Raw genomic sequence first — 57,671 nt, forward strand, 5'->3', positions numbered from 1 at the left:
GACCGATTCAGGCCTGACGAAGCACCGCTTAAACGAGACACGGTCGTTGCAACTCCCAAAAATTCTGGGTGTTGCAACGACCGCTAGAACCCAAGACGGTGCGGGGCCGACGTCGTTAAGGGGTTCTTGCTGTTAGTCCTCGATGGTGGCGATGACTGCGCCGGCGGCGACGGTCTCGCCGGCGGTGGCTGCGAGGCCCCGCACTGTACCGGCCTTGTGGGCGGTCAGGGGCTGCTCCATCTTCATAGCCTCGAGGACCACGATCAGATCGCCTTCGGCCACTACGTCGCCGTCAGCGGCAGCGATCTTGACGATGGTGCCCTGCATGGGGGACGTCAGTGCGTTGCCGCCGGCAGCAGCCGCAGTGGCGCCCGCCGAGCGGGAGCGCTTCTTGGACTTGCCGCCCTTGGCGCCTGAACCGCCGGAGACCGCCGCGACGCTGGCACCCAGGCCCGACGGCAGGACGACCTCAAGTCGCTTGCCGCCAACCTCGACCACGACGCGCTGGCGATCACCGGCGTCGGGCGCTTCAGCGCTTGCGCCATTGGCCGCCCAGGCCGGGATGTTGTTGACGAACTCGGTCTCGATCCAGCGCGTGTGGACTTTGAACGGTCCTTCTGCCGGTGCGAAATCGGGGTCGGTGACCACTGCGAGGTCGAACGGGATGACGGTGGGGATGCCTTCAACCACCATCTCCTCGAGCGCGCGGCGCGAACGCTGCAGTGCCTGGGCGCGGGTGGAGCCGGTGACAACCAGCTTGGACAACATGGAATCGAAGTTGCCGCTGATGATGTCGCCCTGTTCGACGCCGGAGTCGATGCGGACGCCGGGACCGGTTGGGTTCTTCAGGGTGCTGATGGTGCCGGGCGCGGGCATGAAGTTGCGGCCCGGATCCTCGCCGGTGATGCGGAACTCGAAGGAGTGGCCGCGCACCTCGGGGTCGTCGTAGCCAAGGGCTTCACCGCGGGCGATGCGGAACTGCTCGCGGACTAGGTCGATGCCCGTGACCTCTTCGGAGACGCAGTGCTCCACCTGGAGGCGCGTGTTAACCTCCAGGAAGGAGATGGTGCCGTCCTGGCCCACCAGGAATTCGCAGGTGCCGGCGCCGAGGTAGTTGGCTTCCTTCAGGATGGCTTTGGAAGACTCGTAGAGGCGCTTGACCTGCTCTTCGCTCAGGTAAGGAGCCGGGGCTTCTTCCACGAGCTTCTGGTTGCGGCGCTGCAGTGAGCAATCGCGGGTGGAGACCACAACCACGTTGCCGAAAGCGTCCGCAAGGCACTGGGTTTCGACGTGGCGGGGGGCATCGAGGAAACGCTCGATGAAGCACTCACCGCGGCCGAAAGCAGCGGTGGCTTCGCGGACCGCGGACTCGTAGAGTTCGGGGATTTCGTCCATGGTGCGGGCAACCTTGATGCCGCGACCGCCGCCGCCGAAGGCGGCCTTGATGGCGATGGGAAGGCCGAATTCCTCGGCGAACTTGAGGATTTCGTCCGCGGACTCCACGGGGTCAGCCGTACCGGGGACCAGGGGAGCGCCCACCTTCTCGGCAATGTGGCGGGCCTGGACCTTGTCGCCCAGTGCGGAGATGGCTTCGGGGGAGGGGCCGATCCACGTGATGCCGGCCTCGATGACCTTTGCGGCAAACTCGGCGTTCTCGGCAAGGAAGCCATAGCCGGGGTGGATGGCGTCCGCGCCGGACTGCTTGGCGACGTCGATGATCTTGTCCATCACCAGGTACGACTCAGCGGCGGTGTTGCCGCCCAAAGCATAGGCTTCGTCGGCGAGGCGGACGTGCAGGGCGTCACGGTCAGGGTCTGCGTAGACCGCTACGGAGGCAATGCCTTCGTCCCGGGCGGCTCGGATGATGCGGACCGCGATTTCGCCGCGGTTGGCAATCAAGACCTTGGTAAGAGGGCTGGAAATGGGCTGCGCCGGGTTAGCTGACAAGTTGTTGACTCCTTCTGTCCTTCAGGGAGCCTAGCGTGATTGTGAGGGTTCCGCCCATATTGATGGGGGATTCCGTGTGTGAGGCGATGTTCCTTTGTAGGGTTGCTACAAATCGCTTCTACTGAATGTCTAGGTCCCACAGCTCGGTGATGCCCACGTTCGCGTGGACCAGCAGCTCGCGAAGGGTGGAGATGGAAAGCCCGACGACGGCGTGCGGGTCGCCGTCCACCTTGCGGATAAAGGCCCCGCCCAAGCCGTCGATCGTGAAAGAGCCTGCGCAGTGGAGCGGTTCGCCGGTGGCGATGTAGGCGTCGATGTCGCCGGAAGTCATCTCGGCGAAGTGCACTTCGGCGCTTGAGACAGCACCCACGGTTGCGCCGGTGCCTTCGGGCGTCTCGTCGTCGTCTGCGTCGGCTGCGGTGTCCCGGCAATCAACCAGCCAGTGTCCGGTGTGCAGCACGCCCTGCGAGCCGCTCATGCGCAGCATCCGCTCGCGCGCCACCTCCGCGGTGTAGGGCTTGCCGTGGGACTCGCCGTCGAACTCGAAGACGGAATCGCAGCCGATGACCAGTGCGCCTTCGGCTTCGGGGAGGGAGGCAACAGCTTCGGCCTTGGCCCTTGCCAGCAGCAGTGCGGTGTCGTGGGCATCCGTCACGCCGTACTTGGCCTGGACCGCGTCCTCATCGACATCCGAGACAAGGACTTCGTGCTGGATCCCAGCCTCGGTGAGCAGTTTGGTGCGGGCGGGAGACTGGGAAGCGAGGATCAATCGGGTCACGGTCCCCAGCCTAGTACGACCCTCCCTCACTTCCCGCCCCCCAATGCCGAACGCTCTATCACTTCCCGCCCCCCAATGCCGGACGCTCTATCACTTGCTTAAGGCAAGTGATAGAGCGTCCGGCGAATACGGTTGGTAGGTGAGAGAGCGTTAGTGGACCAATTCCTCGGATCCGGCCTTCGAGCGGTCCGTTCGGTTCAGCTTGGCGCCCTCGACATCCACATCGGGGAGGATGCGTTCCAGCCACTTGGGCAACCACCAGGCCTTTTCGCCCAGGAGGTACATGACGGCCGGGACGATTGTCATGCGGACCACGAAGGCATCAATCAGCACACCGAACGCCATCGCGAAGCCCAGGGGCCGGACCATGGTGAGGTGGCTGAAGATGAAGCCGGAGAACACGCTGACCATGATGATTGCGGCTGCGGTGACCACTGCTGCGGCGTGGCTGAACCCGGAGCGGACGGCGTGCTTGGCAGACTCACCGTGCATGAACGATTCCCGCATTCCGGAAGTGATGAACACCTGGTAGTCCATGGCGAGGCCGAACAGCACGCCAATCAGGATGATGGGCAGGAAGCTCAGCACCGCGCCCGGGTTCGCGACGTCGAAGACGGCTCCGAGCCAGCCCCACTGATAGACAGCAACCACGGCACCGAAAGCGGCAGCTAGTGACAGCAGGAATCCGCCGGTTGCCAGCAACGGCACAACGATCGAGCGGAACACCAGCAGCAGGAGGATCAAAGACAGTCCGACGACGATCGCCAAGTACGGCGGGAGTGCCGCGCCGAGTTTGGCGGACACGTCGATGTTGCCTGCCGTCTGGCCAGTGAGGCCGATGGTCACGCCCAGGTCGTCCTGAATAGCGGAGCCCTTGGCGCGGAGTTCGGAGACCACCTGAACAGTGCCCGCGCTGGCGGGACCCTCTTTCGGGATGACTTGGAAGACGGCGGTGCGGCGGTCCTCGCTCAGGGCAACAGGCACAGCGGCGACCACGTTTTCCACGCTGCGGAGCTGGTCGGCGACGTCGAACTGCTTGTTCTTGGCATCAGTTTCGCTAAGTCCGTCAGGGAACTCGCCAACGACGACGATCGGCCCGGTAACGCCTTCACCGAAGCTGTTGCGCGTGAGGTCGTAAGCCTTGAAGGCTTGCGAATCCACGGGTTCGGACGCGCCGTCGGGCAGTGCCAACCGCAGTTGCGAAGCGGGCAGCGCCAAAGCGCCCAGGAGCACCACGCTGGCCACGAGTGAAACCCACGGGTGACGCGTCACGAGGCCACCCCAGCCACCGCTGCTGCGCTTCTCTTCCAGCGCGCGGTCCGCGGCTTCGTGGCCCGGCTCGGCGTTGTGTTTGGCGGCCTTGGCCCAGGCGCGCTTGGAGATGAGCCTGCGGCCGATCAGCGCCAGGATGGCGGGCGTCAGGGTCAAAGCAACGACGACGGCGACAGCAACCGTCGCTGCGGCGGCAACGCCCATCACAGCCAGGAAGGGGAGCCCCGGGACAACGAGTGCTGCCAACGCGATGATGACCGTGAGACCGGCGAACAACACGGCATTGCCCGACGTGCCCGTGGCCAGTGCCGCAGATTCTTCGCCGTCCATGCCGGCAAGGAGTTGGTTGCGGTGCCGGTTGACGATGAACAGGGAGTAATCAATGCCGACCGCGAGGCCCAGCATGAGGGCGAGCATGGGGGAGATGGAGCTCATATCGATCACGCTGGTCAGGGCAAAGGTTCCCCCGACGCCCACTGCTACGCCGATGAGGGCCATCAGGAGGGGCAGGCCTGCCGCGATGAGCGTGCCCAGCATGAGGATCAGGACGAGGGCCGCCACGGCGATGCCGACGATTTCTGCGACACCGAAGATCTGGGAGACGTCCTCGGTGATTTCCTTGCTGGCGTAGGCGGTGACGCCGGCAGTCGAGACGCCGTGGACGATGTCCTGGACTTCCTTGCGGACCGAAGGATCAACGGCGTTGATGGAGGTCTTGAACTGGACCTGAGCGATAGCGGCTTTGTTGTCGCTGGACACGAAGCGCACGCCTTCGGAGGCCTCCAACTGGCGCTTGCCGGCAGCGAGTTCTGTGCGCTGCTGGGCCAGCTGGGCTTCGATCTGCGCGGGCGGGAGGCCGGCGGCGGCCATCTGCTGTTCAGCGCCAGCGAGCTGAGCCTCACCGGCCGCGATCTGGTCGGCGGATGTATCCAACTGTTCCTGGGTGGTGAACGGGTTCACCGTTCCCTGCACGTCGGGCAGCGCTTGCAGCTTCTCGAGGGCTGCGGCGACGGCGTCCTTCTTGGCTTGGTCGAAGCCGGAATCACCGGCGTCGAAGACCACGCTGGCCGAGCCTCCGGACGACTTGGGCAAGGCTTCCTTGAGCTTGTCCGCCATCCGCTGGGTTTCAGTGCCGGGAATGGTGAAGTTGTTGGACATGGTGCCGTGGAACGCTGCGGCCGAGCCGCCCACTGCCACCAACACTGCTACCCATAGAGAGATGACCAGCCAGCGGCGCCGATACGAAAACTTGCCGAGACGGTAGAGGAACGAGGCCATGTCAGAACCGATCTGTGATGGTTGGAGCGGAGTTAGGGGTTTTCTCGGATGCCTTGGGCGCTGCAGTGACGTCCGACGGCGGCGCGAAGCCGGTGCCCAGGAGGCCCATGGCATCGATGAGGTGCTGGCGGAGGTCCGCCAGTGATTCAGGCGAAAGGTCCGGCCCGCGTTCGGCGAACCAAACGGTCATGGCGGCCTTCCCGCAAGAGATCACGGAGCCGGCCAGTGCGTGGACATAAAGTTCGCTGATGCCAGCACCGAGCCTGCCGCGGGCGGCGTCGATGATTTGCCCGGTGCAGTGTTCCCAGGCTTCGAGCTCGGAACGGGCCAGTGAGCGGTTGTCCTGGGTGAGGCTGAACAGTTCGGCCATGGGCGCCACGGACATCGGATCGGCAAGGGCCATCAATGCGGCCTGCGCGGATTCAAGGATGGTCTCGTCAGCGGGGCGCAGTCTGAACTGTTCCAGCGCGCGGTCCATGAAGCCGTCGGCAACGGATGCGAGGGCGGCTTCGAGGCTGGGGAAGTAATTGAAGAATGTTCGCCGGGATACTCCTGCGGTGGCGGCGATGTCTTCCACCGTGAAGTTGCCCGGCCCGTTACTGCGCAGCAAGTCGAGGGCTGCTGCTGCGATGGAGCTGCGAGTGGCCGCCTTGTTGAGTTCGCGCCGTGTGGGAGCCGTGGGCTCCGGGAGGGGCGACTCCGCAGCGGCATCCTGAGTGGTGCTGGTTTGGGTCACTTACTTACACTAAGTGCAAGTTTGCACTGTGCGCAATTTGAGTCTGGGTCGCAGATGCAAAAACCCGCCCTTGGCCGTTCCTCGCGTCCCTGAACGGGTGGCGGGGCGAACCAAGGGCGGGATCAGCTGGCGTTGGGTGTGCTCAGGTTCAGAACTGCTGCGGGGGAGCCGGGGGCGCCTGCGGGGCGGGCTGCGAAGGGGCTGGTTGAGCCGCTTGCTGCGCGGCCGCCGTCGTCAAGTAGATCGACTGTCCGGTAGCTCCGGGCTCGCCTTCGCCCAGCGGCAGCACGTATACCGCTGTGCCGTAGGCGCAGACTTCGGTCCAGTTGGTGCCCATCTCGGAGGTGTCGAAGCGCATGGCCACGATGGCGTTGGCGCCGCGCTGCTGGGCCTCCGTGACCATGCGGGCCATGACTTCCTGGCGGCTCTCGTAGAGTGCTTTGGTCATTTCAGGCAGCTCGCCGCCACCAAGGGAACGGAATCCGGCCATCATTTGTGAGCCGATATCGCGTGAACGGACAGTCAGGCCCATGACTTCGCCGAAGACGGCGTCAATGCGGTGGCCCGGGATTTCATTGGAAGTGACGATCAACATGGACCGAGCCTATCCAGCTTTGCCCGTTAGACAGCGCAATCCCCGGGGGAGAAGTCCCCAGGGGATTGCGCAGAACACATCGCTGCCTGGCCAGCAGGCAACGGCTTAGGCCTTGGAGTCGGCCAATTCCCGCTCTGCGGTAGCGGCTGCTGCATTCTCAGCGGCGTACTCGTCGGCGAAAGCGGCACCGTTGCGCGGCGCGTTGTAGAGCGACTCGTCAAGGATTCCCTGGCGCTTGGCCACGATTGCCGGGACCAGCGCCTGGCCTGCCACGTTGACGGCGGTGCGTCCCATGTCCAGGATGGGGTCGATCGCCAGCAGGAGTCCGACGCCGGCCAACGGAAGTCCCAGCGTGGACAGGGTCAGCGTGAGCATCACGACGGCGCCGGTGGTGCCTGCCGTTGCTGCCGAACCCAGGACGGAGACCAGGACGATCAGCAAGTACTGGCTGAAGTCGAGGTTGATGCCGAAGAACTGGGCCACGAAGATCGCTGCGATGGCAGGGTAGATCGCTGCGCAGCCATCCATTTTGGTGGTGGCGCCCAGCGGCACGGCGAAGGAGGCGTAGCCGGAGGGGACGCCGAGGTTCCGCTCAGTGACGCGCTGCGTGAGCGGCAGCGTGCCGATCGAGGAGCGGGACACGAACGCCAGCTGCACGGCCGGCCAAACACCGGAGAAGTACTGCTTGATGGAGAGGCCGTGGATGCGGACCAGGATCGGGTACAGGACGAAGAGAACCAGTGCCAGGCCGATGTAGATGGCGGCGGTGAACTTGCCCAGGGAGCCGATGGTGTCCCAACCGTAGATGGCAACGGCGTTGCCGATCAGGCCGATGGTGCCCAGCGGGGCGATGCGGATGATCCACCAGAGGACCTTCTGGATAACGGCCAGGGCCGAAGCGTTGAGCGTCAGGAACGCCTCAGCCTGCTTGCCCACCTTGAGGGCGGCGATGCCGACGGCGATGGCTACCACCAGGATCTGGAGCACGTTGAAGCTGACGGAAGTGCTCACCGTGGTGGCGGCGTTGGCGCTTTCGGTGACCGTTGAGCTTGCACCGAGACCGAGGAAGTTCTTGGGGAACAGGCCGATGAGGAAGGCCCACCAGTCACCGGTCTTGCCGGCGTACTCGGCCTTCTGGGTGATGCCCGTGGCGGCGCCCGGCTGCAGGAGCACACCCAGGCCGATGCCGATCAGCACCGAAATGAGGGACGTGATGGCGAACCAGAGCAGCGTGTTCCAGGCGAGGCGCGCAGCGTTGGACACTTGGCGCAGGTTCGCGATGGAGCTCACCACGGCGGTGAAGATCAAAGGAACGACGGCGGTCTGCAGCAGTGAAACATAGCTGGAGCCGATGGTCTGGAGAGTTGCGCCGAGGCCGTTGGGGGCGGCTTTCGTGCTGCCCGTGTACTTGGCGATGAGGCCCAGGACAAGGCCGATGATGAGGGCTGCGATGATCTGGACGCCGAAGGAACCGGCCCACTTGGGGAGCCGGAAGCCGGTCTTTCCAGCTGAGGGGGAAGTGTTGGTTGAGGTGCTCACCGGAACACGTTAGGTGTACGGGAAATAACATAGCGAACGGACGTTGAGAAATGTTACGCGGGCATGAAGATATTCCCGCCCGGGATGTGGCGTGCGTCTCGACGTCGAAGCGCCAGCGCACCCCTTACCGCCGCGCGCACCCGTAACTACTGGTGCGCGCGGCGGTAACGAGTGCGGCCCGGACGCCGTTGTGGTGCACCCGGCGGCAAGGGTGCGCACCCCAGACCGAAGCGGATGCACCCGGCTGCAAACGCGTTAGCCCAACAGTGCGCGGCGCAGGACGTCCAAACCTACCGAGCCGATGTTCAGCGCTTTGCTGTGGAAGGACTTGAGGTCGAAGCCTTCGCGGGATTCGAGTTCGGTCCGGATTTGCTCCCAGAGTCGCTGGCCCACCTTGTAGGAAGGTGCTTGTCCGGGCCAGCCGAGGTAGCGGGTGAATTCGAACTGCAGCTGGCCTTCGCTGATGTCGAGGTTGGCCTTGAGGAAGTCGAAGCCCTTTTCCGGGGTCCAGGTACCGCTGCCCCAGCGTTCGGGCACCGGCAGTTCCAGGTGGACGCCGATGTCGAAGACCACGCGCGCGGCACGCATGCGCTGGCCATCGAGCATGCCCATGTGGTCGCCCGGATCCTTGAGGTAGCCCAGTTCCAGCATGAGTTGCTCGGCATAGAGTGCCCAGCCTTCGCCGTGGCCGGAGACCCAGCAGACATTGCGGCGCCAGTTGTTGAGCAGTTCGCGGCGGTACGTTGCCGTGGCTACCTGGAGGTGGTGGCCGGGAACGCCCTCGTGGAAGACGGTGGTGGTTTCTGACCAGGTGGTGAAGGTGTCTTCGCCTGCCGGGACGGACCACCACATGCGTCCTGGGCGGGAGAAGTCGTCGGAGGGGCCGGTGTAGTAGATGCCGCCTTCGTCGGTGGGAGCAATCATGCATTCAAGGGTTTTCATGACGTCCGGGATATCGAAGTGGACGTCCGCCAGTTCGGCCACGGCGCGGTCGGACAGCTCCTGCATCCACGCCTTGAGGGCGTCGGTGCCTTTGATCTGGCGTGCGGGATCGTTGTTCAGGATGCTCTTGGCTTCATCGATCGTGGCGCCCGGTTTGATCTGCTCGGCCACCTTTTCCTGCTCGCCGATGAGCCGTTCGAGCTCCTGGACGCCCCAGGCGTAAGTTTCTTCGAGATCGACCTGGGCGCCGAGGAATGCCCGGGAGGAGAGGGCATAGCGTTCACGGCCTACGGCATCCTTCTCCGGGGCCGCAGGAAGCAGTTCGTTCCGGAGGTAATCACCCAGCGAACCGTATGCCGCCCGCGCAGCGGAAGTTCCGGCGTCGAGCTTGTCCTGAAGCTCCGCAGGCAACGGTGCTCCGTCCACTGTGGCTCCGGCAGCCAGTTTGGCGAAGAAACCGTCCTCGGCGGCGTAACGGCCGGTCTGCTCAATGACGATCCGCACCTGGCGGGCTGCGGCTACCTTGCCGTCATCCTTGGCGGCGCGGAGGGAAGAAATGTAGCCCTCAACCGCCCCGGGAACATTGGCGGCGCGGCCGGCAATGTGCTCCCAGTGCTCGGCAGTGTCCGTGGGCATGAGGTCGAAAACGGCACGGATATCCTGGGCGGGGGAGGCGATGTTGTTGAGGTCGGCAGCGTCCCAGCCGGATTCGTGGATTTCCAGCTCCAGGCCGAGCCGCTCGCGCATGGCGTCCAGCGTTACGACGTCGGATTCGTCGGCCGGTTCCAGGGTAGCCAAGGCAGCCAAGGCCTCCCGGGCGGCCTGCGCCATGGCCACGGCGCCCGCCGGTGAGTAGTCCTGGTACTCGGTTTCATGCCCCGGCAACCCGAGCGTGGTGGCGAAGCTGGGATTGAGTTCGATCAGCTTTTCTGTGTACGCGTCAGCCACGGCATCGATGGCGGACTTCGGGCGTACGGGGGTGTTTGCAGTAGTCACCCACAGAGCCTAACCGCGACGCCGCCTACGTGAAAGGGTTGTTGAACTTTCTACGAGCGAGGAAATTAACCCCGGCTCCGCTTCCACGCACCGGGCCCCGGGGTGGGGTCCAGGCGTAGTTGCTGGCGACGTACCCAGTGCCGGACATTCGGCTTGGACACGGCAGCTTCTTGCGGGGCGCCAAGGGAAACCACGACGGCGGCAAGCGCCGCGAGCTCCTCGGCCGTCGGTTCGCCCTTGACCACTGAGAACATAGGTGCCGCCGCTGGTTCTGCCGGAGCCGCGTCAGCGCGGTGCTTCGGGTCGCTCACAGCGGGATGTTTCCGTGCTTCTTGGTGGGCAGGCTGGCGCGCTTGTCGCGGAGGGCGCGCAGGCCACGGATGATCTGCAGACGCGTCTCCGAGGGTGCGATGACGGCGTCAACGTAGCCCAGCTCGGCCGCCTGGTACGGGTTGAGGAGTTCTTCCTCGTATCCCTTGATGATCTCGGCACGCTTGGCTTCCACATCGCCGCCTGCTTCGGCGATTGCGGCAAGGTCGCGGCGGTAGAGGATATTCACTGCGCCCTGGGCGCCCATGACGCCGATCTGGGCGGTAGGCCAGGCGAGGTTGAGGTCGGCTCCGAGCTTCTTGGAGCCCATCACGATGTACGCGCCACCATAGGCCTTGCGGGTGATGACCGTGAGCTTGGGGACCGTAGCCTCTGCGTAGGCATAAAGCAGCTTGGCGCCGCGGCGGATGATGCCCTGGAATTCCTGGTCCTTGCCGGGCAGGAATCCGGGAACGTCAACCAAGGTAATGATGGGGATGTTGAACGCGTCGCAGTGCCGGACGAATCGTGCGGCCTTCTCAGAGGCCGAGATGTCCAGCGTTCCGGCAAACTGCATGGGCTGGTTTGCCACGATGCCAACGGTGTGGCCTTCCACCCGGCCGTAGCCGATGATCACGTTGGGAGCGTAGAGCGACTGCATCTCAAGGAAGTGTGCGTCGTCCACGATCTGTTCGATCACTTTGCGCATGTCGTACGGCTGGTTGGCTGAGTCGGGGATCAACGCGTCCAGGGCGAGGTCGTCGTCGTCAACGTCCAATTCCTGGTCGTGCTCCACCACCGGTGCCTCGGAGAGGTTGTTCGACGGCAGGAAGTCCAGGAGTTCTCGGACGAACTCGATCGCGTCTGCTTCATCGGAGGCCAGGTACGTGGACGTTCCCGTGGTGGCGTTGTGCTGCCGGGCTCCACCGAGCGTCTCCATGTCTACGTCCTCGCCAGTGACGGTCTTGATGACGTCAGGGCCCGTGATGAACATGTGGGAGGTCTTGTCCACCATGACCACGTAGTCAGTGAGTGCGGGGGAATAGGCCGCGCCGCCGGCGCACGGACCCATGATGAGGGAGATCTGGGGGACCACGCCTGAGGCGTGGACGTTGTTGCGGAAGATGTCCGCGAACATTGCCAGCGAGGCGACGCCTTCCTGGATTCGCGCGCCGCCGCCGTCGTTGATGCCTACTACCGGGCAGCCGTTGCGCAGTGCGAATTCCTGGACCTTGACGATCTTCTCGCCGTTGACCTGGCTGAGCGAGCCGCCGTAGACGCTGAAGTCCTGGCTGTAAATGGCGATCAGGCGGCCGTCAACCGTGCCGTAGCCGGAGACGACACCGTCGCCAAGTGGCTTCTTCTTCTCCATGCCGAATGCTGTAGAGCGGTGGACTGCCAAGGCATCGAACTCCACGAACGATCCCGGATCAACAAGGAGGTCGATGCGTTCACGGGCGGTGTTCTTGCCGCGCGCGTGCTGCTTTTCGATCGCTTCCGGGCCGGAAGGCTGCTCGGCACGGGCCTGGCGGTCGCGGAAGTCGGCAATCTTTCCCGCTGTCGTTGTCAGATCGTGGCTCATCAAGTGTCTCCGGCTCTGTAGCTGATTTTCGCTGGCGCGGTCCGTTCACGGATAAGTAGCTGGTTAAGTAGCTTCCGTACAAAGAACAGGCCCCGATGGCCAGTCTAGTGACGCCTTTGCCGCGAACCGCTGTAGAAACCCTACAATTTTCCGCCGTCAAGCCAAAGCCTTCACTATGTTACCCGTGAGTAACATAGTTGCGTTAGAGTGTCCCCATGACTTCAAGCAACGGTGCTTCTACAGCCCTGCCGCAAGGCAACAGCCCCTACGTGGCCACTGGTTCGCTCAAGGGCCGGACCCTTCTCATGTCCGGTGGCAGCCGCGGCATTGGACTGGCGATTGCCACCCGGGCTGCCCGGGACGGAGCCAACATCGTCCTCATGGCCAAGACCGGCGAACCACACCCCAAACTCGAAGGGACCGTGTATACCGCCGCTGAACAACTGGTTTCGGCCGGAGGCCAGGCGCTGCCCTTGGTCGGGGACGTCCGAAATGATGACGACGTCGCCGCAGCGGTGGCCGCCGCCGTCGAGCGTTTCGGGGGAATCGACGTCGTCATTAACAACGCCTCGGCCATCGACTTGTCCCGTACCGACGCCGTGGACATGAAGCGCTACGACCTCATGCAGGACATCAACGTCCGCGGCACGTTCTTGCTGTCCAAGCTTGCGCTGCCTGCCCTGCGGGAATCCGGCCACGGCCACATCCTCACGTTGTCTCCACCGTTGAACCTGGACCCGAAATGGGCAGGGATGCATCTGGCTTACACCATGGCCAAGTACGGGATGAGCCTCACTACGTTGGGGCTCGCCGAGGAGTTGAAGGACGACGACGTTTCGGTCAACTCGCTCTGGCCCTGCACCTTGATCGATACTGCCGCGATCCGGAACATGCCCGGTGGCGAACAAATCGTGCAGGCTGCGCGCGGGCCGGAGATCATGGCCGATGCTGCGCACGCGGTGCTGACTGGTATCAGCCGCGCAACCGGCAACTTCTACACGGACGAACAGGTCCTGCGTGCTGCCGGAGTCACGGACTTCGCCCCCTATAGCCTCGGAGCGCCTGAAGACCGCCTGGTGCCCGACATCTTCCTCTAAGCGGATTCCTATCCACATAGCAGCGCAGGAGGGCATCTCCAGACGCCGCAACTGGATAGGATTCTGCTTATGGATGCCGAACAGCCTGATAGCAGCGAACCCCACGCCCCGACCCCCGGACACCACCGGTCACCCTTGGACCGTGAAGCGCTGCGACAGCCCGACTTCCTGTCCGCAACGGGGATTTCCCAGCTGACCATCGTTGATTCCACCGGATCCACCAACCAGGACCTGGTGCGCGCCGTGACGGTTGAGCCAAAAAAGTGGGCAGATCTGGCCGTACTCACCGCCGAACACCAGACGGCCGCGCGTGGTCGCCTGGACCGGCACTGGCAAGCACCTGAGCGCTCCGCTGTTTCCGTGTCCATAGTCCTGCGTCCCGTCACGGCAGACGGAATGCCGGTGCCCACGCAGAGCTACTCCTGGCTGTCACTTCTGGCCGCCGTCGCCCTTCGCGAGGCCCTTCAGGAAACCGCCGGCGTGACTGCGGAGATCAAATGGCCCAACGATGTCCTGGTCAAGGGCCGGAAAATCGCGGGAATCCTGGCCCAGATGACTCCTGTCGGAGACGGCTCCGTCCCGGCAGTGATCCTGGGTGTCGGGCTGAATGTGTCGTTGGAGGAAGACGAGTTGCCGGTGCCAACGGCCACCTCGCTCGCCGTGGAAGGGGCCACGACGACGGACCGCACCGCGCTGTTGAAGAGCTACCTTTCGCGGTTTGCCAGGTTGTACCGCAGCTTCTGCAACTCCGAGGGAGACCCCGCGGCCGGGTTGGCTGGCGGACCTTCTTTGCACAAGCGGGTCGAGTCCGCGATGGTCACGTTGGGCCGCGAAGTGCGCGCGCACCTGCCCGGCGATCACGAACTGGTGGGTCATGCCTCGCGACTGGATGAACACGGCTCGTTGCTGGTGGTGGACCACGCCGGCAGGGAACATGTGGTGACGGCCGGAGATGTGGTGCACTTGCGCGCCACAGAAAGCGGTTATGCGTAAAGAGCTGCTTCCGGGGGAACAAGTCATCACCATCACGCGGCAACAGGCTCGCTCGCTCTTTTTTCCAGTGCTGGCTTTTATTGTGGTACCCGCGCTGACTGCCTATGTCTGCGCTTGGATTGTCAAAGGAAACCCTCAGCGACTTGCGCCGTTCATTACAGTGGAGTGGACGCCGTGGCTGATGGGTATATGCGCAGTACTGGCAGGATGGTTCTTGCTTGCCTACAGTTTCAAGCGCGTTCTCCGGTGGCGCTCCGCCAGGTACATCCTGACGAGCCGGAGAATACTTGCCAAGTGCGGAATGTTTCGACGCAACGACTGGCAAGTGTCACTGATGGCCATACGCAATGTGGGAGTCCAGCAGAGTTTGATCCAACGGACATTGCACTCGGGGAATATATCCTTGGATACCGGGCACTCCGGAACGGCCGTCCTGACGGATGTCCCGGAGATTGGGAAGTTCAGGGGCTTCATTCTTGACGCGATGGACGAACTCCCGCAAGGTGAGGTTTTTGAGGGTGAAGTACTGAAGGATTTTGAAGAATTGCCGTGGGAGTTGAGAGAAGGTGGAAGAGATGAGCGTTGAGGATCAGCAGTCCGGCGAGGACCTGGACAAGGAATTCGACGCCGTACCCGAACCTTCCGTGGATGAGGACACAGAAGCCGGGCCAGCCCCTGCCACTGTGACCACGGGCCCGCCCACTGGCGTGATGTCCGCGGAGCGCCTGGCTATCAAAGCGCTCGAGTCAAAGCTCCTGGGCGGCGAACGCAAGCTCCGTCGTCGTGAAGTCGCTGCAGGTGCGGGAGTGTCCATCCTTTCTGCGCGGAAGGTGTGGCGGGCGCTCGGTTTCCCGAACTTCGGCGACGAAGACGTTGCATTCACCGAGCGGGACCAAGCCGCATTGTCCAGCATCCTGGACCTCGTCAGGGCAGGCATCCTCACAGAGGAAGCCGCCATTTCCGTGACCCGCTCCATTGGGCAGATGACAGACCGTATGGTGGTTTGGCAGATCGAGGCCCTCGTTGAGGACATGGTTTCCGAACAAGGTATTCCGGATGCCGTGGCCCGTAAGCAGTTGGTGGGGCAGCTGCCCGCCTTGGTGGATTCCTTGGAAGAAATCCTCGTCTATTCTTACCGTCGTCAGCTCAATGCAGGCGTCCAGCGACTCGCAGTCCGGGCTGAGGCCGGTTTGCAGGCCAGCGAGGAAGGCCGCGAAGGGGACGAAGACGATTCCCCGTTGCCCTTGGCTCGCGCCGTGGGCTTCGCCGACCTCGTGTCCTACACCAGCCTTTCCCGACGCATGAACGAGAAAACCCTCGCTCAACTGGTGCAGCGTTTCGAAAACAAATGCGCCGAAATCATCTCCGTTGGTGGTGGGCGCCTGGTGAAAACCGTTGGCGACGAAGTCCTCTACATCGCCGAAACCCCTGCCGCCGGGGCCGAAATTTCCTTGGCGTTGGCCCAGGCCTTCACTGAGGACGAGATCCTGCCCCAATGCCGTGTATCCATGGTGTGGGGCCGTATCCTGTCACGGCTCGGCGACATCTATGGGCCCACCGTCAACCTCGCCGCCCGACTGACCACCTTGGCCCAGCCCGGCACCGTGCTGGTCGATGCCATGACCGCTGCGGCGCTCGGACAGGACGATCGCTTCGTGCTTGTTCCGCAGAAGTCGGAGAACGTCCGCGGATTTGGTGAGATCCATCCCGTGATGCTCGCCCGCGGCCGCGGCAAGGGTTTGGTGCTGGACTAACTCAGGGCGTCGCTCTCTCACATCCCTCCTTTTTTCCCGACGCTCCGTCACGTCCCGCCCCCCTCTTCCCGACGCTCCTCCACGTCCCGCCGCGTTCCCCGGGACGCTCTCTCACATCCTGACCACCTTTTCCTGACGCTCCTCCACGTCCCGCCGCGTTCTCCGAGACGCTCTTGCACGTCCTGACCCCCTTTTCCTGACGCTCTTGCACGTCCTGACCCCCTTTTCCTGACGCTCTTGCACGTCCTGACCCCCTTTTTCCCGACGCTCTTTCACGTCCCGTCGGGTTTCCCGGGGTCGCTCTTCCCCGTCCCGTCGGGTCCGTTCCTTCGACGCTGATGGCCGGGATGTTAGGACCTGTTTACATCGCGGTCTGCTCAGATAGTTGAGACCCATGCCGAGTGGCCGGGCGGAGACATTTCAAACCCGCCGGATGAAAGGGATGTGGGAGAGGGTCGGTAGGGAGGCGGTAGGGATGTGGGAGAGGGGCGGTAGGGGAGCGGTGGGATGTGGGAGAGGGTTGGTGGGTGGCGGTGGGATGTGGGAGAGGGTTGGTGGGTGGCGGTGGGATGTGGGAGAGGGTTGGTGGGTGGCGGTGGGATGTGGGAGAGGGGCGGTAGGGAGGCAGTGGGATGTGGGAGAGGGTCGGTAGGGAGGCGGTGGGATGTGAGGGAGCGCACCGCAGCGGCTTAGCAAATCGATGGATTAACCCGGTAGTCTAGGGGTTGTTTGTGTCGTGATGGCCGCGGGATGCGGCGCCGGCTTCCTAATAGTGGGGGGAATGTGGGATGGCTCTGCCCGAGGGCTCCGGGAAACGCCGTGCCACGAATCGCCGGCGGAGGACTCTGACTGCCGCTGCATTTACTGCCGCGGCAGCCGTCCTGGTAACGGGCGCCATCCTCTACCCGGGCTTCAAGACCACGGACGTGGACCTCAACGATGGCGGCGTCTGGGTAGTCAGCAAGTCGAAGAACGCTGCCGGTCGGCTCAACTATCCCTCCAAGTCGTTGGACGGCGCGGTGACCCCGGCCAGCACCGATTTCGATATCCTTCAGCAGGCCAGTGACGTCTTTATTGATGATGCCGACGGCGGCACCATCAACCCGGTCAGTGCAGCAAACATGCGCCTGGGTGGCGACCAGAAGTTGCCTGGCGCTGCCGAGGTCAGTTTTGGCAACAAGGTCCTGTCAGTCACCGATCCAGCCAAGGGCAAGGTCTGGGCCGTGTCACCAACGTCCATCGGTGGATTCAGTGATGAGTCGGAGCCGTTGTTTGAACAGTCCCCGGGGGTGGCCTCGGTGGTCGGCGTCGACGACACCATCCACACCCTGGACCCGAAAACCGGGCGCCTCACTGCCACGAAGGTAGACGTTGACGGCAAATCCGTGGACTCACAGGTCCGGACTGACGATGCGCTGAAGGCCAGCGGGGAGGTCCAGCTGGCCGCTGTGGGCGGGAAAGCTGTGGTCCTCAATGAGGCAACTGGAGACATCGTGCTGCCCGGCGGCAACAAAGTGCATCTTGATGATGCGAGGGACGCCAAGCTCCAGCAGAGTGGCCCCGCCGCGGATTTCGTCGCAATCGCCACGCCCAAGGCGTTGCTCCTGCAGCCCTTGGACGGCGGCACGGCCAAGACCGTCCAAACCGACGGCCAGGGAACGCCGGCAGCGCCGGTACATGTGGGCTCCTGCACCTACGCCGCCTGGTCCGGGGCCAACAAATACGTCCGCGAATGCAGCAACGAGGCTGACAACCGGCGGTCCGACGTTCCCAAGGCGAGTGCATCGCCGTCGTACGTTTTCAGGGTCAACCGCGATCTGGTGGTGTTGAACGACGTCAACTCCGGCAACGTGTGGATGGTTAACCAGAACATGCAGTTGGTCAACAACTGGGATGACGTCATCCCGCCGCAGCAGACCTCGGACGACGCCGACAAGGACTCTGCGGACGAAGTCCAGCAGACAGTCCTCCCGGACCGAAGCAAACCCAACACGGCACCCGTGGCCAAGCCGGACGCATTCGGGGTGCGGGCCGGCAAGACCACCATCCTTCCGGTCCTTGATAACGACGCCGACGCCGACGGCGATGTTCTCACTGTCAGCACCAGCCAGCCGCTCAAGTCGGGCGTCTTATCAGCCGTCTACGGCGGCACGGGATTCCAAATCGCGGTACCGGCCGGTGCCACGGGTTCGGAAACGTTCAAGTACTCGGTGGATGACGGGCGCGGTGGCACGGGGGCCGCCGACGTGGACTTGAGGATTGTTCCCTCCGAGGAAAACAACGCACCTCAACCCAAGCCGAACCGCAACAACGCGCTGGTGGTCCAGTCGGGGAAGCTCGCCAACCAGTTCGTGCTCAGCGATTGGACGGATCCCGACGGCGACGACATCTTTGCCGTCGCCGTCTCCAGCAGCGATCCGGCAGACCAGGTTCGGATCAGGCCGGATGGCTTGCTCACCTTCCAGGACTCGGGCGCCGGGCCGGGCCGGAAGACTTTGACTGTGAGTGTCTCGGACGGCTCCCTCACTACGCAGGGAAGCATCAGCGTCGACGTCCGGGCTCCTGGTGCGTTGCCGCCGATCGCCAATGCTGACCACGTGGTGGCGGTCGCGGGCCAGGACACCGTGATCGCTCCGCTCAAGAACGACACCGACCCCCAAAGCGGTACGCTGCGGCTGGCGCAGGCCCAACCGGATGGGCAGTCGACGGCGGTGGTGGGACCCGACCAGCAGACGTTCACCTTCAATTCGGCGGCAGTGGGCGTCCACTACGTCACGTATATGGTGACCAACGGCCCGGCGAGTGCCCAGCAGTTGGTTCGGGTGGACGTCGTGTCCGGCAACAGCGACGGCGCACCGGTGGCTGTCCGGGATATCGCCCTGCTGCCGACGGGTGGAAGCACCGTGGTGGATGTGCTGGGCAATGACTCGGACCCTGCCGGTGGTGTCCTCGTGGTCCAGTCGGTCACAGCGGCGGACGGACTCCCGGTCAGCGTTGCTGTCCTGGACCATTCGGTGGTTAAGATCACCGACATCCGTGCCCAAGGGCAGCTCTCGCTCACGTACACGATTTCCAACGGCAAGGGCTCAGCCACCGGAGACATCTCCGTCCAGGTGGTCCCTGCGCCCACCAAGCTTCAGGCCCCGCAGGCCAAACCGGATGAGGTGACGGTTCGCGTCGGAGATGTAGTGACGATTCCGGTCCTGGAGAACGACTCGGATCCCAACGGGGGAGACCTCACCCTCGACCCCGTCCTGGCCCAGCAACCGGACGAAACGGATGGCCGGATGTTCGTGGCAGGGAACACGCTGCGTTTCATCGCAGGCGAAGAACCGAAGACGGTCTACGCGATATATAAGGTCAGCAATGCCTCCGGCCAGACGGATTCACAGCAGGTCACCATCCGGGTCCGGGCTCGCGACGATGCCACGAACACGAGACCGGAACCACGGAACCTCACGGCCCGGGTGGTTGCCGGCATGACGGTGAAGATACCTGTGCCCCTGGACGGGATTGACGCCGATGGTGACTCAGTCCAACTCATTGGCATCGACAAAGCGCCCGCACTGGGAACAGCTGTTCTCCGCGACGGTTATCTTGAGTTCACAGCCGGGGGCAGGGCCGCCGGAACAGACACTTTCAGTTACCGCGTCCGCGATCGCATCGGTGCAGAAAACACCGGCACGGTGATCGTGGGCATCGCGCCAATAGAGGCTGACAACCAGAAGCCGATCGCTGTGGACGACGTCATCGATGTCCGTCCCGGCCGCCGGGTTGCCGTTAATGCTTTGAAGAACGACTCAGATCCCGACGGCGATCCCATCGGCTTGGTGCCGTCGTTCGAGGCAAAGCCTGAGCTGCAGCTCGAAGCCGCTTCAGGCAAGGTAGTCCTCACTGTGCCCGGCGCCGCCGGAATCGAGAGCGTCAGCTACCGGATCCAGGACGATAAGAAGGCCGAAGCCAGCGCGGTCATCCGCGTCCAGACAAGCCCGACCGCGCCCCTTCATGCGCCGCTGGCGGTGGACGATCGGATCACTCTGGCCGAGACACTGGGCAAAAGTGCTGTGGATGTCCCGGTCCTGAAGAACGACTCCGATCCCGACGGCGTTGCCGAGGACCTGAAGATTTCGCTGCCGGACGGAAACCCGAATGCCCGGGTGGGGACCTCAGGCAACGTGGTGGTGACGTTGGTGCCCGAGGATCAGCTGATTCCCTACACGGTCACGGACATTGATGGCCAGTCCGCCACCGCGGTCATGTGGATCCCCGGCCAGGGCCTTCAGTACCCCACGCTGTCCAAGACCGACGTCGTGGAGATCACCGCCGGGGATGAAATCACGCTCGCCCTGCAGGAGTACGTGAAGGTGCGCGAAGGCCGCCAGCCGCGCATCACGGTTGCGGACAAGATCCGTGTTCAAGGCGGAGACTCCACGAACGTTATCACTGGAGACGGTACGGCCCTCCGGTATGCGGCGCAGTCCGATTACGTGGGTCCTGGTTCCATCACCTTCGAAGTGACAGACGGAACCGGACCGGACGACTCCGACGGCCTCAAATCCACGCTCACCATCCTCACCAAGGTGCTCCCGGATCCCAACGCGAACCATCCTCCTACGTTCAGCGGCGCTGCGATCGAGGCACCCAAGGGCGACACCGCCGAATTGGATCTCGCCAACCTCGCCGCGGACGTCGATGAACAGGACCAAGGCAAACTCACGTTTGAACTGGACGGCGCGCAGCCCGGCGGATTCGACGCGCGGATCGAGGGGACCGTCCTGAAGGTCACCCCGGGCGGTTCGCTCAATGCGGGAGCGCGCGGCACGTTCCCCGTCAAGGTCACCGACGGTAGGTCCGAGCCTGTCCGTGCGGCTGTGACCGTTACGGTGGTTTCTTCCAACCGACCGCTTCCGGCAGCCAACGACGACGTGGTGGAAAAGGCCGATGCCGGTAAGCAGCAAACGGTCAATGTGCTGGGGAACGACTTCAATCCCTTCAGCGAACCCCTGACGATCGTGTCCGCCGTGGTGGAGACAGGAAGCGCCTCCGGCACGCCCGGCACTTCAGGGGACTCGATCACAGTGACGCCCGCTGACGGTTTCAAGGGAGTCCTGGTGGTGAGGTACACCATCAAGGACAAGACGGATGATCCCGGCAGGCAAGCCGTGGGCCGGGTCCGCATCACGGTGCGCGACAAACCGGACGCACCCTCGGCCCCTGTTGCCACTGACGTCCGCAGCCGGACAGCCGTGCTTAAGTGGGCGCCGCCGTCGGACAACGGTGCGACCATCACCAAGTACACGGTGAAGGCTGCAGGATTTCTGCAGGAATGCCCCACAACAACGTGTACCCTCACCGGCCTGACCAACAACGTGAAGTACGTCTTCACTGTGGCGGCTACCAACGAGGTAGGCGAGTCCCAGCCGTCAGTGCCGTCGAACGAGATCCGGCCCGATGAGAAGCCTTCGCCGCCGGACGTTCCAACAGTCAAAGCCGGCGACAAGGACCTGGCCATCACCTGGACCCCGGCGAAGACCGAAGGCTCCCCGGTGAAGCACTACAACCTGGAGATTTCACCCCCGCCTGCCAGCGGCATCGCGGTCAAGAACGATGTCACCGGGCTGAGCTACACCTGGCCCGGGCTCACCAATGGCGTGAAGTACAAGGTAAGGGCCCAGGCCGTCAACGATCTCGGACCTTCGGATTGGGGTCTCTACTCCGCGGAGGACCACCCTGCCGGTATCCCGGGCGCCCCGGCGGCGCCCAGCACCGCCGTCGTATCTTCCGTTGGTTCGCAGAACCAATTGAGGGCCGACTGGGCAGAACCTGACATCAACGGTGACCCCATCAAGAATTACTACGTCACCATGAGTGGCGGGACCGGCGCCATCCAGACGCAAACCGTTCCCGGGAATGTCCGAACCGCCACGTTCAAGGCGGACAACTCCGAGGCGGCCTATACCTTCACTGTGCAGGCCGAGAACAAAGCCGGCAAGGGCGCTGTGGGTGCGGCGTCGGCTCCGAGGCGGGCCACTGGCAAGTTGGGGACCGTCAGCAACCTCAGCGCGACGGCGGCCAACACAGGGGCCGCCGGCGGCCAGATCACCATCAACTTCACCGCGTTAAGTGCTGGTCAGCGGAACGGGTCCAAGGCCAACGAAGTCAGCTACACGTACTCCGCTGGCGGCCGTTCCGGCCCCATCCAGCCGGGCCAGACCGTTGGCGGCTTCGCCAACGGCCAGACGACCAACGTCACCGTAACGGCCCAGTCCTCGGTGGCACCCAGTTCGGATGCAAGCGCCCCCGCGACAACAACCCCCTTCGGCTCGCCGGGCACGCCGTCGGCCTCGGGCGCTGACGGGGCTGTCAACAGTAGGTCCGTGGTGTTCAACTGGTCCTCGCCATCAACATCCACCAACGATGTCAAGACGACCAAGATCAAGATCGACGGCGGTGGCTGGGAAACGGTGGGCGCCTCGGGCAGCCGCACTATCAACACTGCCGGCTGGGAAGAGCCGCACAGTATCAGCGTGCAAACTTTCAACTCCCTCGGCACGGGCGGGGGTATTGCGACGGCCAGCGCGAAGTCCGGGCGCGAAGGTCAGTGGACCACCACGATGAACCCGGGGGCGGTAGTCCGGTCGTGCAGCTTTACCCGGGGCGGGGCCAATTACGACCCCAAGAAGTTCACATGTGACGGCCAAAGCAACAACACCCCACCGTGGATGGCTTCCGCCGATCAGGGCGCGATAGTGGTGCGTTGTTACATTGACCAAACAGATAACTGGACCGGTATGCACCGATGGTGGCGCATCGAATCCGGCTCCTACCGCAACGTGGGCCGGTACATCATCGCAGGTCACACCAACCTTCCGGACCCAGTTGGCATCGGAGCACCCGCGTGTTGACTGTTACGGGGCCCAACCGAAGGGTAGTTGTCCCCATCGCGCCCCGCGACGCAAAGACAGTAGGCTGTCAAAGCCATTGGATAGCCGGGTCTCGGCTTTCCTTGGCGGGCCGTCTGGCGCGTGGGATAGTCTTAGGGACTGAAAATTCCGCCGCTGTATGGGGGTACTGCGGAATGCACGGCTGCCGGCACATGCCGGTTGGCCTGGAAGCTGCCAGGGAGCGGCTGTACACAAAGGGAATTTTGGGGCTGTGACAACTTTCTTCGGCAAGCTGGGGCTGAAAAAGCGTCAACACAAGAAACTCATATCGGGTGTTGCTGTGACCGCGGCGGGCGCCGTGCTCGTTGCGGGCGCCGTGCTGTATCCGGGATTCAAGACCACCGAAGTGGACTTGAACGACGGCGGCGTGTGGGTTGTGAGCAAGACCAAGAATGCCGTGGGGCGGCTGAACTACCCTTCACGTGTTCTGGATGGCGCCGTAACCCCGGCCACCACCACGTTCGACGTCTTGCAGCATGACGGCAACGTTTTCGTGGACGACGAATCCGGCTCCACCATCAACCAGGTTTCGGCCGCCAACCTGAAGCTGGGCGGCGACAAGCAGTTGCCGTCGTCCTCGCAAGTCAGCTATGGCTCCACGGTCCTCGCAGTCACTGACCCGGCGCGGGGCAAAGTGTGGGCGTTGTCGCCTTCCACTGTGAACGGATTCGACGAAGAAGGAACTGAGCCGGTTCTGACGGGCGACCAGGGCATGGTTTCGGCGGTGGGCCACGACAACCGCATCTACACGGCGGACCCTGGCAAGGGCGAGATAACTGTCACCACCGTTGATGCCGAAGGCGAGCGGATCAACTCCGAGGTCACCAAGGTGGACGAGCTCAAGGGCTCCGGCGACCTGCAGATCGCCGTGGTAGGTGACAAGCCCGTAGTACTTGATGCCGCCTCGGGAAACCTCTTCCTCCCCGGCGGCCGCAAGCTCCAGTTGCAGGATGCCCGCGAAGCCAAGCTCCAGCAGGGCAGCGAGGACAGCAGTTTTGTTGCCATCGCTACCCGCAAGGCCCTGCTGAAGCAGCCCTTGGACGGCTCTACCGCAGCAACCGTTACGGCGGATGGCGAAGGTGTGCCGGCAGCACCCGTCCAGGTCAACAAATGCGTTCACGCTGCCTGGGCAGGTGCCAACAAGTACGTTCGCGATTGCGAGAACGACGCTGACGACAAGAAGAACGACGTTCCTAAAGCCAGCGCATCTCCCAGCTACGTTTTCCGCGTGAACCGGGACCTGGTGGTCCTCAACGACGTGAACTCCGGGAGCGTGTGGCTGGTCAACCAGAACATGCAGCTCGTGAACAACTGGGACGATGTTGTCCCGCCCAAGAACCAGTCCGATGACCAGGACCAGGAGTCCGCGGACAACAACACCATCAACGTGCTGCCGGATCGAACCAAGCCGAACCGCCCGCCCGAGACCAAGCCTGACGAGTTTGGAGTCCGGCCAGGCAGGACGTCCATCCTCAGCGTCCTGGACAACGACTCAGACCCCGACGGCGATGTCCTCACCGCGGCAGTGGGCGCCAATGGCCCCAAAGCAGGGGCGCTCGAAAACATCTACGGTGGCTCCGCCTTCCAGATCAAGGTTCCGGCGGATGCAAAGCCGGGCACGGAAGTCTTTGACTACAACGCCTCCGATGGTCGAAGCCTGTCCGCCGGCGGCAAAGTCACCCTCCGTGTGGTGCCCCCGGAGGAGAACAAGCCTCCCTTCTTCAAACGGGCCGAGCCCACCACCATGCTGGTGGAACAGGGCAAGTCGGTCAGCCAGAACATCCTGACCGATTGGATGGACCCGGACGGGGACGACCTCGTACTTTTGGATGCCAAGGCCGACAACGATCAGGACCAGGTCAAGGTCCGCCGTGACGGCCTGCTGACCTACCAGGATTCCGGGGCCGCCCCGGGCAAGAAGAACGTCACGATCACCGTGTGGGACGGCCGCGCCACCACAACGGGCCGCGTCGTGGTGAACGTCCAGCCTCCCGGCGCGCTCGCGCCGGTGGTCAACGCCGACCACGTCACCGCCGTGGTGGGCCAGGATCTGGTCATTGCCCCGTTGAAGAACGACGTTGACCCCAACGGCGGCGCCTTGCGCGTGGCCCACGTGGAGGCCGCAGGTCCGGCCGAGTTGGGCCCAGTGACCGACGGCGGTACCTTCACCTTCCGGAGCACCACCCCGGGCCCGGTCTACTTGAGCTACATCGCCAGCAACGGGCCCCAAAGCAGCCAAGGCCTGATCCGCGTTGACGTGGAGTCCGGCAAGGATGCCGGCGCCCCCGTTGCCGTCCACGATGTCGCCCTGCTGCCGGTGGGCGGGAGTGTGCTGGTGGATCCGCTCGCCAACGACTCGGATCCCTCCGGTGGCGTCCTGGTCCTGCAGTCCGTCACGGTCCCCGATGGCTCCACGGCTTCGGTCAGCGTGATCGATCACAGCGTCCTTCGCGTCACTGACGTCCTCGGCGCCAAGGAACCCTTCGTCTTCAGCTACACGATGTCCAACGGCCGCGCCTCAGCCACCGGAACGGTGGGCGTTGTCCCGGTGCCGGCCCCCGCCGTCGTCGAAGCTCCCCAACCGAAACCCGACGAAGTCAACGTGCGCGTCAACGACGTCGTCACTATTCCGGTCCTGGACAATGACACACACCCGCAAGGCGAGGAACTGTCCGTAGACCCGGTGCTGGCGCAAAGCATCCCGGAGGAAGACGGCAAGGCATTCGTCTCCGAGAAGACACTGCGCTTCATCGCCGGACCCACGCCCAAGACCGTACGCGCCATCTACAACGCAGTTGACCCGCAGGGGCAAAAGAGCGCCGCGGCCGTGACCATTCATATCCTGCCGCTGGAAGGCGCCCAAAACTCGCGCCCGCAGCCGCAAAACCTCACTGCACGGGTGGTGGCCGGCGGCAGCGTCCGGATTCCGGTACCCCTGGACGGTATCGATCCCGACGGCGACTCGGTCCAGTTGACCGGGATCGACAGCACGCCCACCATGGGAACCGCGACGGCGGGCAGCAGCTTCATCGACTTCGTCGCCGCAGGTGACGGCGCGGGAACCGATACGTTCCGGTACAAGGTGATCGACCGCCAAGGGGCGGTCAACACCGGCACGGTCACCGTCGGCGTCGCACCGCGCGGGGAAGACAACCAGAAGCCCGCGCCTGTGGACGATGAAGTCAAGGTCCGTCCCGGCCGCCAGATCGCTGTGGACGCGACAGCCAACGACACCGATCCTGACGGCGACATCATCCGGATCCTGACGGACAGCATAGAGGCGGACGCCGGACTGGAAGCGCAGGTCAGCAAGACTAGCGGGCGCATCCTGGTGACAGCGCCTGCCGCTGAGGGGACCGTCAACGTCCGCTACTCCGTGGCCGATGACCGCGATGCAGTGGGCCAGGCCAGCATCCGGGTGATCGTCAAGAACGACATTCCACTTCAGGCGCCGATCGCGCGCGATGATCGCGTGACCTCGGCACAAACGCTCGGCAAGACCGCCGTGGATGTTCCAGTTCTCAAGAACGACGAAGATCCCGACGGCGTGGGGGAGAACCTCAAAGTCAGCACTGAGTTGGAGACCGCTCGGCCAGGTTCCGAGGGCAACGTGATTGTTGAACTCACCGAGCAGCCCCAACTGGTGCCCTACACCGTGGAGGACGTGGACGGGCAGAAGTCCACGGCCATCATCTGGGTACCCGGCGTCGGCCAGCAGGTTCCGACACTCGCCAAGGACGAAGTGGTGGAACTTGTCTCCGGGCAGTCCGTCACAGTGGATCTCGCAGAGTGGGTCAAGGTCCGCGACGGACGTTCACCCCGCCTGACGCAGACCGACCGCATCAAGCTCATCGGAGCCAACGGCAGCGATCCTGTTGCCAACGGCGGCACGGCCATCAAGTACACGGCAGGCGCCGAATACGTGGGTCCGGGCTCCATCAGCTTCGAGGTCACCGACGGGACCGGACCTGATGATCCCAATGGACTGAAGTCAACCCTCAGCATTCGCACGAAGGTGCTTCCGGATCCCAACAAGAACAACCCGCCCGTTCTGCTCGGCAGTGATCTTGAGGTGCCAAAGGGGGACTCGGCCAGCTTGGATCTGGGGAAGCTGACGTCCGATCCCGACTCTGACGATGTCCAGAACATGAACTATGAGCTGGTGGGTGCTGCCCCCGGCGGCTTCAGGGTGAATGTGGACGGCAAAACCCTTAAGGTTTCCGCTGAAGATTCCGTGCAGATCGGCCAAGGCGGCACCGTCCAGGTGAAGGCCAAGGACCGACGCGGACTGGAAGCACTCGCCACGTACAAGCTCTCCCTGACAGCCTCCAACAGGCCCAAGCCTGTGGCCAATGACGATGTGGAGCCGGATGCGCAGTCAGGAAAGCCCGTCACCGTCAACGTGTTGGCCAACGACTCCAACCCGTTCCCGGATACGCCGTTGAAGATCGTCTCCGCCGTGACTGAAACCGGCGACGGCGGGGCCGAGTTCAGCAACGGCGATGTGACAGTCACGCCGTCTGCCGGCTTCACCGGCACGATGGTGGTGGCCTACACGGTAGAGGATAAGACAGGCGAAACGTCACGTTACGCTACGGCCCGCATTCGACTGACCGTCAAGGATAAGCCTGCTGCGCCAACGACTCCGCTTGCACAGAGCGTGGGCGACCAGACGGCCCTGCTGACGTGGAACGCCCCGGCGGACCGTGGCTCGCCCATTACCAAGTACACCGTGTACGGAGAGAACGGCTTCAAACAGGACTGCCCCGCCAACACCTGCACCTTGACCGGACTGACCAACAACGTGAAGTACCACTTTGCGGTCACCGCCACCAACGCCATCAACGAATCCGAGCGTTCTCCTGTTTCCGCGGAAGTGCGTCCGGACGTCAAGCCGGACACTCCGGTGGCGCCAACACTGAAATTCGGGGACAAGCAGCTCTCTGTGGCTTGGGTCCCTCCCGCCAGCAAGGGCTCACCCATCAAGTCCTACGATCTTGAGATCTCGCCGGCGCCCGCTGGCCAAAATCCCCAGATCCAGAACCTGACCGGTGCCAGCCATGTGTGGACGGGCCTGACGAACGGCGTGGCCTACAAGGTCCGCGTCCTGGCCAGGAACGACGCCAAGGAACCGTCCGAATGGAGCCCGTACTCGGCTGCGGAAACTCCGGCAGGCGTACCCGCAACGCCGGCAGCCCCGTCCGTGTCCGGCGCAGGATCCGTGGGTGCCCAAAGCCAGTTGCAGGTCAGCTGGAAGGCGCCCAACAACAACGGTGATGCAGTATCTGCCTACACCTTGACCACGTACCGTGGCGGGGCCTTGGTGGGTTCCCAATCGGTAGCAGCTACTTCCCAGAACGTCACCGTGGCAAACTCCGAGGCTGACTACACGTTCACCGTCTCAGCGACCAACAAAGCCGGCGTCAGTGGCGTTAGCCAGCAGTCCGCTGCGATCCGGGCCGCGGGCAAACCGGGCACCGTGGGCAGCGGCTCGGTAACGGCAACCGGCACCAGTGGACAGCTGAGGGTCGCCTTCACGCCGCTCACAGCTGCTGAACGAAACGGGTCTCAGGACAACGAGATCACGTATCGCTGGCAAACTGCCCAAGGTTCGGGTCCCATCGGGCGAGGAGGCGGTGACATCGGCGGACAGCCGAACGGTACCAACGTGGTGGTGAACATCATCGCTACGTCGGTCAAGAACGGCATGGCGGGCGATGCGAAGGCCATTGGTACAGGCAACCCGTACGGGCCCCCCAATGCACCGAACGTCAATGGCGGAAAGTCTCCGAAGGGCGATGGCCAGGTCCACTGGACATGGAACAACCCTGCCACCAACGGCCGTGCACTGGACCACTACGAGGTCCGGCTCGACAGCGGTGGCTGGACTGGCGTGGGCAAGGCCAACAGTTTTGACGCCTCTGGTGGTGGCTGGGACAAGACACGTCGGCTGGAAGTCCGGGCTGTGACTGTGGTGGCGGGTCCCACGAGCGGTGACGTCAACGCAACCAGCGGCGATGACCCCACTCCACCTCCACCCGCCTCGCAAATCCAAGTGGATGCCAGCAGTGTCCGGACCTGCCCCGGCAAGCCCGGCCAGTCGGATAGTTACACGCCCGGCAGCCCCGCCAAATGTGGCGTGGGTTGGGTGGAGCGCTCTTGGGGCAAGATCACCGTCAACTGCACCAAGGACATCTACGGCAACGGAACTCCGTGGTACCGGCTCCAGGGCTCCGCGAAGGACGGTTGGTTCGTCAAGTCCACCACTGTGGATCTTTCAGGACCTCGGCCTCCTGGCGGATGCTGACGATGCCCTCCGCCCATCAGAATCACACCCGCATTCCCTACCCAACGAACAGGATCACCCCATGACCATGACAAACGAGCAGGCCGCGTGGTTTGCAGAAACGTTCGAGAAGCTCGTTGCCAACGTGGGCAAAGCCGTCCTCGGCAAGGAGCACGTCATCCGGCTGACCTTCACCGCGATGCTGGCCGAAGGGCACGTGCTGTTTGAGGATGCACCGGGCACGGGCAAGACTTCACTTGCCCGTGCGTTGGCGGCGACGGTCCAGGGTTCGCACAACCGCATCCAGTTCACGCCCGACCTCCTGCCGTCCGACGTGACGGGTGTGACTATCTACGACCAAAAGACGCAGAAATTCGAGTTCCACAAGGGGCCGGTGTTCAACAACATCGTGCTCGCCGATGAAATCAACCGTGCGTCGCCGAAGACGCAGTCGGCGTTGTTGGAGGTCATGGAAGAATCGCGCGTCACCGTGGATGGCACCACGTATGACGCTGGCCGGCCGTTCATGGTCCTGGCAACCCAGAACCCGATCGAACAGGCGGGCACATACCGTTTGCCAGAGGCCCAGCTTGACCGCTTCCTGATCAAGACGTCCATCGGCTACCCGGACCACGCGTCCACCGTGCGCCTGCTGGGCGGAGCCAACCTCAAGGACCGTTCCAAGGACCTGACTCCGCTCATCACCACGCAGGCCGTGGCTGAGATGGCGGACCTTGCGGCCACCACCCACGTGGACACCGCCGTTCTTGAGTACATTTCGCGCCTGTGCGAGGAAACCCGCAATGCATCGGAGACACGCCTTGGTGTTTCCGTCCGTGGCGCCCTGGCCATGGTTCGCGCTGCGAAGGTGTGGGCAGCGGGACAGGGACGGAACTTCGTGCTGCCCGATGACATCAAGGAACTCGCCCCTGTGGTGTGGACTCACCGTTTGGTGATGGACCCGGAGGCTGAATTCTCCGGCGCGACACCCGAGGTGGTCCTGGCACGCGTCCTCGCCGAGGTCGCAGCACCGCAGCAACGCACCAGCGCATAAGCAGCACAGCACTGCCAGCGTTCACGGAACGCCCACGTCCAGTCCGCTCCTCATCGGCAACCCTTCACCCCGGCACAAACAAAGGTCCGCACATGTCCTCCAGCACACCCCTGAACAGGGCTGCTGACTCCATCAAGCACGCTGCGTCTGCGCTTGGCGGCAAGATCCGCGCCACGCGCGGCCCCGGCAAGCGCCCCGGCAAGCGCGGCAAGCGCCCCGGTGCCACGGGAAAGCCGGGCACACCCAGCAAACTCCACCCGGCCGCCGTCTGGGCAGAAGCCGCTGGTACAGCCGGCGAGTTCCTTTCACCGGCCTGGGCCAAGGTCCGCGCCGCGTGGCTCCGGTTCGTGTGGCCTGTCCTGTCCGTGGTCAGTTTGCTCGGCTGGGTGGTCCTGGCCGCTGCGATCGGGCTGTGGTGGGCAGGGCAGGCGTGGGGTTGGCAGGAGGCCAAGTCAGCTGCCATGGTCGCGTTCCTGTTGTTCCTCCTGGCCATTGGTTTCATCGTGGGCCGCTCGGCCTATGGCGTGGTCCTGGACCTCGCCCGTACCCGCGTTGCTGTGGGGGATGACGCCGTGGGCAGCATCGCGGTGTCCAACGTTTCCACGAGGCCCCTGTTGCCGGCGGCCCTGGAGCTTCCTGTCGGATCCAACACCGCCGTCTTCCACCTGCCCCGCATGAAGCCGGCGCAGGTACACGAGGACCTGTTCACCATCCCCACGGCCCGGCGTGCAGTGATCGTGGTGGGCCCGGTTCGTTCAGTACGCGCAGACCCCCTCCATCTTCTCCGCCGGCGTGTGATGTGGACCGAACCCGTGGATCTTTACGTTCATCCCCGGACGGTCTCGTTGGGCAGTTCGGCCGCAGGCTTCATCCGCGACCTCGAAGGCATGCCCACCACCGAGCTTTCCAGTGCCGATGTGTCCTTCCACGCCTTGCGCGACTACGTTCCCGGCGACGACCGCCGCCACATCCACTGGAAAACCACGGCACGCACGAACAAGCTCATGGTCCGCCAATTCGAGGAGACTCGCCGGGCACACCTGGCCATTTCCCTGTCCATCAATACGGATGAGTACGACTCCGAACCGGAATTCGAGCTGGCCATCTCCGTGGCGGCGTCCATTGGGCGGCAAGCCATCCGCGAGCAGCGTGACTTGGATGTCCTGACCCAGAAGGGGCCGCTGCGCTGTGAAACCGGCCGCAACCTCCTGGACGACACCACACGGATTGTCGGTGCGCCCATGCGGAAGACCGCCGTCGATCTCGCCCGGACGCTCTCCGATACAGTCCCGAACGCTTCCGTGGTGTTCTTCGTGGTGGGGAGCCACGTAACGGCAACGCAGTTGCGTACGGCCTCCGCGTCCGTACCGCCCGGGGTCCGCAGCCTGGCCGTTCGCGTCCAGCCGGGCGCGGCGCCGTCGAGGGCCAACATTGCGGACCTGACTGTCCTGACGGTGGGCGACCTGGATGACCTCGCCATTGTTCTTCGAAAGGCGGCAGCATGAGCTCCGCGCCAAACCTGCGTGTACGTCCGCGGGCCTCCACATCGGCACGCGCCAGGAACCGGGCCACCGGGGGATCGCCCTTCACCGACGGCCGCCCGTTGTGGCATTTCGCCGTTGACTGCTGTGCACTGGTGGTGCTCCTCTTCCTGGGCGTCCTTGGTTTCACCCTGAGCTTCGGGGGAGACCCGCACTACCTCATCGCAGGTCTTGGTGGCGTGCTCCTCGGCTTGGGCATCGCAGTCCTGAACGCGCACCTTCGCCTGGGACTACTGATCACCACGGCAACCGCTTTCGGCGCCTACATGCTGTTCGGAAGCGCTTTGGCTGTCCCGGATTCGGCCGTCCTCGGGTTCCTGCCAAGCCTCGATTCCTTGCGGACACTGCTGTTGGGAGTCGTCTTCGCATGGAAGGACATGTTGACTGTAGGCGTGCCTGTGGGCACGGCGAACGGCATGCTTATTGTGCCGTTCCTCAGTTCCTTGGTGACGGCACTGGCCGCCGGCCTGCTCACGTGGCGGCTCAAGAGCCCGTACTGGCCGCTCCTTCCAGTTCTGGTCCTCTTCGTGACGGGAATCGCCTTCAGCACCAGCGCCGGCTTCCTCAACGTGGAGCGCGGCGTCTCGCTGACCATTGTCTCGATCGTCTGGGCGACGTTCCGCCGTGACGTACTCCGCCAGCGGAGCACCAGGACCGTCTCGGCCAACAGGCCGGATTCCGACGCCGGTGCAGCCCGCCGCGGCCAGCTCCGCCGCCTGGGGACTGCTGCCGCCGTGATTGCCGTGGCCGTCGGCGTTACCGCCATCGCGTCGCCCCTGGTCACCGCCAGCGACGACCGGAAAGTGCTTCGCAACACGATCGTCCCGCCCTTTGACCCGCGGGACTACATTACGCCGCTGGCCAGCTTCAGGAACTTCGTCAAGGACGAAAAAGACAGCACCCTGTTCACGGTCAAGGGCCTGCCCAAGGACGCCCGCGTGCGGCTCGCGGCCCTGGATGCCTTCAACGGCTTGAACTACACCATGGACCCGAACAGCTCCGGCAATTTCAGCAAGGTAGGCGATGCCCGTTCGTTGAACACACTGGCCGATTCCGGGAGCCCGGTGACGGGCACCAACTACACCCTGGACATCAGCATCGACGACTACCAGGGCTACTTTGTTCCTGGCGGCCGGCACACCACCGGAATGAGCTTTGACGATAGTTCGGGTGCCGCGTCCGGGCTCTACTTCAATGCCGGAACTGATACTGCAGTGACCACCAAGGGCTTGGCCAAGGGCGACCACTACACAGTGCAGGTCTCGGACCCCGGCACCTTGGAGCACGGCCAGTTGACGCAATACGACTTCGCGAAACTCACGCTGCCGGAGGCCGAGGAAGTGCCGCCGATCGTCGCGTCCCAGGCCAATGAGCTCTCGGCTGATGCGCCCACGGCCATCGACCGCGTCCGGCAGATCGAGGCACACTTCCAGAAGAGTGGCGCGTTCAGTAACGGTCTGGTGGCTGACGGTCAGCTTCCGAGCCTGCCGGGGCACAGCGCAGCGCGCGTCCGGAACATGTTGTCGGCCAAGCAGATGCTGGGTGATGACGAGCAATATGCCGTGTCCATGTCCCTCATGCTCCGCCACTTGGGTATTCCGTCCCGCGTGGTCATGGGCTTCTACCCGGATCCCAAGGGCCCCGAAAACGGGGCCGGGGACGTCAAGATCACCGGTAAGGACGTGCACGCCTGGGTTGAGGTGGCGTTCGACCGCGTCGGTTGGGTATCTTTCGATCCCACGCCGCCCAAGGACAACGTGCCCATCCCTCCAGACCCGGAGAACAAGTCCAAGCCCAAGCCGCAGGTGTTGCAGCCGCCGCCTCCGCCGCAGGAGCCCGCGGACCTGCCGCCGGACTCCACGCCGGATGCCCTGGACGCTGATGAGAAGAAGAACAACCCCTGGCTTTTCTGGGGTCCGCTGTTGGCGGCCATCGGGGTTGCGCTGATTCCGTTGGGGATCCTGGCCGTGCCCTTGCTGCTGATCCTCCTGTTGAAAGCACGACGCCGGAAGGCGCGTTTCCGGGATGGCCACCCCGCCCAGCGGGTGGGCGGTGGGTGGAATGAAGTGTTGAGCCTTGCCACTGACATGGGGGCCTCGATCGACACCAAGTCCACGCGGCGCGAATCGGCCACGGTCATTGCTGATGCCTTTCCCACCGCAGGAACGACGACGACGATGCTCGCCCACCGGGCCGATGCCGCAGTGTTCGGGGCGGTCCAGCCGAGCGAGGAACAAGTCAAGGAGTACTGGGAAATCGTGGATTCGTCGCTGACGGACATCACTGGAAGCGTCGGCTTCTGGAAGCGGCAACAGGCGCGGTTCTCGCCGCGGTCCCTGTTGTCCGATGGCCGGGCGGCATTGCGGCGCCGCGAGCAGGCAGCGCCTGATCCGGGAGCCCGTCGCTTCACTTTGCCCTTCAGGAAAGGTAAAGCCGATGAGCAGTGAAGCCGAGCTCTGCCCTGCTTGCCGGCACGCGGTCCGTCCCGGTGCGGCGTTCTGCACCCAATGCGGGTCTCCGCTGAACAACCGGGGTGCCCGCAAAGAGCGCAACGTCAACCATGCCCAGAAGGCTGCCCTGGAGTTCGCAACCCGGCAGGGCCTGCCCGATCCCGGTAGTATCTCGGTAGTGTCGGCGCCGTCGTCGCCGGTGCAGCCGGGGAGGATAGGCCCGGCGAACGGAATGCCAGGGGGAGGGACCGCTATGACCACCAAACTTGAATTGGTACCGGCGTCGGCTGGAAAACGCCTGGGCGCAGCGGTCCTGGACTGGCTGGGCCCTCTTGCGGTCCTTGCCACCACGTTCGCCATTGGCATTGCGGGCATCACCCAGACCCGCCGGAATGGTTTCATCGTCTACGACACCGGCCTGCTGGTCCTCTTGGGCAGCCTTGGCCTGGGAGTGACCGTGGTGTACACCGCCATCATCCTTGCCCTCGAAGCCAAGTCCGGCAACACCATCGGCAACAAGCTCATGGGGATCCGCAGCTCGGACGCCGACGGCTACGCGCCGGGGGCAGGCGTTGTCTTCGTCCGCGGCATTGTCACCGGCGGAGTCCTGCTGTTCGGGGTCATCGTCGCCGTCGTCCTGTCCGCCCTCGGCCTGATGGGGCTGGTCCTGTGGATAGGGCTTCCCCTGATGTTCCTTGGGGTCGTGTGGGCCGTCCTGGTGGTGGTCTCCAACGCGTGGGACACCAACGGCAAGCTCCGCGGCTGGCAGGACAAGGCAGCGAAAGCCTTGGTTTTCGACGTTCACTCGGGTCGCAACCCCGTGGCTACGGGAGGCATCCAGGGACCGTACAGCTTCGCGCCCATGGACCTGCCACCCGTTCGGCCTGTCATCTCACCAGTACCCACTGGTCCCTCACCAGTACCCACGGGTCCCTCACCACTAACCACGAGTCCGGCGCCGCTGTCCTCGGGTCTGCCACCCGGTGCCGGACACGCCGCTCCTGCGCAGCCCACCCCTGCCGCACCCGCCGTGCAGCCTTCGCATGACCCCAACCAGTGGCGCCCGCCCACCGCTCCGCGTCCAACTCCTGCGGCGGCACAAGAACCTGCTGCCATCATTCAGCAGCAGCAAGCCACCCCCGTCCAGCAAGCCACCCCCGTCCCGCCGCAGCCGGGCCTTGCCACCCACCCGGACGAGGACCTGGAACGCACCCAAATGCGACCGGGAGCGGCCCGCGCGCAGGCAGTGCTGCGCATCCAGGTGGATGATGGCCAGGACGTCCAGCTCGGTGGGACCGTCCTGCTCGGCAGGAACCCCGCCCCGCAACCAGGGGAAGCCGTGGAACAGTTGTTGCCCGTGACAGATCCCGGCAGGTCAATCTCCAAAACCCATTTGCACTTGCGGGTTGACGGTGACGGCGTGTGGGTGGCGGACCGCAATTCCACCAACGGCAGCGCCGTGACCACCCCCGATGGCATCCAGACCCGGCTCCATCCGGGCCAAGCAGTCTTTGTCCGTCCCGGCTCCACTGTTCACTTCGGAGACCGTTCCTTCCACCTAGGACAAGCATGAACTCACAGCCGGCCACACCTGCCAATACCGATGCCGGTCCTGCTGCGGGCGGCTCGTCCTTCCGCCTCAGTTACGGCTATGGAACGGACCGCGGCCTCCGACGCGAATTGAACGAGGATTCATTCATCGCCTCGGATCCGGTCTTCGCCGTAGCCGACGGCATGGGCGGGCACGAGGCCGGTGAGATTGCCAGCGGCATGTGCGTCCGTACTCTGGGCAGTGCCCCTGAACTGGCATCGGGTGTCCGGACGGCTTCTGCAGCCGACCTCCAGGCTTGCCTGCTGAAGGCCGATGCAAGCATCCGCAACGCAACGAATGCCCGCGCGGGAACCACGCTGTCCGGTGTTGTGGTGGTGGAGCAGATGGGCCTGCCGTACTGGCTGGTGATGAACATCGGCGACTCCCGCACCTACCGGCTCAGCCAAGGCGAGTTCGCGCAGGTCAGCGTGGACCACTCGGAGGTGCAGGAGTTGGTGGATTCGGGAGATATCACTGCGGAGCAGGCCGCCGTTCACCCACGGCGCCACGTGGTCACGCGTGCCCTTGGTACCGGCGATGAGACAGAGGCCGATTTCTGGTTGCTTCCCATCCAGGAGGGCGATCGGATGATGGTTTGCTCGGATGGGCTCAACGGCGAGTTGGGCGATGACCATATGTTCCGGATCCTCAGCACAGTCGCCCATCCGCAGGATGCGGTGGATGCCTTGATCCAGTCTGCGCTGCGCAGCGGCGGACGGGACAACGTCACGGTGATTGTGGTTGACGCCAAGAACGTATTGAACGACGCCGGCATCGCCACCACCGCACCCCGTCCGGAGGCGGTGCACGAGGTTGAAGAAGACACGCTCCCGCGGGCCTGGGTCACCGGGACCGACCAGGAGGGAGGTGCCGATGGAAAGCCCTAACCGCCTTTCACCCGCCCGGTACCAGCAGGGCGATTGGTTCGGGGTTGTGCGCAACGGAACCGTGGTGCTCCTTGGCCCGGATACTCCCCACGCCTTGATCGACACCGTCTGGGAGCTGCTTGCTTCCGCCCCCGAGGCCCATGAGGTCCTCCACGAGGTAACTGAGGCCTTTGGCGTCTCGCTCAGCCGCATCCCGCCCTTTGGCATCATCGACTCCAAGGGCGCCCTGCGCGTGTTCCTCCGCGGCGACCTCGAACTTGCGGTGCAGTTTGCTCAAGGCGAAGAGCGCCTGTCCGGTCGCGATGTCACCACCTGGACTGAACGTCGCCTGCCGGACGCCACGTCCTACAGTGTCCGCATCGGAGCTGAAGCCGGTACTGCTTCGGCGTCGGGGCTCCCGACGGCGGGTGGCAGCCTGCCCCTGAACGCCTCACCATTGAACACCTCGTCATTGAACAGCTCGTCATTGAACAGCTTGCCGTTGACTGAGGGCGTGGTGTTGCTGGCGTCGCTCGATGTCGGGGTCTCCTCAGCGCCTCCTATTGACGGCGTCCCGGCGATCCATCCCGCAGCTGCGGCCTCGGAAGAGCCGCGGATGTCCGGCCCGGCTTCCGATGAAACCATGATCGACTACAAGGAAGCCGATCTTGGCCTGACCATTGCTCCGGGGCATTTGGTCCCGGAACCTGCTGCCTCGGCTGGCCCCGCTGAAGATCCGGCACCCGCTGCGGACAGTGACGTTGAAGAAACGCCTGCGGAAGCCTCGGACGTTCCGGTTCACACCAGCACCACGGACCCGGTGCTTCCCTCGTTGGAAAACACCACCAACTATGACCATCTGTGGGACAAGACGGTCATGCGCAACATCGAGGACGCGGCTGTGCGGCTGGACGAAGAGTCCGATCAGCACGATGCGCCTGCACCCCAAATGCCCGCCGCCCCAGAGCCGGTCACCCCAGAGCCGGTTACCCCAGAGCCGGTTACCCCAGAGCCGGTTGCGCCAGAGCCAACTAGCACAGTCCAAGCTCCGGTCGCCGCAGCAGAGGGTGACGGACCCGCCCCCTGGTCCTCCGCCGTCGCGCCGGCTCCGGGCTTGATCGACTCGGTCCCTTGGCTCCGCAGCAGCCCCGGATTGCCCGAAGCAGGTGAACCCCCGCGCGTCGGCACGGTGCCCCTCCCGCAACCTCCCTCGCTTCCGCCGCGTGAGCCAGCTGGCGAGGATGCCGATCACGATGGCCAGACCATCATGAAAAGCAGTCTCCCCGATGATGAGTCGTCGCCTGCAGGGACCGGCGTCGAGGCAGGCCACACACCGGCCGTCAACGGCCCCAGTGTTTTAGCACGAGTGTGCTCCCAAGGGCATGCCAACCCGCCGACGTACCCTCTGTGTTCGGTGTGCGGGCTGGCAGTCTCGGGCGACGCCGTCCACGTCCCGCGTCCGCGCCTGGGCCGCATGCGCGTTTCCACGGGTGAGCTGATCGATCTGGAGCAGTCCCTCATCATCGGCCGGCAACCCTCGGTTTCCCGTGTCCAGGGCGGGACGATGCCCCGGCTTGTCCAAGTGGACAGTCCAGGCGGGGACATCTCCCGTTCCCATGTGGAGGTTCGCTTGGAAGGATGGCACGTCATGCTGTGCGACCTCAAAGCAACCAACGGAACCGTGCTCATCCGGGAAGGCCAAGCCCCCCGACGGCTCGCCCAAAACGAGATGGCCATCCTGCTGGACGGCGACATCGCTGAACTGGGCGACGATATTTCATTGCGTTTCGAGGAGATTCTTTGAGTTCCAAGAGGCCCCCCGCGCCGCCACCACCCATCCCGGGTTTCAAGTACATCAGCCTGTTGGGTTCCGGTGGCTTCTCTGACGTGTACCTCTACGAGCAGGACCGTCCCCGCCGAAAAGTGGCCGTCAAAGTGCTGCTGTCGGACCTGAAGACCGAAGGGGCACGCCGCCGCTTCGAGTCCGAAGCGAACCTGATGGCCCAACTGTCCTCGCACCCCTACATCGTGACGATCTTCGAGGCCGAAATCACGGAGAACGGACACTCGTACCTCGCCATGGAGTACTGCTCCCGGCCGAGCCTCGACGTGCGCTACCGCCGCCAGCGCTTCAGCGTGGACGAGGTCCTCGCGGTCGGCATCCAGGTGGCATCCGCCGTCGAGACCGCCCACCGGGCAGGGATCGTGCACCGGGACATCAAACCCGCCAACATCCTGGTCACCGACTACAACCGTCCCGCACTGACGGACTTCGGCATCTCCGGCACCATCGGAGCAGACACCGAGGACGACGCCGGCATGTCCATCCCGTGGTCGCCGCCGGAACAGTTCCGTGGTGGAGCCGTGGATGGCGTTCCCGTGGATATCTGGGCGTTGGGCGCCACGCTGTACACCTTGCTGGCGGGTCGCTCGCCGTTCGTTCTTCCCGGCCAGGACAACTCACAGCGCGAACTCATAGCCCGCATCACCAATTCGGCCCTGCCCAGGCTTGGCCGTGCCGACGTCCCGGAGTCCTTGGAGCTGGTCCTTGCGACGTCCATGGCCAAGTCCCCGGAATCCCGCTACTCGTCGGCCCACGCTTTCGCCCTGGCACTGCAGCGGATCCAGACCGAACTGAACCTCTCCGTTACGCCGTTCGAAGTGCTCGAAGAGCCAGGCCACGGCGATGAACAACATCCGGACGACACCTTCGAGGAAACCCGCGTCCGCAGCATCGCAGCAATTGATCCCGACGCTTCGGGCACGGCCACCACCGGTTCGGCACCCACCTTCCCGGCACGAACGTTCCCCTCCACAGTCCCGGGAGCCAACCCGCAGCCGGTCCAAAACCCGCCCGCGCAGCCCTACTCCGCGCCAACGCAGTTCCACGCTCCGCAACCCGGTGTCACCGATCCGGATCCTGCGGAGTCAACCGTCCTGCGCGGTTGGCAGGCCGCAACGCCTGACGAGCTCGCAGCCACCGTCAACCGTTCGGCGGCTCCGGCGGCGGGTGCTCCGGAAGAGACCCCCGCAGCCGACCACAGCAAACGCAACCTGTGGCTGGCTGCAACCGGCGCAGCGGTCCTGGTGGTCGCCGTCGTGGTGGGCATGGTCCTGGGTTCTTCGGCCCAGCCCAAGGTGGCGCCGAGTGAAACTGCGTCCAAGCCGCCAGCGGACGCGTTGGACAGCGGCACAGTGCCCGACGTCGTGGGCCTGACCGCGGCGCGGACGCCCAAGGATCCCAACATCATCGCGTTCACGTGGACGAACCCGCAGCCCAGGGAAGGCGACACGTACAAGTGGCGGCAAAAGACGGCCAAATCCGAAGGCACCTACGCTACGTCCCTGACCACCACCACCTTCGTCTCCGGTAACGGCGAGCCGCCTATCTGCGTGCAGGTCATTATCGTCCGCTCCGACGGTGCGGCGTCGCCGGCCGGCCCGGAATCCATCGCTTGCCTGGATTCGTAGCGGCTCATGAAACTTATACACCGCACACTGAGGAGGCACAGATCATGGGGGATCTAGCAATAGATTTCTGTGGCGAATGGTACGAACCATCCGACGAGGACGTTTTTGACATCGGCCGGGAAGGGGATCTGGAAGTAGACGACAACCCCTACCTGCACCGCCGTTTCCTGCAGATTGCCCGCTACGACGGCATGTGGTGGCTCAGCAACGTAGGCAGCATGCTCTCGGCCACCATCGCGGACGGCTCCGGCGGCATGCAGGCCTGGTTGGCACCCGGAGCCCGGATCCCGCTGGTCTTCAGCCACACCAATGTCATCTTCACGGCCGGGCCCACCACGTATGAGTTCGCCGTGCACTTGAAGACACCGTCGTTCCGGCACGAGGCCCGCGACGAAGACCAAGCGGGGGACACCACCATCGGCCCCGTGGTCTTTACGGACTCCCAGAAGGCGCTCATCGTTGCCTTGGCCGAGCCCATGCTGCGCCGCGACGGCACCGGATTCAGCGCCATCCCTTCGTCGGCCGAAGCGGCCAAGCGGCTGGGCTGGGCGCTGACCCGCTTCAACCGCAAACTGGACAACGTGTGCGACAAACTCGACCGCGTGGGCGTTGTGGGCCTTCGCGGCGGCGCCGGAAAACTTGCCACCAACCGGCGTGCGCGCCTCGTGGAGCATGCCGTGACGTCACACCTGGTGACCGCGGCTGACCTGTACCTCCTTGAAACCATGACTGGAGTCGACGAAGGATGAAGTTCCGCCTGACCCTGCGGCGCGACCCTGCGGAAGCAAAAGACCTCGCCGTGACGGTGGATGGTCGCGCCACCGTGGCCGACATTGCCACCGAACTATGGGCCGCGGACCCCGCACGCAAGGGGACCGAACCGCCGTCGAACCTGTCCATCAGCGTGGACGAAGCGTTCGTTGGCGGCGGGTTGTCCGGCCACGTGCTCCGGCCCGCGGACAACCTGCTGGAGTCCGGGCTGCGGCCAGGTTCCAAGGTGTCACTGGCGCAGGTGAGCGATCAGTTCGCGTCCAACGGCCACGCCGCCGGTTCCAACAGGGGACCGGCCGCGGCGACGTTGCGCGTCATGTCAGGGCCCGACGTCGGACGCGAATTTTCGCTGCCTTTCGGCACCAGCTACATCGGCCGGGACAGGGACGCGGACATCCGCCTTTCGGACCCCCTGACGTCCAAGCGCCATGCGCGCGTCACCGTGGGCGAAACCGTGGAAATCGTTGACACGAACTCCGCCAACGGCCTGCTCATGGACGGGCTGCCGGTCACTCGGGCGACGCTTGAATCCTCGGACACGGTCACGCTGGGGGAAACCACGGTGGGCGTGGTCTCGCTGTCCCGCAACCACAGCGGCGGTCCGTCGTCCCCGCTGGTGGACTTCAACCGGTCCCCGCGGGTGCTGCCCAGGTTCGAGTCTCCCAAGCGCGTGCCTCCGGCCGGTCCCAAGCGTCCGGAACATCAGCCGTTCCCGTACATCATGCTGATCGCGCCCCTGCTCATGGGCGGCGTGCTCTTCGCCGTCACCCAGAACTTGCTCTCGGTCCTTTTCATGGCCATGATGCCGTTGTTCATTGTGGGCCACTATGTGGACCACAAGATGCAGGGCAAGCGGCAGGCCAAGGAAGGTCACAAGCATTTCCAGGCTTCCATGCTGGCGTTCCGCGAGGACATTGACCGGCAGCAGAACATCGAACGCGCCGTCAGGATCCAGGAAGCACCCTCGGTGAGCGATACCGTGGATGCCATTTACAAGCTCGGCCCGCTGCTGTGGACCAACCGGCCAGAGCACCAGCACTTCCTGGGCGTCCGCTTCGGGCTGGGGTCCGCGCCGTCGCGTATCCAGTTCGAGGAACCCGGTGCCAATGAAACCGAGCCACGGTACATGAAGGAAATCCAGGACTGCCTCCAGCAGGTCCGGGTCATCGAAGGTGTTCCGATCGTGTCGCAGCTGCGGACCTCGGGATCATTCGGCGTGGCGGGGGACCGCAACGTGGTGGACGACGTCGCCCGTGGCATGGTGCTCCAGCTGGTGGGTCTCCACTCGCCGGCCGAGTTTGTTGTGACTGCCCTCACGTCCGGCCGTTCCCGCGAACGATGGGACTGGTTGCAATGGCTCCCGCATGTCGGTTCCGGCCACAGCCCGTTGTCCGGCGACCACCTCGCTGCCGGACCGGGAGCCGGTGCCTCCCTGTTGTCCCGCCTCGAAAACCTGGTGGAAGAGCGGGAGTCCCTGGCCAAGGAACCTGGTCCGCAGCCGCGCCCCGCGCTGAAGGACGAGCACCAGGAAACTCCTGGTCCCGTTGTGCCCGCTGTCCTGGTGATTGTTGAGGACGATGCTCCCGTGGACCGTGGACGCCTCACCCGCTTGGTGGAGCGCGGCCCCGACTACGGCGTGCACATCATGTGGGTGGCAGCCAACGTGCAGTCCCTTCCGGCAGCGTGCCGCGATTTCCTCTCCGTGGACGGCGAACACGGGACCACCACCGGCCAGGTCCGCCTGGGCCGCCACACGTACCCGGTGAGCTGCGAAAGCCTCGACGCTGATTTGGCGACCCAACTGGCACGCATGATGTCGCCGCTGGTGGACGTCGGCAACCCGCTCGACGACGACTCCGACCTCCCGCGCGCCGTCTCGTACGCCACCCTGATTGGCAAAGACCTCATGGACAACCCGCAGGCCGTTGCGGAGCGTTGGCAGGAGAACAACTCAGTCCACGCCACCGCTGTCCCCAACCGCAAGGACAACGGAAGCCTCCGCGCCCTGGTGGGCTCCAAGGGCGTTGAGCCGTTCTACCTGGACCTCAAGAACGAAGGGCCGCACGCCTTGGTGGGCGGAACCACAGGTGCCGGTAAGTCCGAGTTCCTGCAGTCCTGGGTGATGGGCATGGCTGCCGCCTACAGTCCGGACCGGGTCAGCTTCCTGTTCGTGGACTACAAGGGCGGCGCGGCCTTTGCCGACTGCCTGCACCTGCCCCACACCGTTGGCTTGGTGACTGACTTGTCTCCGCACTTGGTGCGCCGGGCACTGACGTCCCTGCGTGCGGAACTCCACTACCGTGAACGGCTCCTGAACCGGAAGAAAGCCAAGGACCTGCTCGCGCTGCAGCGAGAAGCGGATCCAGAAGCCCCGCCGTACCTCATCATCATCGTGGACGAATTCGCCGCCTTGGCCACCGAGGTTCCCGAGTTCGTTGACGGTGTGGTGGATGTTGCTGCCCGCGGGCGTTCCCTGGGCTTGCACCTGATCCTCGCTACCCAACGTCCCGCCGGCGTCATCAAGGACAACCTGCGCGCCAACACCAACCTTCGCGTCGCATTGCGCATGGCCGACGAAGTGGACGCTGTGGACATCCTGGGTGTTCCTACCGCCGCCTACTTTGATCCGTCCATTCCAGGGCGGGGTGCTGCGAAGACCGGACCGGGACGCATCCAGGGTTTCCAGACCGGTTACGCAGGAGGCTGGACCACTGAGAAACCGCAGCGGCCACGGATCGACATTGTGGAGATGGCTTTCGGGTCCGGTCCAACCTGGGAACCGCCGCTGGTGGCGCAGGTGGAGGAGGAGCCCGCCGGACCGAACGACATTGCCAGGATGACCGGCAACATCATCCGGGCTGCCGACGTGTTGTCCATTGAGCCTCCCCGGAAGCCTTGGCTCAACGAGCTCGCCACCACGTACGATTTCTCCAAACTCCCCAATCCCCGCACCGACGAGCGCTTGCTGCTGGGAGTGGCCGATGACCCCGCCCACCAAGACCAGCCCACCGTGTTCTACGAGCCTGACAGGGACGGGAACATGGCCGTGTACGGCACCGGTGGATCCGGTAAGTCCGCGGCGTTGCGCGGAATCGCAATAGCCGCGGCCGTCACGCCGCGCGGTGGTCCCGTGCATGTGTACGGGATCGACTGTGGCTCTTCCGGGCTGAAAATGCTTGACGGACTTCCGCACGTTGGCGAAATCATCAACGGTGACGACGTAGAGCGCGTGGGCCGGCTGCTGCGATGGCTCAAGGAAGTCTCAGATGACAGGGCCGCGCGGTTCGCCGAGGTCCGGGCATCCACCATCGTCGAATACCGGCAACTGGCCAACCGGCCGGACGAGAAGCGCATCTTCATCCTGGTGGACGGCATGTCGTCGTTCCGCGAAGGGTACGAGTACAGCAACCTGTCGGCGTTGTGGGACATCTTCCTGACGTTGGCCACTGACGGACGTCCCCTGGGTATCCACCTGGTGGTGAGCGGTGACCGCACAAACTCCGTTCCGGCGTCGCTTCTTGCCTCCATCCAGAAGCGCTTGGTCCTGCGTCTCAGCTCCGAAGACGACTACATGACCCTGGATGTCCCCAAAGACGTCCTCAACGCGGCTTCCCCTCCCGGGCGTGGACTTTTGGACGGGCTCGAAGTCCAACTCGCCGTGCTCGGAGGCAACTCGAACCTGGCACTTCAGGCACGGGAAGTAGCCAAGCTCAGCCAGGCCATGCTGCGGCAGGGCCTGGAGCAGGCACCGCAGATCCAGCGCCTTCCTGAACTGGTGGACCTGGACATCCTGCCGACCGGCGCTCCGGACAACCCCGTCATCGGTGTCGACGACGAGACGTTGGGTTCGGCTGCAATTGCGGCCAAGGGCTCACTGCTGCTTGCCGGACCGCCGGGTGCCGGCCGCTCGGTTGCGCTGGTCACACTGGCCTATGCCTTGCGTCGCTCCAACCCGCGAACAGACCTGATCTACATCGGGTCCCGGCGTTCGGCCGTGGCATCGTTGAATATCTGGAGCAGGTCGCTGGTGGGGCCGGACGAGGTGTCGGATGTTATTGACGACCTCATCGACAAAGCCGCCGACAACCCGGGAACGATGGCAATTTTCATTGAAGGACTGACCGAGTTCACCGACACCTTGGCCGAATCGGGGGTGGGTCGCTTGGTGACAGCGGCCATCAAAGCCGATCAGTGGGTGGTTGGCGAGTCCGAAACGTCCACGTGGTCGCAGGCGTGGTCCTTGGCCCAGCCGTTCAAATCCGGTCGCCGCGGACTACTGCTCAACCCCGGAGACGTGGAAGGCGACAGCCTCCTCAACACCTCATTGGGCCGCATCAGCAAGGACTTCATCCCTGGCCGCGGATACATTGTTGGGCGGGGGAAGGTGCGTAAGCTGCAGATCGCCATGCCGCCGGAGAACCGCAGCTAGGATTTGCGGCAGCCCATGGGTATGTAGGAGGATTTCCGGAAACGCCCGAAATCCCCGATTACCCACGGCGCCCCAACGCCCCGGCCGAGGTTACCTCCATGCGACACTCCGTTGTCCCCGCTGTTTTGTTGGCAGCTGTCCTGCTGCTTGCTCCTGCTGCCGCGGGTCAGGCTGCCCCTTGTGGGGAGAAAGCCTCGTGCGCTCCCGTCGAAGCTCCCACCGATCCCACGGCTACGCAGCCGGGCCTGGCTCCGGAAGACGACAAGAAACCGACGTCCAAGCCGGAACCCACCAGGGTCCGTGAAACCCAGCAAGCACCTGCCCCGGCCGTTCCGGAACCACCGGTGCAGTCCCAGCCACAGCCTGCTGTGACCCAGTTCGTCACCGTGGCGCCCCGGGTGACCGGTCCGGCGTCGACCTCGTCTGAACCCACGGCGATTCCGGAGAGCGCCACCGTGTCCGCAACGCCGTCGGCGACTCCTTCGGCGAGCCCCGGCTCGGCAAGCCCCAGCCCTTCCAAGTCCTCCAACTGGGACACTCCGGTGGACAAGGGCCAGAAGACCCAAGCTGCCGTCTTGGCATCCGATTCGGGGTCCGGACCCAACATGTTTGGCCTGTTCGGCATTCTGGGCGGGGTGTTCGTGGTTGGCCTTGGCGGGTTGGCGTTTGCGCTGTGGAGCAAGAACCGCCTGTCTTCGCACTGACTGTCTCTTATCCACAGGTTGTCTAGGGATCCTCGACTTGAATTGTCTAGGCCACCTAGAATAGCCTGATGGTGAAGCGCAAAGATCTACTCAGAATGCTCGAGGGCATAGCCAAGCGGCGTGGCGAACCAATCGAATATCGAGAGGCCGGCAGTCATACGGTCGCCCGGGTGGGCAACAGGCAGGTTGCCATACCGCGCCACAGCGAGATCAACGAGATCACTGCTAAGAAGATCATCAAGCAAATCGGAGAATGACATGGAACTCAACGCGCGGGCCGAACGCTCAGGTAGTTGGTGGGCTGTGGAAGTACCGGAAATTGAAGGACTCTATACGCAGGTCAAGAGATTGGACCAAGTTGAGGCCATGGTGCGGGACGCGGCATCGGCTCTGACCGGACAGCCGGGGACGTCGTTTTCCATCAAGGTTGTTCCAGTGGTGGATACATCGACGCAAGAAGCGCTCAAGCAAGCGAGGGACATGGCTAATGCTGCTGCTGAGGCTCAGCGGCAGGCGACGGCATTGAACCGCGATGCGGCGCACGCAATGCGGGCCTCCGGGATGTCCGTCCGGGATATAGGCACCGTCATGCATGTTTCCTTTCAACGGGCCAGCCAGATTTTGAAAGGCGCATAGCCGCCTCGCATCGCGCTGCAGGACTTTATTGTCGGTGGCTTGCGGCAAGATAGACGTGTGAGCACACCAGAAATTGCGAATCCGGTAGAAACCACGGTTGAAGACACGGCGGCCGCCGGCGTGGAGGCTGAAGGAACTCCGCCCTCGGAGTCCTTGCGGGACGAGTACGAGCATGTGGCCGACCTTGTCCGCAAGTACCGGTATGCCTATTACCAGGAAGACTCGCCCACGGTGTCGGACGCGGAGTTCGATGAACTCTACCGCCGCTTGGAGGAGCTCGAAGCCCTCCACCCGGAACTCGTGTCCAACGATTCCCCGACGCAGGAAGTCGGCGGGGAAGTCTCCTCGGCTTTTGCCGCTGTGGAGCACCTGCAGCGCATGTACAGCCTTGACGACGTCTTTTCGCTGGACGAACTCGAGGCATGGGTACGCAAGGCCGAAGCCTCTGTGGCGAAGCTCGGCGATTCTGTCCCGCCGATCGCGTGGCTGACCGAGTTGAAGATCGACGGCCTTGCCGTGAACCTGCTCTACAGGGACGGGAAACTGGTCCGGGCTGCCACTCGCGGAGACGGCACTACCGGTGAGGACATCACTCACAATGTGCTCACCATCAAGGAGATCCCGCGGGAGCTCAGCGGTTCAGGCTACCCATCGGAAGTGGAAATCCGTGGTGAGGTGTTCATCCCGTCCAAGGCCTTCCTTGAGTTCAACGAGACACTCGTAGCCGCCGGCAAAGCTCCGCTGGCCAACCCCCGCAACGCTGCGGCCGGTTCACTGCGGCAAAAGGACCCGGCCGAAACTGCCAAGCGTCCGCTGAGCATGTTCGTCCATGGCATCGGAGCCCGTGAGGGTTTGGATGCCAGGAGCCAGTCGGAAACCTACAAGCTGCTGGCAGATTGGGGCCTGCCCGTCAGCCCCTACCTCAAGGTGCTTGACTCGTTCCAGGGCGTTCTGGAATTCATTGCCCACTACGGCGAGCACCGGCACGACCTCCTGCACGAAATCGACGGCATTGTGGTCAAGATTGACGACTTCGCAACGCAGCGAGCCCTCGGCTACACCTCCCGGGTCCCCAGATGGGCTGCTGCCTATAAGTACCCACCGGAAGAAGTCCACACCAAGCTCCTGGACATCGCCGTCAACGTCGGCCGCACAGGGCGCGTGACACCGTTCGGCTTGATGGAACCGGTGAAGGTTGCCGGCTCCACGGTGGGCATGGCCACGCTGCACAACCAGGACGTCGTCAAGGCCAAGGGCGTGATGATCGGCGACATCGTGATTCTCCGCAAAGCCGGGGATGTTATTCCAGAGATCGTCGGACCGGTGCTGGCCCTGCGGGACAAACAGGATCCACCAGTGCGCGAATTCGTGATGCCCACCGAGTGCCCGTCCTGTGGAACCCCGCTGGCACCGGCAAAGGAAAGCGACGTGGATATCCGTTGCCCCAATGCGAAGTCGTGCCCCTCGCAACTGCGTGAGCGGGTGTTCCACGTTGCCAGCAGGGGTGCGTTCGATATCGAAGCACTGGGCTGGGAAGCAGCGGTTGCACTGACCCAGCCTGCGGAGCCTGAAACTCCACCGCTGACCAGCGAGGCCGGATTGTTCAGCCTGAAGCGGGAAGATCTTGCGGACGTCCTGATCCGCAGGGAAAAACGCTCGAAAGGCGTAGGCACTGGGCAGTACGAGCTCGTCCCGTACTTCTACACCAAGGGAACAGCCAAGTCACCGTCCAAGCCCACCGCCACCACTGAAAAGCTCTTCGTCGAGCTGGAGAAAGCCAAGAAACAACCCCTATGGCGAGTGCTGGTTGCCCTTTCCATTAGGCATGTGGGCCCCACGGCATCACGCGCCCTGGCCACCGCGTTCGGCAGCATGGATGCCATCCGCAACGCCACCGAAGAGCAAATGGCACACGTTGATGGCGTTGGACCCACCATTGCGGTGGCCCTCCAGGAATGGTTTGCCGTGGACTGGCACAACGAGATCGTGAACAGTTGGGCTGATGCAGGGGTCCGGATGGAGGACGAACGTGACACCTCCATGCCGAGGACCCTTGAGGGCCTGACCATCGTGGTCACGGGCACACTGCCCAACTACAGCCGCGACGAAGCCAAGGAAGCCATCATCATCCGTGGTGGCAAGGCCTCCGGATCAGTATCCAAGAACACCAGTTACCTGGTGGCGGGGGAAGCTGCCGGCACCAAACTGGACAAGGCCGAGCAACTCGGGGTTCCTGTCCTGGATGAAGACGGGTTCCGCGAGCTCCTGGCCAACGGACCGGCCGCATCGGACACGGAAAACGAAGCAGCGCCGGAAGAGGCAGTAGCGGAAGCAGACGCAGAATGACGGACCCACTGGAGTTGCTCGCCGTGGCCAAGCGAGCCGCCGCGGCAGGTGCGGCCGTCCTCGCGGAGCGGTCTTTTAGCGGCACGGGCGGCGATGGCCTGGGGACCACCAACAAGGGCGAAGCCGGAGACTGGGTCACAGCTTTCGACGTCGCGGCAGAGAATGCGGTCCGCGAAGCGATCATTGCCGAACGGCCGAATGACGCCATCACGGGGGAGGAGCACGGCACCACGCGCCCGGAGCAATCGTCCGGATACCGCTGGTCCATCGATCCCCTGGATGGGACCACCAATTTCATTCGGAACATCGTCTACTACGCCACGTCTGTTGCCGTGGCAGATTCCGACGGCGTGTGGCAGGCGGGGGTTGTCCACGCACCAGCCTTGGGCCGTGTCTATTCAGCGGCTCGCGGCCACGGTGCGTGGCTGGAAACTGCAGGCCACAGAACCCAACTGGCCGGTCCCGTTCCCGGGCGGACCGGGCTCATCCTGGCTACCGGCTTCAGCTACGATCCCGCCACTCGCGCGGACCAGGCTGCAGGGCTCGCCGAGCTGATGGACGGCTTTGCGGACGTGCGCCGCCTCGGATCTGCGGCCCTGGATCTTTGCCTCGTGGCGGACGGCACCTTTGACGCCTACGGAGAGCGTGGCCTGAACGAGCACGATTTCTCCGCGGGCGCTTTGATCGCGGAAGAGGCCGGATGTTGGGTGCGCCGCCCCCGTTTGGAAAGCCCGCTCGACGGCGGACCCTCCACGGATGACCGCCTGGCGGCTTGGATGTGCGCGGGCGCCCTGGAGTTATCGGGCAAATTCCCGTTGTGATCAAGACCCTCGCCATCGCCAACTACCGTTCCATTCGGGACCTCGCGATTGAGCTGCACGGCTTGGACATCGTGACCGGAGCCAACGGCAGCGGCAAGTCCTCGCTCTACAGGGCATTGCGGCTTCTTGCCGAGTGCGCAGGCGGTGACTCCGGGAACGTGGTGGGTTCCTTGGCCAGGGACGGTGGCTTGGCGTCCACGCTGTGGGCGGGTCCGGAGGCCATCAGTGAAGCCATGCGCCGAGGCGAAGTACCTGTCCAAGGGACGGTTCGGCGGGAGTCCGTGAACCTGAAGCTCGGCTACTCCGGTGACGACTTCGGGTACCTGGTGGACCTGGGCATGCCGGTGCCCAGCGGTTCGGGTTTCGACGAGGAAACGGGCAGGCCGCGCCCCTCGGCGTTCAGTCTTGACCCGGAGATCAAAAGGGAGCAAATTTTCTCGGGACCGGTCGCAAGGCCGGGTTCGTTGTTGGTGGATCGGAAGGGAAGCCTCGCCAAGCTGCGAGGGCCGGAGGGCGAATGGACTGAGCTCTCCCGGCGGCTGGACACCTTTCAGAGCATGCTGACCGAAGTGTCGGATCAGGACCGTGCCCCAGAGGTGCTCCGGGTCCGGGACGCTGTGCGTTCCTGGCGGTTTTACGATCACTTCCGGACAGATGCCGAGGCTCCGGCCCGGCAAGCGCAGCTAGGTACACGGACCCCCGTGCTGCACCACAGCGGCAAGGACCTCGCCGCAGCACTCCAGACGCTGCGCGAGGTGGGCTTCGAGCGGCAGTTGGATGCCGCCGTCGATCATGCCTTTCCGGGAAGCCGCCTGGAGATCGCCGTCAGTGAAGGCCGTTTCAGCGTTGAGTTGAGGCAGCCGGGGATGCTCCGGCCCATGAAGGCAGCAGAACTCTCGGACGGAACCTTGCGGTTCCTGCTGCTGACAGCTGCGTTACTGACACCGAGGCCGCCGGAACTGATGGTCCTCAACGAACCCGAAACGAGCCTCCATGTCGACCTGATGCCGGCGCTGGCCGGACTGATTGTCCAAGCCAGTGCCAGCAGCCAGATGATCGTGGTGACCCATTCCGAGGCATTGCTCAAGGCCCTGCGCGAAAGCGGAGCCGCGCATGAGCACGAGCTCTACAAGGACCTTGGCGAAACAAGGATCAAAGGGCTGGGATCTCTCGAAGGTCCGCTGTGGAGCTGGCCCAAGCGCTGATCGCGCCCTCCACGGAGGTACTTACCGCAAGGAGCGACGACGCCGGGCCGGCTCAGTCAGCCATACGGGCTCGTACCCCGCATCGGCCGTGTTCAGCGTGGTTCCCGGCGGCACAATTTCGTCGATCCGGTCCAGGACATCGGGGGAGAGAGTGAGCTTGTCCGCCCCGAGGGCTGCTTCGAGGTGTTCGATGGTGCGCGGCCCGATGATCGCCGAGGTCACGGCCGGGTGTTCCAGGACGAACGCCAAAGCGAGGTGGATCAGTGACAACCCTGCCTGATCGGCCAGCTCCGTCAACTCTAGGACGGCCTTAGTTTTGAGCGCGTTCTCGGGCAGATTCGGATCGTGCCGGGCTGGTTGGCGCCCCGCACGGCTCGACGCAAGATGACCGCCGTCGGCCTTGATCCGGCCGGACAGCCAACCGCCGGCGAGCGGACTCCAGGGCAGTATTCCGAGTCCGTGCTGCTGCGCCAGAGGCAGTACTTCCCGCTCGGCGCCGCGGGCCAGGATCGAGTACGGCGGTTGCTCTGCGACCGGCCGTTCACGGCGGCGTTCGCGAGCCACGTACTGGGCCTCGACGATCTGGCCCGGCAGGAACGTTGACGTTCCGATGTACCGGATCTTGCCCTGGGTGACGAGGTCACTGAGGGCGCCGAGCGTCTCGTCGATGTCCGTATCGGGCTCGGGCCGGTGCACTTGGTAGAGGTCGATCCAGTCCGTTTGGAGTCGACGCAGGCTGTCCTCGACTTCGCGGATGATCCAGCGGCGCGAATTGCCGGCCTGGTTCACGTCGTCGCCGAGGCGCCCATGGACTTTGGTGGCCAGGACAACCTGGTCACGCCGTCCTTGCAGGGCCTTTCCCACAATCTCCTCGGATTCGCCTTGGGAGTACACATCGGCCGTGTCCACCAGGTTGATGCCGGCGTCCAATGCCCTGTGGATGATACGGATGCTGTCGTCATGGTCCGGGTTGCCGATAGCGCCGAACATCATGGTTCCCAGCGTCAGCTGGCTGACCTTGACCCCGGTGCGTCCGAGGTTGCGGTATTCGGTCATCAGAAGGCCGAACCGATGGACGTGAGTTGCTGCGCGGCTAAACCGGCGAAGCGGTTCTTCGGGCGCGCGAGCCCATAGTGTCCGCGCAGCGTGGAGGCAGTGTATTCGGTGCGGAACAGGCCTCGCTGCTGGAGGATCGGCACCACATGGTCCACGAAGGTCTCCAGTCCCGACGGGAGGACCGGCGGCATGATGTTGAAGCCGTCTGCCGCGCCGGCAAAGAACCAGTCCTGGATGGCGTCCGCAACCTGCTCGGGTGTTCCGGAGAAGGTACGGTGGCCGCGCCCGCCGCCCAGTCGGCCGATCAGTTGTCGGACGGTGAGCTGCTCACGGCGGGCCAGTTCCACGATCAGCGTGTAGCGGCTCTTGGCTCCTTCAATGTCATCTTCGGAAGGCAGGTCAGCAGGCAACTGACGGTCCAGGGGGAGGTCCTCGGGCTTCAACCGGAGGGTCTTGGCCAGCTGCTCCCGGGCGTACTCCGGCTTGATCAGCTCGTCGAGTTCACGCTCAAGCTTCAGGGCCTCGGCTTCGGTGGAGCCGATGACCGGGACGATGCCCGGCAGGATCTTGATGCCCTCGGGGTCGCGGCCTACTGCTGCGGTGCGTGCCTTCAGGTCAGCGTAGAACGCTTGCGCGTCGGCCAGGGTCTGGTGCGCGGTGAACACGGCTTCTGCGTACTGCGCGGCCAGCTTCTTGCCGTCTTCAGAGGAGCCTGCCTGCACGATCAACGGGTGGCCCTGCGGGGACCGCGGAACGTTGAGCGGGCCGCGGACACGGAAGTGCTTGCCCTGGTGCTCGATTGTGCGGATCTTGCTGTCATCGCCCCACACGCCCTCTGCCTTGTCGGCCAGTACGGCGTCGTCTTCCCAGCTGTCCCAAAGCTTCTGGGCCACTTCGATGAACTCCGCGGCCCGTTCGTAGCGGACTGCGTGGGCCGGTTGGTCATCAACGCCGAAGTTCCGCGCGGCGTCCGGTCCCGCCGTCGTGACCACGTTCCAGCCGGCGCGGCCGCCGCTGACCCAGTCCACCGACGCGAAGCGGCGTGCCAGGTTGAAGGGATCGTTGTAGGTGGTGGAGGCGGTGGCGATCAGGCCGATTTTCTGCGTGGCCGCCGCGATGGCGGTCAACAGCACTGTGGGTTCCAGCTTGCCGGCAGGGCGGCGGCCCACCTCTCCGAACAGGACGGGGGAGTCCGCGAAGAAGATGGAGTCGAGCTTTCCACGTTCTGCTGTGCGGGCGAGGTGCTGATAGTGCTCTATCTTCGTGGAGGACAGGGGGTCGCTTTCCGGCAGCCGCCACGAAGCTTCGTGATGGCCTGTGCTCATGAGGAAGGCGTTGAGGTGGAGGTGGCGCTGTGGTTCGGTCATGGGATTCTCCTGGGTTTCTAAAGAGGACTAGGGTCAGGCGGCAGCGTGGACGCCAAGGGCAGCGAGCAGTTCGCCCCTCAGCGTTGAATGGTCGACGGCGGATCCGGCCTTGCGCTCCAAGGCGCCACGACCGTCCTGGAGGATGATGACCCGGTCGGCCCGGAGAAGCCGGGGCTCACGCACCAAGGGCCTCGCCAAAGCGACTCGCTGCTGCTCCCCGCCGGACAGCTCGTGCGGCCACGCCTTTTCACGGCCGGCGAGTCCCACCTCGGCGAGAGCGCGGCGGCCGCGGACATCGCGATCCAGCCCGGCGAGGGCAGGCTGGACAACAGGAGTGAGCCAGCATCGCGCCGGAGAGGGCCTGGGGCATCGTTCCTCCTGTTCGGTATTTCCGGGGTGTTCGCATCGGTTGTTGTTCGCCGTGTGGCAACTCAAACATGGCCGCGACGGCCCGCGCCACCACATCGACACGTAGCCGCAACAGCAGGAAACCAGGGTTCACGGCGCGCAACCTGACTCAATTGGGCGCCACGGGAGGCAACACAAAAGGCCGCCCCGCGGCTCGGAAACGGACAAGCTGACGGAGCCATCCGCCGTCGTGCCTTCCGTTCATGACTGATAGTTCCATCACGGAAAGGCCCGTTTGGCGCGTTGGCCGCCCGCTTGCCGACTACCATTGGTAGGTGCTTTCGCCGATTACCGTCCGTCCCGCCCTGCCCGAAGACTACGACGCCGTTGCCCGCATTACGCAGAATTCCTACGTCACCGCGGGGTACTACGGCGACGCCGACCACCCGTACCTGCAGAAGCTCCAGGACGTGGCCGGTCGCGCGGAACACGCCGAGATCCTGGTGGCAGAGCGCAACGGCGAGGTCATCGGATCGGTCACCGCCGCGCCGGCCGGGGGCGGTTTCTCGGATATCGGCCTTGAAGACGAACTCGAATTGCGCACCCTCGTGGTGGATCCGAAAGTCCAGCGCTCCGGTGCCGGCCGCGCCTTGGTGCAGGCCGTCGTCGATCAGGCCCAGGCCATGGAAGGCATTCAGGCGGTGTCACTGACCACCGGCGCCACCTGGGAGAGCGCCAATGCGCTGTACGCCCGGACCGGCTTCGACCGTGCTCCGGAACGCGACTGGTTTGTCCCGGGAACCGACATAAAGCTGTTCGTTTACAGGCTGGAGCTCCAGCAGCAATAAAGTTTCCTTCGTAAACCCCCGGTAACCGGCCGGGCGAAGCGACAGGAAAGGCGCGGCATGCGCAAGACATTCGGCTCGGGCTCGGTCTGGGAACAGACCCTTGGTTACTCCCGCGCAGTCCAGGTGGACAACACCCTCTTCATTTCTGCCACGGCGGCCAGCGGCCCTGACGGCATCGTCGGCGATGACTTCTTCTCGCAGACCAAATACATCCTTGAGAAGCTCGGCGCGGTTTTGGAAGAAGCCGGGTTCTCCTACGAGGACGTGGTGCAGTCGAAGCTGTACCTGACGGACATCAGCAAGTGGGAAGACGCCGGCCGTGCGCACGGCGAGGTCTTCGGCGAGATCCGTCCCACTCTGGCATTGGTGCACGTTCTGCCGTTCCTCGACCCGGAAATGCTCGTGGAGATTGAACTCGTAGCGCAGAAGAGCGCGTAACGCACCCAACTGAGTCGCATTAGTGGTTGTTCTGAGCGCTCAGAACAACCACTAATGCCAGCTAGTTGGGTTAGCCCGGGATGCCGTAGCGGTGTTCCGGGCGGCCCGTGGTTCCATAACGCAGTTGGATCTCGACGGCGCCATCATCCGCGAGCGAGGACAGGTACCTTTGCGCCGTGGCCCGGGAAACGCCCACCCGTTCCGCGACCTCGGCGGCGGAGTACTGCTCGCCAGGAAGCAACGATTCCAAGACTGCCGCTTCCGTGGCGGATCGCGGTTTGGCGCTTGGTGCGACGTCACCGGGAATGAGCGACCGCTTGGCGCGTTCGATGGTTGTCTGGTCCACAGCCGTCTGCTGTCCGAGGATCCTGCGATACCGGGCGTAGGACCTCAACTGCTGGGACAGGGTTTCAGCGGTGAAGGGTTTGAGCATGTAGCCCAGCGCGCCGCGGCGCAGGGCTACCTTGATGGAGGGGGCGTCCGACGCCGCAGTCAGCATCACTGCGTCCACGTCGAGCTGGCCCAGCAGGTCCAGCCCTGAACCGTCCGGCAAATAAACGTCCAGCAGCACCAAGTCCGGCCGCAGGCTGTGGATGGCCTGCAGCGCCTGCGCCACCGATCCGACCGGCGCCAACGCCATGAACCCGGCCACGGAATCCACATAGGCAGCGTGCAGCCTTGCCACGTGGAAGTCGTCATCCACGATCAGCACCCTCAAATCCTCAGCCACTGCTGTCCTTTCTCAACGTCGAGTCCGTGCCTGAGTCTGCAGAATCCATGACCCCCGGGATCGTTGCCATGAACACTGCGCCCGGGCCGCCCTCGGTGCCGGACTCGAGGACCCGGACATCTCCACCGCGTCGCCGTGCGAGCTGCCGCACCAAAGCCAGCCCCAAACCTTGTCCAGCCCCCGAGCGTACCGCTTGGGCCGACGTCGTGAATCCCTCGGCGAAGACCTCCTCGGGTTCCAGGCTTCCCAAGCCGTCGCCCGAGTCGGCCACGATGATATGCAGCGTGCCGCTGCGGCCGTCGGTGTCGTCCAGCAGTTCGAGCTCCACCCAGCGCTCGGCAGCGGAACCCGCGACGGCGGCGTTCACGGCGTTGTCGATCAGGTTGCCGAGCACTGTGGTGACGTCCTGGGGATCGGAGACATGGCCGCGGACCAGCGTCTCGGGACCTATGCGCAGCTGCACTCCGCGCTCCGAGGCCTCCACGCCCTTCGCGCCAACAAAGGCTTGCAAGTAAGTGTCCTGGAGGAGTTCGGCCTGTTCCACCGGGAACTTCAAAGGTCCCGTGGCAGAAAGCCGGGCCAGGTATTCCTTGGCTTGGTCGTGCTGGCCGATGCTCATGAAACCGGCGATGGTGTGGAGCTGGTTGGCGAACTCGTGGCGCTGGGCACGCAAAGCCGTTGACATGGTGCCTACGGCGTCGAGCTGGCGGGTGAGTTGCTGCAGTTCCGTGCGGTCCCGGAGCATGACCACCCAGCCAAGGTCTTCCTTGCGGTGCCAGGCTTTGCGCGCGCTGGCCACCAGCACCTTGCCGCCGGCGACGATCTCCACGGCCTCGGCATCGCGGGCCGCAGGTTGGGTGAGCAGCTTGAGTTGCGCAGGGACGGCCGCAGAAGCCCAGTCCTGTCCTGTGGCATCGGGAATGTCCAGGAGCCTGGCGGCTGCCGCGTTGAACACGGAGATGCGCCCGTCTGCGGCGATTCCAATTACGCCGTCGTCAACGCCCTGAAGCACGGCGACTTGGTCGTGGACCAAGGTGCTGATCTCCTCCGGTTCAAGGCCCAGGGTGAGTCGTTGCAGCCTGTGCCGGAGCAGGAATGACGCCAACACACCGGCTAACAGTGCACCACCGGCGGTCAAGGCAATCGGCGGGATGTCCCGGGCCAGGCTGGTACTGAGGGACTCCACCGAGTACCCGACGCTGACTTCACCCACAATGATGCCGGAGGCGTCCGGTGCGTACACGGGTACTTTCGCTCCGGCCGAGGGGCCAAGCGTGCCAGTGTTCCGGGTCGTGATTTCCTGGCCACCCAACGCAACGGAGGGATCGGTGCTGACGCGCTCACCCAGCCGTGCTTTCTCGGGGTGGGCCAGGCGCAGTCCGGTTTCGTCCGTGATGACAACGAACAGGGCTCCGGTCCGTGCCCGCACTGCTTCGGCTGCAGCCTGCAGGGGACCGGCTGCCAGCACATCCGGCGGAGGGGTGCCCTCTTCCTTGCTGATGGCTTGGACGTCGGTTCGGATGTCAGGATCCGCCGCGACCGTCCTTGCCAGGGTCAGTGCTTGGTTTTCGGCTTCGTTGCCGATCCTTTCGTACACCAGCCAGGCATGGACCGCCCCGCTGAGGAGGACCACCAGCAGCACCACACCCAACTGGAGGAGGAGTGTCTGGGTGGAGAAGCGCATACTGACCCGGCTGTTGCGCGGCACCTTTTCTCCTTTCGTCCAGCTCCATTGAAGCACTGAGCATAATGCGCAAAACGTTCGCAATGAGCAGTATTCCGAACAATTCCCGGAAACCCCTGCCCGTGACCGGCGCCACTATAGCGTCTGTATTGCGCATCACACCGAAGTGACGCCGTTCACAGTAGTAAGGAGCCGGCCGTGCTGGTTTTGCTTGGATTCGCAATGATTGCGGTATTCATGGTCCTGATCATGACCAAAAAATTGACG

At 64.2% G+C, this 57,671-nt stretch carries 38 protein-coding genes (1 of these 38 running past the window's edge); 24 read left to right on the forward strand and 14 right to left on the reverse strand.

The window, feature by feature from the left end; all coding sequences use genetic code 11:
* Positions 1–132: 132 nt before the first annotated feature.
* The 9 genes from ACFRJ9_RS05500 to ACFRJ9_RS05540 all read right to left on the reverse strand — a co-directional run bounded on the left by ACFRJ9_RS05500 (position 133) and on the right by ACFRJ9_RS05540 (position 11,974).
* Entirely contained in the window at positions 133–1,947 is a 1,815-nt protein-coding gene (locus ACFRJ9_RS05500; protein ID WP_377665256.1) for an acetyl/propionyl/methylcrotonyl-CoA carboxylase subunit alpha, read from the reverse strand.
* Positions 1,948–2,065: 118 nt separating this feature from the next.
* Positions 2,066–2,725, reverse strand: a complete 660-nt coding sequence (locus ACFRJ9_RS05505) for a Maf family protein (RefSeq protein ID WP_377665258.1) — start codon at positions 2,723–2,725, stop codon at positions 2,066–2,068.
* Positions 2,726–2,875: 150 nt separating this feature from the next.
* A complete protein-coding gene (locus ACFRJ9_RS05510) occupies positions 2,876–5,275 on the reverse strand; it encodes an MMPL family transporter (RefSeq protein WP_377665260.1) in 2,400 nt (799 codons plus the stop codon).
* A 1-nt stretch (position 5,276) separates the two neighbouring features.
* Positions 5,277–6,011 carry a TetR/AcrR family transcriptional regulator gene (locus ACFRJ9_RS05515; protein WP_377665262.1) on the reverse strand — a complete coding sequence of 245 codons (735 nt, stop codon included), beginning with the start codon at positions 6,009–6,011 and terminating at the stop codon, positions 5,277–5,279.
* 148 nt (positions 6,012–6,159) lie between these two features.
* Positions 6,160–6,606, reverse strand: coding sequence for a YbjQ family protein (locus ACFRJ9_RS05520; RefSeq protein ID WP_377665264.1), 447 nt, complete (start codon positions 6,604–6,606; stop codon positions 6,160–6,162).
* 105 nt (positions 6,607–6,711) lie between these two features.
* Positions 6,712–8,145 carry a dicarboxylate/amino acid:cation symporter gene (locus ACFRJ9_RS05525; RefSeq protein WP_377665266.1) on the reverse strand — a complete coding sequence of 478 codons (1,434 nt, stop codon included), beginning with the start codon at positions 8,143–8,145 and terminating at the stop codon, positions 6,712–6,714.
* Between the two features lie 255 nt (positions 8,146–8,400).
* Positions 8,401–10,083 (reverse strand): DUF885 domain-containing protein, encoded by a 1,683-nt coding sequence (locus ACFRJ9_RS05530; RefSeq protein WP_377665268.1) that lies wholly within the window; start codon positions 10,081–10,083, stop codon positions 8,401–8,403.
* Positions 10,084–10,148: 65 nt separating this feature from the next.
* A complete protein-coding gene (locus ACFRJ9_RS05535) occupies positions 10,149–10,394 on the reverse strand; it encodes an acyl-CoA carboxylase epsilon subunit (RefSeq protein WP_377665270.1) in 246 nt (81 codons plus the stop codon).
* Positions 10,391–11,974, reverse strand: coding sequence for an acyl-CoA carboxylase subunit beta (locus ACFRJ9_RS05540; RefSeq protein WP_377665272.1), 1,584 nt, complete (start codon positions 11,972–11,974; stop codon positions 10,391–10,393). Before ACFRJ9_RS05540 ends, ACFRJ9_RS05535 begins: the two co-directional genes overlap by 4 nt.
* 215 nt (positions 11,975–12,189) lie before the next feature.
* Here ACFRJ9_RS05540 and ACFRJ9_RS05545 point away from each other — a divergent pair, with 215 nt between their 5' ends.
* From ACFRJ9_RS05545 to ACFRJ9_RS05645, 21 genes are all read left to right on the forward strand, one after another.
* Positions 12,190–13,071 carry an SDR family oxidoreductase gene (locus ACFRJ9_RS05545; protein WP_377665274.1) on the forward strand — a complete coding sequence of 294 codons (882 nt, stop codon included), beginning with the start codon at positions 12,190–12,192 and terminating at the stop codon, positions 13,069–13,071.
* A gap of 69 nt (positions 13,072–13,140) precedes the next feature.
* A complete protein-coding gene (locus tag ACFRJ9_RS05550; RefSeq protein WP_377665276.1) occupies positions 13,141–14,064 on the forward strand; it encodes a biotin--[acetyl-CoA-carboxylase] ligase in 924 nt (307 codons plus the stop codon).
* A complete protein-coding gene (locus ACFRJ9_RS05555; RefSeq protein WP_377665278.1) occupies positions 14,057–14,650 on the forward strand; it encodes a PH domain-containing protein in 594 nt (197 codons plus the stop codon). Before ACFRJ9_RS05550 ends, ACFRJ9_RS05555 begins: the two co-directional genes overlap by 8 nt.
* A complete protein-coding gene (locus ACFRJ9_RS05560; RefSeq protein WP_377665280.1) occupies positions 14,640–15,818 on the forward strand; it encodes an adenylate/guanylate cyclase domain-containing protein in 1,179 nt (392 codons plus the stop codon). The genes ACFRJ9_RS05555 and ACFRJ9_RS05560 overlap by 11 nt, the downstream gene beginning before the upstream one ends.
* Positions 15,819–16,606: 788 nt before the next feature.
* Positions 16,607–22,723: an Ig-like domain-containing protein gene (locus ACFRJ9_RS05565; RefSeq protein WP_377665282.1), complete on the forward strand. Its 6,117-nt coding sequence runs from the start codon at positions 16,607–16,609 to the stop codon at positions 22,721–22,723.
* A gap of 250 nt (positions 22,724–22,973) precedes the next feature.
* Entirely contained in the window at positions 22,974–29,069 is a 6,096-nt protein-coding gene (locus ACFRJ9_RS05570) for an Ig-like domain-containing protein (RefSeq protein WP_377665284.1), read from the forward strand.
* A gap of 61 nt (positions 29,070–29,130) precedes the next feature.
* Positions 29,131–30,102 carry an AAA family ATPase gene (locus ACFRJ9_RS05575; RefSeq protein ID WP_377665287.1) on the forward strand — a complete coding sequence of 324 codons (972 nt, stop codon included), beginning with the start codon at positions 29,131–29,133 and terminating at the stop codon, positions 30,100–30,102.
* A gap of 92 nt (positions 30,103–30,194) precedes the next feature.
* Positions 30,195–31,607 (forward strand): DUF58 domain-containing protein, encoded by a 1,413-nt coding sequence (locus ACFRJ9_RS05580; RefSeq protein WP_377665289.1) that lies wholly within the window; start codon positions 30,195–30,197, stop codon positions 31,605–31,607.
* Positions 31,604–34,090: a transglutaminaseTgpA domain-containing protein gene (locus ACFRJ9_RS05585; RefSeq protein WP_377665291.1), complete on the forward strand. Its 2,487-nt coding sequence runs from the start codon at positions 31,604–31,606 to the stop codon at positions 34,088–34,090. The genes ACFRJ9_RS05580 and ACFRJ9_RS05585 overlap by 4 nt, the downstream gene beginning before the upstream one ends.
* The gene (locus ACFRJ9_RS05590; protein WP_377665293.1) at positions 34,080–35,666 is read left to right on the forward strand and encodes an RDD family protein; all 1,587 of its coding nucleotides are present in this window, start codon (positions 34,080–34,082) and stop codon (positions 35,664–35,666) included. Before ACFRJ9_RS05585 ends, ACFRJ9_RS05590 begins: the two co-directional genes overlap by 11 nt.
* On the forward strand, positions 35,663–36,571 hold the full coding sequence (locus ACFRJ9_RS05595; RefSeq protein WP_377665295.1) for a PP2C family protein-serine/threonine phosphatase: 909 nt from the start codon (positions 35,663–35,665) through the stop codon (positions 36,569–36,571). The genes ACFRJ9_RS05590 and ACFRJ9_RS05595 overlap by 4 nt, the downstream gene beginning before the upstream one ends.
* On the forward strand, positions 36,558–38,354 hold the full coding sequence (locus ACFRJ9_RS05600; protein WP_377665297.1) for an FHA domain-containing protein: 1,797 nt from the start codon (positions 36,558–36,560) through the stop codon (positions 38,352–38,354). The genes ACFRJ9_RS05595 and ACFRJ9_RS05600 overlap by 14 nt, the downstream gene beginning before the upstream one ends.
* The gene (locus ACFRJ9_RS05605; protein WP_377665299.1) at positions 38,351–40,021 is read left to right on the forward strand and encodes a protein kinase; all 1,671 of its coding nucleotides are present in this window, start codon (positions 38,351–38,353) and stop codon (positions 40,019–40,021) included. The genes ACFRJ9_RS05600 and ACFRJ9_RS05605 overlap by 4 nt, the downstream gene beginning before the upstream one ends.
* A gap of 44 nt (positions 40,022–40,065) precedes the next feature.
* Entirely contained in the window at positions 40,066–40,770 is a 705-nt protein-coding gene (locus ACFRJ9_RS05610; protein ID WP_377665301.1) for a hypothetical protein, read from the forward strand.
* A complete protein-coding gene (locus ACFRJ9_RS05615) occupies positions 40,767–45,221 on the forward strand; it encodes an FtsK/SpoIIIE domain-containing protein (RefSeq protein WP_377665303.1) in 4,455 nt (1,484 codons plus the stop codon). The genes ACFRJ9_RS05610 and ACFRJ9_RS05615 overlap by 4 nt, the downstream gene beginning before the upstream one ends.
* 98 nt (positions 45,222–45,319) lie before the next feature.
* Entirely contained in the window at positions 45,320–45,925 is a 606-nt protein-coding gene (locus tag ACFRJ9_RS05620) for a hypothetical protein (protein ID WP_377665305.1), read from the forward strand.
* 68 nt (positions 45,926–45,993) lie between these two features.
* Entirely contained in the window at positions 45,994–46,182 is a 189-nt protein-coding gene (locus ACFRJ9_RS05625) for a hypothetical protein (protein ID WP_377665307.1), read from the forward strand.
* Position 46,183: 1 nt separating this feature from the next.
* The gene (locus ACFRJ9_RS05630) at positions 46,184–46,561 is read left to right on the forward strand and encodes a hypothetical protein (RefSeq protein ID WP_377665309.1); all 378 of its coding nucleotides are present in this window, start codon (positions 46,184–46,186) and stop codon (positions 46,559–46,561) included.
* 57 nt (positions 46,562–46,618) lie between these two features.
* Positions 46,619–48,907, forward strand: coding sequence for an NAD-dependent DNA ligase LigA (gene ligA, locus ACFRJ9_RS05635; RefSeq protein WP_377665311.1), 2,289 nt, complete (start codon positions 46,619–46,621; stop codon positions 48,905–48,907).
* On the forward strand, positions 48,904–49,728 hold the full coding sequence (locus tag ACFRJ9_RS05640) for an inositol monophosphatase family protein (protein WP_377665313.1): 825 nt from the start codon (positions 48,904–48,906) through the stop codon (positions 49,726–49,728). Before ligA ends, ACFRJ9_RS05640 begins: the two co-directional genes overlap by 4 nt.
* A complete protein-coding gene (locus ACFRJ9_RS05645) occupies positions 49,725–50,933 on the forward strand; it encodes an AAA family ATPase (protein ID WP_377665315.1) in 1,209 nt (402 codons plus the stop codon). Before ACFRJ9_RS05640 ends, ACFRJ9_RS05645 begins: the two co-directional genes overlap by 4 nt.
* 21 nt (positions 50,934–50,954) lie before the next feature.
* Here ACFRJ9_RS05645 and ACFRJ9_RS05650 read toward each other — a convergent pair whose 3' ends face one another.
* The 3 genes from ACFRJ9_RS05650 to ACFRJ9_RS05660 are packed head-to-tail and all read right to left on the reverse strand — an operon-like array spanning position 50,955 to position 53,791.
* The gene (locus ACFRJ9_RS05650) at positions 50,955–51,989 is read right to left on the reverse strand and encodes an aldo/keto reductase (RefSeq protein WP_377665317.1); all 1,035 of its coding nucleotides are present in this window, start codon (positions 51,987–51,989) and stop codon (positions 50,955–50,957) included.
* Entirely contained in the window at positions 51,989–53,356 is a 1,368-nt protein-coding gene (locus tag ACFRJ9_RS05655; protein WP_377665319.1) for an LLM class flavin-dependent oxidoreductase, read from the reverse strand. Before ACFRJ9_RS05655 ends, ACFRJ9_RS05650 begins: the two co-directional genes overlap by 1 nt.
* Positions 53,357–53,389: 33 nt before the next feature.
* Entirely contained in the window at positions 53,390–53,791 is a 402-nt protein-coding gene (locus ACFRJ9_RS05660) for an ATP-binding cassette domain-containing protein (RefSeq protein WP_377665321.1), read from the reverse strand.
* A 248-nt stretch (positions 53,792–54,039) separates the two neighbouring features.
* Between ACFRJ9_RS05660 and ACFRJ9_RS05665 the strand changes: the two genes are divergently transcribed.
* Entirely contained in the window at positions 54,040–54,552 is a 513-nt protein-coding gene (locus tag ACFRJ9_RS05665; protein WP_377665323.1) for a GNAT family N-acetyltransferase, read from the forward strand.
* 57 nt (positions 54,553–54,609) lie between these two features.
* Positions 54,610–54,990: a RidA family protein gene (locus tag ACFRJ9_RS05670; RefSeq protein WP_377665325.1), complete on the forward strand. Its 381-nt coding sequence runs from the start codon at positions 54,610–54,612 to the stop codon at positions 54,988–54,990.
* A gap of 70 nt (positions 54,991–55,060) precedes the next feature.
* Here ACFRJ9_RS05670 and ACFRJ9_RS05675 read toward each other — a convergent pair whose 3' ends face one another.
* Complete coding sequence (locus ACFRJ9_RS05675; protein WP_377665327.1) at positions 55,061–55,720, reverse strand: response regulator; 660 nt, start codon at positions 55,718–55,720, stop codon at positions 55,061–55,063.
* Positions 55,713–57,404: an ATP-binding protein gene (locus ACFRJ9_RS05680; RefSeq protein ID WP_377665746.1), complete on the reverse strand. Its 1,692-nt coding sequence runs from the start codon at positions 57,402–57,404 to the stop codon at positions 55,713–55,715. The genes ACFRJ9_RS05675 and ACFRJ9_RS05680 overlap by 8 nt, the downstream gene beginning before the upstream one ends.
* Before the next feature lie 198 nt (positions 57,405–57,602).
* Here ACFRJ9_RS05680 and ACFRJ9_RS05685 point away from each other — a divergent pair, with 198 nt between their 5' ends.
* Positions 57,603–57,671, forward strand: the start of a protein-coding gene (locus tag ACFRJ9_RS05685; protein ID WP_377665329.1) for a CitMHS family transporter. It continues 1,434 nt past the right edge of the window; the window shows 69 of its 1,503 coding nt (coding positions 1–69); the start codon lies at positions 57,603–57,605; its stop codon lies beyond the right edge, outside the window.

The organism is Paenarthrobacter sp. NPDC056912 (assembly GCF_042786555.1).
Taxonomy (GTDB): domain Bacteria; phylum Actinomycetota; class Actinomycetes; order Actinomycetales; family Micrococcaceae; genus Arthrobacter.

Coding starts and splice junctions, on each gene's coding strand:
- ACFRJ9_RS05510 (WP_377665260.1), bottom strand. CDS start 5,275: ATGGCCTCGTTCCTCTACCGTCTCGGCAAGTTTTCGTATCGGCGCCGC.
- ACFRJ9_RS05520 (WP_377665264.1), bottom strand. CDS start 6,606: ATGTTGATCGTCACTTCCAATGAAATCCCGGGCCACCGCATTGACGCC.
- ACFRJ9_RS05540 (WP_377665272.1), bottom strand. CDS start 11,974: ATGAGCCACGATCTGACAACGACAGCGGGAAAGATTGCCGACTTCCGC.
- ACFRJ9_RS05545 (WP_377665274.1), top strand. CDS start 12,190: ATGACTTCAAGCAACGGTGCTTCTACAGCCCTGCCGCAAGGCAACAGC.
- ACFRJ9_RS05550 (WP_377665276.1), top strand. CDS start 13,141: ATGGATGCCGAACAGCCTGATAGCAGCGAACCCCACGCCCCGACCCCC.
- ACFRJ9_RS05555 (WP_377665278.1), top strand. CDS start 14,057: ATGCGTAAAGAGCTGCTTCCGGGGGAACAAGTCATCACCATCACGCGG.
- ACFRJ9_RS05560 (WP_377665280.1), top strand. CDS start 14,640: ATGAGCGTTGAGGATCAGCAGTCCGGCGAGGACCTGGACAAGGAATTC.
- ACFRJ9_RS05565 (WP_377665282.1), top strand. CDS start 16,607: ATGGCTCTGCCCGAGGGCTCCGGGAAACGCCGTGCCACGAATCGCCGG.
- ACFRJ9_RS05575 (WP_377665287.1), top strand. CDS start 29,131: ATGACCATGACAAACGAGCAGGCCGCGTGGTTTGCAGAAACGTTCGAG.
- ACFRJ9_RS05580 (WP_377665289.1), top strand. CDS start 30,195: ATGTCCTCCAGCACACCCCTGAACAGGGCTGCTGACTCCATCAAGCAC.
- ACFRJ9_RS05585 (WP_377665291.1), top strand. CDS start 31,604: ATGAGCTCCGCGCCAAACCTGCGTGTACGTCCGCGGGCCTCCACATCG.
- ACFRJ9_RS05590 (WP_377665293.1), top strand. CDS start 34,080: ATGAGCAGTGAAGCCGAGCTCTGCCCTGCTTGCCGGCACGCGGTCCGT.
- ACFRJ9_RS05595 (WP_377665295.1), top strand. CDS start 35,663: ATGAACTCACAGCCGGCCACACCTGCCAATACCGATGCCGGTCCTGCT.
- ACFRJ9_RS05600 (WP_377665297.1), top strand. CDS start 36,558: ATGGAAAGCCCTAACCGCCTTTCACCCGCCCGGTACCAGCAGGGCGAT.
- ACFRJ9_RS05610 (WP_377665301.1), top strand. CDS start 40,066: ATGGGGGATCTAGCAATAGATTTCTGTGGCGAATGGTACGAACCATCC.
- ACFRJ9_RS05615 (WP_377665303.1), top strand. CDS start 40,767: ATGAAGTTCCGCCTGACCCTGCGGCGCGACCCTGCGGAAGCAAAAGAC.
- ACFRJ9_RS05620 (WP_377665305.1), top strand. CDS start 45,320: ATGCGACACTCCGTTGTCCCCGCTGTTTTGTTGGCAGCTGTCCTGCTG.
- ACFRJ9_RS05625 (WP_377665307.1), top strand. CDS start 45,994: ATGGTGAAGCGCAAAGATCTACTCAGAATGCTCGAGGGCATAGCCAAG.
- ACFRJ9_RS05630 (WP_377665309.1), top strand. CDS start 46,184: ATGGAACTCAACGCGCGGGCCGAACGCTCAGGTAGTTGGTGGGCTGTG.
- ACFRJ9_RS05640 (WP_377665313.1), top strand. CDS start 48,904: ATGACGGACCCACTGGAGTTGCTCGCCGTGGCCAAGCGAGCCGCCGCG.
- ACFRJ9_RS05650 (WP_377665317.1), bottom strand. CDS start 51,989: ATGACCGAATACCGCAACCTCGGACGCACCGGGGTCAAGGTCAGCCAG.
- ACFRJ9_RS05655 (WP_377665319.1), bottom strand. CDS start 53,356: ATGACCGAACCACAGCGCCACCTCCACCTCAACGCCTTCCTCATGAGC.
- ACFRJ9_RS05670 (WP_377665325.1), top strand. CDS start 54,610: ATGCGCAAGACATTCGGCTCGGGCTCGGTCTGGGAACAGACCCTTGGT.
- ACFRJ9_RS05680 (WP_377665746.1), bottom strand. CDS start 57,404: ATGCGCTTCTCCACCCAGACACTCCTCCTCCAGTTGGGTGTGGTGCTG.